Origin of the sequence: Pseudarthrobacter sp. NPDC055928 (assembly GCF_042270935.1) — a bacterium.
Classification (GTDB): Bacteria; Actinomycetota; Actinomycetes; order Actinomycetales; family Micrococcaceae; genus Arthrobacter.
Genome location: NZ_JBHJZH010000012.1, coordinates 54,904 through 107,097 on the forward strand (window position 1 = coordinate 54,904; position 52,194 = coordinate 107,097).

General features: G+C 64.4%; 47 protein-coding genes, 2 tRNA genes and 1 riboswitch. Of the genes, 10 read left to right on the plus strand and 39 right to left on the minus strand.

What is annotated here, in order from left to right; all coding sequences use genetic code 11:
• Positions 1–65 precede the first annotated feature (65 nt).
• From ACFC25_RS15220 to ACFC25_RS15230, 3 genes are read left to right on the plus strand one after another with little or no spacing between them, the layout of a single operon-like run.
• Positions 66–758, plus strand: coding sequence for an MSMEG_4193 family putative phosphomutase (locus tag ACFC25_RS15220; RefSeq protein ID WP_376046547.1), 693 nt, complete (start codon positions 66–68; stop codon positions 756–758).
• Between the two features lie 24 nt (positions 759–782).
• Complete coding sequence (locus ACFC25_RS15225; RefSeq protein WP_337348160.1) at positions 783–1,337, plus strand: DUF3090 domain-containing protein; 555 nt, start codon at positions 783–785, stop codon at positions 1,335–1,337.
• Positions 1,337–2,104 carry an SCO1664 family protein gene (locus ACFC25_RS15230; RefSeq protein WP_376046550.1) on the plus strand — a complete coding sequence of 256 codons (768 nt, stop codon included), beginning with the start codon at positions 1,337–1,339 and terminating at the stop codon, positions 2,102–2,104. The genes ACFC25_RS15225 and ACFC25_RS15230 overlap by 1 nt, the downstream gene beginning before the upstream one ends.
• Before the next feature lie 75 nt (positions 2,105–2,179).
• On the opposite strand, the gene nrdF is transcribed toward ACFC25_RS15230, so the two are convergent.
• The 7 genes from nrdF to ACFC25_RS15265 form a co-directional block, all read right to left on the minus strand.
• Positions 2,180–3,154, minus strand: a complete 975-nt coding sequence (gene nrdF / locus ACFC25_RS15235) for a class 1b ribonucleoside-diphosphate reductase subunit beta (protein ID WP_066291871.1) — start codon at positions 3,152–3,154, stop codon at positions 2,180–2,182.
• 96 nt (positions 3,155–3,250) lie between these two features.
• Positions 3,251–5,371, minus strand: coding sequence for a class 1b ribonucleoside-diphosphate reductase subunit alpha (gene nrdE, locus ACFC25_RS15240; RefSeq protein WP_376046722.1), 2,121 nt, complete (start codon positions 5,369–5,371; stop codon positions 3,251–3,253).
• Positions 5,372–5,433: 62 nt separating this feature from the next.
• A complete protein-coding gene (gene nrdI, locus ACFC25_RS15245) occupies positions 5,434–5,838 on the minus strand; it encodes a class Ib ribonucleoside-diphosphate reductase assembly flavoprotein NrdI (protein WP_337351258.1) in 405 nt (134 codons plus the stop codon).
• A 198-nt stretch (positions 5,839–6,036) separates the two neighbouring features.
• A complete protein-coding gene (nrdH, locus tag ACFC25_RS15250) occupies positions 6,037–6,282 on the minus strand; it encodes a glutaredoxin-like protein NrdH (RefSeq protein WP_337348171.1) in 246 nt (81 codons plus the stop codon).
• 474 nt (positions 6,283–6,756) lie between these two features.
• The gene (locus tag ACFC25_RS15255; RefSeq protein WP_376046553.1) at positions 6,757–8,130 is read right to left on the minus strand and encodes a class I SAM-dependent methyltransferase; all 1,374 of its coding nucleotides are present in this window, start codon (positions 8,128–8,130) and stop codon (positions 6,757–6,759) included.
• A complete protein-coding gene (locus tag ACFC25_RS15260; RefSeq protein WP_376046556.1) occupies positions 8,127–8,858 on the minus strand; it encodes a DUF1365 domain-containing protein in 732 nt (243 codons plus the stop codon). The genes ACFC25_RS15255 and ACFC25_RS15260 overlap by 4 nt, the downstream gene beginning before the upstream one ends.
• The gene (locus tag ACFC25_RS15265; RefSeq protein WP_376046558.1) at positions 8,855–10,228 is read right to left on the minus strand and encodes an NAD(P)/FAD-dependent oxidoreductase; all 1,374 of its coding nucleotides are present in this window, start codon (positions 10,226–10,228) and stop codon (positions 8,855–8,857) included. Before ACFC25_RS15265 ends, ACFC25_RS15260 begins: the two co-directional genes overlap by 4 nt.
• A 124-nt stretch (positions 10,229–10,352) precedes the next feature.
• Between ACFC25_RS15265 and ACFC25_RS15270 the strand changes: the two genes are divergently transcribed.
• On the plus strand, positions 10,353–11,270 hold the full coding sequence (locus ACFC25_RS15270; protein WP_337348175.1) for a LysR family transcriptional regulator: 918 nt from the start codon (positions 10,353–10,355) through the stop codon (positions 11,268–11,270).
• A 45-nt stretch (positions 11,271–11,315) separates the two neighbouring features.
• Positions 11,316–11,822 (plus strand): DUF2004 domain-containing protein, encoded by a 507-nt coding sequence (locus tag ACFC25_RS15275; protein ID WP_337348176.1) that lies wholly within the window; start codon positions 11,316–11,318, stop codon positions 11,820–11,822.
• Between the two features lie 85 nt (positions 11,823–11,907).
• Here the strand turns inward: ACFC25_RS15275 and metE are convergent, their stop codons facing one another.
• The 8 genes from metE to ACFC25_RS15315 form a co-directional block, all read right to left on the minus strand.
• Positions 11,908–14,241, minus strand: a complete 2,334-nt coding sequence (gene metE / locus ACFC25_RS15280) for a 5-methyltetrahydropteroyltriglutamate--homocysteine S-methyltransferase (protein ID WP_376046561.1) — start codon at positions 14,239–14,241, stop codon at positions 11,908–11,910.
• A gap of 55 nt (positions 14,242–14,296) precedes the next feature.
• A complete protein-coding gene (locus ACFC25_RS15285) occupies positions 14,297–15,262 on the minus strand; it encodes a methylenetetrahydrofolate reductase (RefSeq protein WP_376046563.1) in 966 nt (321 codons plus the stop codon).
• Between the two features lie 332 nt (positions 15,263–15,594).
• Complete coding sequence (locus ACFC25_RS15290; protein ID WP_376046567.1) at positions 15,595–16,350, minus strand: hypothetical protein; 756 nt, start codon at positions 16,348–16,350, stop codon at positions 15,595–15,597.
• Positions 16,347–17,462, minus strand: a complete 1,116-nt coding sequence (locus tag ACFC25_RS15295; RefSeq protein WP_376046570.1) for a VWA domain-containing protein — start codon at positions 17,460–17,462, stop codon at positions 16,347–16,349. Before ACFC25_RS15295 ends, ACFC25_RS15290 begins: the two co-directional genes overlap by 4 nt.
• Entirely contained in the window at positions 17,459–18,478 is a 1,020-nt protein-coding gene (locus tag ACFC25_RS15300; RefSeq protein ID WP_376046573.1) for a VWA domain-containing protein, read from the minus strand. The genes ACFC25_RS15295 and ACFC25_RS15300 overlap by 4 nt, the downstream gene beginning before the upstream one ends.
• The gene (locus ACFC25_RS15305) at positions 18,469–18,939 is read right to left on the minus strand and encodes a hypothetical protein (protein WP_376046575.1); all 471 of its coding nucleotides are present in this window, start codon (positions 18,937–18,939) and stop codon (positions 18,469–18,471) included. The genes ACFC25_RS15300 and ACFC25_RS15305 overlap by 10 nt, the downstream gene beginning before the upstream one ends.
• A complete protein-coding gene (locus tag ACFC25_RS15310; RefSeq protein WP_376046578.1) occupies positions 18,929–19,810 on the minus strand; it encodes a DUF58 domain-containing protein in 882 nt (293 codons plus the stop codon). Before ACFC25_RS15310 ends, ACFC25_RS15305 begins: the two co-directional genes overlap by 11 nt.
• 7 nt (positions 19,811–19,817) lie before the next feature.
• Positions 19,818–20,825 (minus strand): MoxR family ATPase, encoded by a 1,008-nt coding sequence (locus tag ACFC25_RS15315; protein ID WP_337351070.1) that lies wholly within the window; start codon positions 20,823–20,825, stop codon positions 19,818–19,820.
• Between the two features lie 140 nt (positions 20,826–20,965).
• On the opposite strand from ACFC25_RS15315, the gene ACFC25_RS15320 reads away from it, so the two are divergent.
• Together ACFC25_RS15320 and ACFC25_RS15325 are read left to right on the plus strand one after the other, a co-directional pair.
• Positions 20,966–21,169 (plus strand): hypothetical protein, encoded by a 204-nt coding sequence (locus tag ACFC25_RS15320; RefSeq protein ID WP_066294296.1) that lies wholly within the window; start codon positions 20,966–20,968, stop codon positions 21,167–21,169.
• 191 nt (positions 21,170–21,360) lie between these two features.
• Positions 21,361–23,343, plus strand: a complete 1,983-nt coding sequence (locus tag ACFC25_RS15325) for a PKD domain-containing protein (RefSeq protein ID WP_376046581.1) — start codon at positions 21,361–21,363, stop codon at positions 23,341–23,343.
• A 44-nt stretch (positions 23,344–23,387) separates the two neighbouring features.
• Here the strand turns inward: ACFC25_RS15325 and ACFC25_RS15330 are convergent, their stop codons facing one another.
• From ACFC25_RS15330 to ACFC25_RS15360, 7 genes are all read right to left on the minus strand, one after another.
• A complete protein-coding gene (locus ACFC25_RS15330; protein ID WP_376046584.1) occupies positions 23,388–24,260 on the minus strand; it encodes a carbohydrate ABC transporter permease in 873 nt (290 codons plus the stop codon).
• The gene (locus tag ACFC25_RS15335) at positions 24,257–25,132 is read right to left on the minus strand and encodes a carbohydrate ABC transporter permease (RefSeq protein ID WP_376046726.1); all 876 of its coding nucleotides are present in this window, start codon (positions 25,130–25,132) and stop codon (positions 24,257–24,259) included. The genes ACFC25_RS15330 and ACFC25_RS15335 overlap by 4 nt, the downstream gene beginning before the upstream one ends.
• Before the next feature lie 45 nt (positions 25,133–25,177).
• Complete coding sequence (locus tag ACFC25_RS15340) at positions 25,178–26,530, minus strand: extracellular solute-binding protein (RefSeq protein WP_376046586.1); 1,353 nt, start codon at positions 26,528–26,530, stop codon at positions 25,178–25,180.
• A gap of 106 nt (positions 26,531–26,636) precedes the next feature.
• Positions 26,637–27,839, minus strand: a complete 1,203-nt coding sequence (locus tag ACFC25_RS15345) for an ROK family transcriptional regulator (RefSeq protein WP_337348227.1) — start codon at positions 27,837–27,839, stop codon at positions 26,637–26,639.
• A gap of 99 nt (positions 27,840–27,938) precedes the next feature.
• Positions 27,939–29,159 carry a class I SAM-dependent methyltransferase gene (locus ACFC25_RS15350; protein WP_376046588.1) on the minus strand — a complete coding sequence of 407 codons (1,221 nt, stop codon included), beginning with the start codon at positions 29,157–29,159 and terminating at the stop codon, positions 27,939–27,941.
• Entirely contained in the window at positions 29,140–30,285 is a 1,146-nt protein-coding gene (locus tag ACFC25_RS15355) for an NAD(P)-binding domain-containing protein (RefSeq protein ID WP_376046591.1), read from the minus strand. Before ACFC25_RS15355 ends, ACFC25_RS15350 begins: the two co-directional genes overlap by 20 nt.
• A gap of 16 nt (positions 30,286–30,301) precedes the next feature.
• Positions 30,302–30,685, minus strand: a complete 384-nt coding sequence (locus ACFC25_RS15360; RefSeq protein ID WP_376046594.1) for a zinc ribbon domain-containing protein YjdM — start codon at positions 30,683–30,685, stop codon at positions 30,302–30,304.
• Positions 30,686–30,781: 96 nt separating this feature from the next.
• Here ACFC25_RS15360 and ACFC25_RS15365 point away from each other — a divergent pair, with 96 nt between their 5' ends.
• Positions 30,782–32,116: a class I SAM-dependent methyltransferase gene (locus tag ACFC25_RS15365; RefSeq protein ID WP_376046597.1), complete on the plus strand. Its 1,335-nt coding sequence runs from the start codon at positions 30,782–30,784 to the stop codon at positions 32,114–32,116.
• 87 nt (positions 32,117–32,203) lie between these two features.
• On the opposite strand, the gene ACFC25_RS15370 is transcribed toward ACFC25_RS15365, so the two are convergent.
• From ACFC25_RS15370 to aztB, 5 genes are all read right to left on the minus strand, one after another.
• Positions 32,204–32,279: transfer RNA gene (locus tag ACFC25_RS15370), tRNA-Ala, on the minus strand.
• Positions 32,280–32,588: 309 nt separating this feature from the next.
• A complete protein-coding gene (aztD, locus tag ACFC25_RS15375) occupies positions 32,589–33,797 on the minus strand; it encodes a zinc metallochaperone AztD (protein WP_376046600.1) in 1,209 nt (402 codons plus the stop codon).
• Between the two features lie 65 nt (positions 33,798–33,862).
• A complete protein-coding gene (gene aztC, locus ACFC25_RS15380) occupies positions 33,863–34,774 on the minus strand; it encodes a zinc ABC transporter substrate-binding protein AztC (RefSeq protein WP_376046603.1) in 912 nt (303 codons plus the stop codon).
• Positions 34,771–35,868 (minus strand): ABC transporter, encoded by a 1,098-nt coding sequence (locus ACFC25_RS15385; RefSeq protein WP_376046606.1) that lies wholly within the window; start codon positions 35,866–35,868, stop codon positions 34,771–34,773. The genes aztC and ACFC25_RS15385 overlap by 4 nt, the downstream gene beginning before the upstream one ends.
• 149 nt (positions 35,869–36,017) lie before the next feature.
• A complete protein-coding gene (gene aztB, locus ACFC25_RS15390) occupies positions 36,018–36,902 on the minus strand; it encodes a zinc ABC transporter permease AztB (protein WP_376046609.1) in 885 nt (294 codons plus the stop codon).
• A gap of 55 nt (positions 36,903–36,957) precedes the next feature.
• Here aztB and ACFC25_RS15395 point away from each other — a divergent pair, with 55 nt between their 5' ends.
• A complete protein-coding gene (locus ACFC25_RS15395) occupies positions 36,958–37,599 on the plus strand; it encodes an ATP-binding cassette domain-containing protein (protein ID WP_376046612.1) in 642 nt (213 codons plus the stop codon).
• A 200-nt stretch (positions 37,600–37,799) separates the two neighbouring features.
• Here ACFC25_RS15395 and ACFC25_RS15400 read toward each other — a convergent pair.
• From ACFC25_RS15400 to ACFC25_RS15455, 12 genes are all read right to left on the minus strand, one after another.
• A tRNA-Ala gene (locus ACFC25_RS15400) sits at positions 37,800–37,872 on the minus strand.
• Between the two features lie 125 nt (positions 37,873–37,997).
• Positions 37,998–38,399 carry a ribosome silencing factor gene (gene rsfS, locus ACFC25_RS15405; protein WP_337348197.1) on the minus strand — a complete coding sequence of 134 codons (402 nt, stop codon included), beginning with the start codon at positions 38,397–38,399 and terminating at the stop codon, positions 37,998–38,000.
• Between the two features lie 48 nt (positions 38,400–38,447).
• Entirely contained in the window at positions 38,448–39,641 is a 1,194-nt protein-coding gene (locus ACFC25_RS15410) for a hypothetical protein (protein WP_376046616.1), read from the minus strand.
• Positions 39,642–39,648: 7 nt separating this feature from the next.
• Positions 39,649–40,275: a nicotinate-nucleotide adenylyltransferase gene (nadD, locus tag ACFC25_RS15415; RefSeq protein WP_337348228.1), complete on the minus strand. Its 627-nt coding sequence runs from the start codon at positions 40,273–40,275 to the stop codon at positions 39,649–39,651.
• A 40-nt stretch (positions 40,276–40,315) separates the two neighbouring features.
• Positions 40,316–40,546, minus strand: a complete 231-nt coding sequence (locus tag ACFC25_RS15420) for a hypothetical protein (protein ID WP_337348199.1) — start codon at positions 40,544–40,546, stop codon at positions 40,316–40,318.
• A 76-nt stretch (positions 40,547–40,622) separates the two neighbouring features.
• Entirely contained in the window at positions 40,623–41,996 is a 1,374-nt protein-coding gene (locus ACFC25_RS15425; protein WP_376046619.1) for a glutamate-5-semialdehyde dehydrogenase, read from the minus strand.
• Positions 41,997–42,021: 25 nt separating this feature from the next.
• The gene (gene proB, locus ACFC25_RS15430) at positions 42,022–43,119 is read right to left on the minus strand and encodes a glutamate 5-kinase (protein WP_376046729.1); all 1,098 of its coding nucleotides are present in this window, start codon (positions 43,117–43,119) and stop codon (positions 42,022–42,024) included.
• 43 nt (positions 43,120–43,162) lie between these two features.
• Complete coding sequence (gene obgE / locus ACFC25_RS15435; protein ID WP_337348202.1) at positions 43,163–44,752, minus strand: GTPase ObgE; 1,590 nt, start codon at positions 44,750–44,752, stop codon at positions 43,163–43,165.
• Between the two features lie 116 nt (positions 44,753–44,868).
• A complete protein-coding gene (gene rpmA, locus ACFC25_RS15440; protein ID WP_009372867.1) occupies positions 44,869–45,132 on the minus strand; it encodes a 50S ribosomal protein L27 in 264 nt (87 codons plus the stop codon).
• Between the two features lie 59 nt (positions 45,133–45,191).
• Positions 45,192–45,500 (minus strand): 50S ribosomal protein L21, encoded by a 309-nt coding sequence (gene rplU, locus ACFC25_RS15445; RefSeq protein ID WP_066291943.1) that lies wholly within the window; start codon positions 45,498–45,500, stop codon positions 45,192–45,194.
• Between the two features lie 272 nt (positions 45,501–45,772).
• The gene (locus tag ACFC25_RS15450) at positions 45,773–47,347 is read right to left on the minus strand and encodes a bifunctional hydroxymethylpyrimidine kinase/phosphomethylpyrimidine kinase (RefSeq protein ID WP_376046625.1); all 1,575 of its coding nucleotides are present in this window, start codon (positions 47,345–47,347) and stop codon (positions 45,773–45,775) included.
• Positions 47,330–47,426, minus strand: a riboswitch (TPP riboswitch). Its footprint overlaps the gene before it by 18 nt.
• A gap of 132 nt (positions 47,427–47,558) precedes the next feature.
• Complete coding sequence (locus ACFC25_RS15455; RefSeq protein WP_376046628.1) at positions 47,559–50,927, minus strand: Rne/Rng family ribonuclease; 3,369 nt, start codon at positions 50,925–50,927, stop codon at positions 47,559–47,561.
• 506 nt (positions 50,928–51,433) lie between these two features.
• On the opposite strand from ACFC25_RS15455, the gene ACFC25_RS15460 reads away from it, so the two are divergent.
• A complete protein-coding gene (locus ACFC25_RS15460; protein ID WP_376046630.1) occupies positions 51,434–52,114 on the plus strand; it encodes a vitamin K epoxide reductase family protein in 681 nt (226 codons plus the stop codon).
• The last annotated feature ends 80 nt before the right edge of the window (positions 52,115–52,194 follow it).

The following is a 52,194-nucleotide window of genomic DNA, read 5'->3' on the forward strand; positions in this document are numbered from 1 at the left end:
CCCTGACCAGGCATCAAACGTGCTGTCGCCAAGGTTCGGCGAAGGATGCTGGCTAGGCTGGGTGGATGGCAACAGTTATCCTCGTGCGGCATGGCCGCACCACGGCCAATGCCGCCGGCCTGTTGGCGGGTCGGGCGGCCGGCGTCGGTTTGGACCAGCTCGGGCGCGAACAGGCAGCCTTGACCGGAGACCGGCTCGCGGCCGTGCCCGTAGTTGGGGTGGTATCGAGCCCCCTCGAGCGTTGTCAGCAGACCGCCCAGCTCATCCTTGATCGCCAGGCTGGCACTCCGTACGCGCCGTTGGAACCCGATCTTACCGAGTGTGATTACGGCCAGTGGCAGGGCCGCACGCTTAGTGATCTCGCAACCGAAGATCTGTGGTCAGCTGTGCAATCGCAGCCGTCCTCCGTCATCTTTCCCGGCGGTGAGTCCATGGCCGCAATGCAGGCACGGGCGGTAGCAGCAATTCGACGCCACGATGCGGCCTTCGAAGCAGAGTACGGGCCAGGAGCCGTATGGGTGGCGGTGAGTCACGGTGACGTCATCAAATCGATTGTCGCCGACGCGCTCGGCATGCACCTCGACCTGTTCCAGCGAATTAACGTGGGCCCTGCCTCCGTATCGATCGTCCACTATGGTGCTGTTCGGCCGACCGTCTATGCGACGAACACCGACGCCGGCGATCTGTCCTGGCTGTCGAAGGGCATCAACTCTGGCGATGCGCAGGTGGGCGGCGGCGCAGGGCAGAAGTCGCAGTAGACCTCATGTGCCTAAAATACTGTCATGCCCACACTTGTTCACGAGTTTGCCTGGCCTGACCGGGTTGTCATCGGCACCATCGGCGTTCCGGGGGCGCGCACGTTCTACCTGCAGGTTCGCTCAGGTAAGCAAATCGTGAGCATCGCACTGGAGAAGCAGCAGTCGGCTCAGCTCGCCGAGAAGATTGACGAAATCCTCGATCAGCTCATCACCCTCGAATCCAACCCCTTCAGCGTTCCCAAGGGAACTCCCATCGAGCTCGTCGACAATGACCAACTCGAGGCGGTCACCGAGCAATTTCGAACCGGAGCCATGACCTTAGGCTGGGACCCGACGACCGCGCAGGTGGTTATAGAGGCATACCCAATCACCGAAGTCGATGCTGATGACCCCGTCGAATCACTTGCGGAGAACGGCGCTGATGTGCCCGAAATGTTGCTGGTGCGGATGCCGGTTGGCACCGCCCGGGCATTCGCCAAGCGGACCCGGGAGGTGGTGGGCGCCGGGCGCCCGGCATGCCCGCTCTGCGGTTATCCCGTGGACCCCGACGGGCACGTCTGCACCTTGCCCGAGGTCTGATGCCGGCGTCCGACCTGCTGACTGACGAACTGCTCCTCATTGGGCGCATCACGACGGCGTCGAACGCCACCTTCCTGGGCAGCATCGGCGACACCACGGTCGTTTATAAGCCGATAGCCGGGGAGAAACCGCTGTGGGATTTTCCCGATGGCTTCCTTGCCCACCGGGAGGTCGCCGCCTACCTGGTTTCTGAGGTCCTCGGCTGGAATGTTGTGCCACGCACATGGCTGCGGGACGGTCCATTAGGCAGAGGAATGGTGCAGCTGTGGCAGGAGTCAGACCCGGACCAGAACGCAGTGGAACTCATTGCGGCGGACGACGTACCGGAGACCGGGTGGAAACAAGTCCTTGAGGGTCAGGATGAGCACGGACGGATGGTCGCCCTCTTCCACGAGGACTCTCCGGCGCTCAGACGCATGGCGGTGTTCGACGCCGTCGTGAACAACGCCGACCGCAAAGGCAATCACGTGCTGGCCATGAAGGACGGACACCGGCACGGCGTGGACCATGGGCTCACTTTCCACCGTGACCACAAGCTGCGGACAGTGCTGTGGGGGTGGCTGGGCGACGCTCTGACCGTCGAGGAACTTGAGGGCATCGGCCGTGTCACCGAAGGACTGGACGGGGGGCTGGGCCGAAACCTGGCGGACTTGCTCAGCGCCGAGGAAATCGCTTCGCTCACTGCACGCTGCACACGGTTGCGGTCCACCCGGCAGTTTCCGGCTCCGAATGGTGAGATGCCCGCGGTGCCTTGGCCGCTGTTCTAGGCATGTTTATGTACACGAATGCCCCGCACGCTTGGCGTACGGGGCATTACAAGGCTGAGGGGACCTTGTTGTGTGCTAGAAGTCCCAGTCCTCGTCTTCGGTGTTGACGGCCTTGCCGATCACATAGGAGGAACCAGACCCCGAGAAGAAGTCGTGGTTCTCGTCGGCATTCGGGGAAAGTGCCGAGAGGATGGCCGGGTTCACGTCGGTGACGGAAGCCGGGAACATGGCCTCGTAGCCCAGGTTCATCAGCGCCTTGTTGGCGTTGTAATGCAGGAACTTCTTGACGTCCTCGGCCAGGCCCACACCGTCGTAGAGGTCGTGCGTGTACTGGACTTCGTTCTCGTACAGCTCGAAGAGCAGTTCGAACGTATAGTCCTTGATTTCCTGCTTGCGTTCCTCGGACAGGCCTTCGAGGCCCTTCTGGAACTTGTAGCCGATGTAGTAGCCGTGCACGGCCTCATCGCGGATGATCAGGCGGATCAGGTCAGCCGTGTTCGTCAGCTTGGCACGTGAAGACCAGTACATGGGCAGGTAGAAGCCCGAGTAGAACAGGAAGCTTTCCAGCAACGTGGACGCTACCTTGCGCTTCAGGGGGTCATCGCCCTGGTAGTAGTCCATGACGATCTGAGCCTTCTTCTGAAGGTTCTCGTTCTCGGTGGACCAGCGGAATGCCTCGTCGATCTCCTTGGTGGAGGCCAGCGTGGAGAAGATGGAGGAGTAGCTCTTGGCGTGTACCGACTCCATGAAGGCGATGTTCGTGTACACAGCTTCTTCATGCGGGGTGAGCGCATCCGGGATCAGGGAGACGGCGCCAACTGTGCCCTGGATGGTGTCCAGCAGCGTCAGGCCAGTGAAAACGCGCATGGTGAGCTGCTGCTCAGCCGGCGTCAGCGTATTCCAGGACTGGACGTCGTTGGACAGCGGCACCTTCTCGGGCAGCCAGAAGTTGTTAACGAGGCGGTTCCAGACATCCACGTCCTTGTCGTCCTGGATGCGGTTCCAGTTGATTGCCTCGACATGCGTCAGCAGCTTGACCTTCTCGGTCATGTCATCCCCTAAACGTTGGGTTGTTCTTTGAAGTTAAGCGTACGACGGCGGGCGGGCGCCCGCCGTCGTACTGTCACAATTTAGTTGAACCTACAACTACAGCATGCACGAAACGCAACCCTCAACCTCAGTTCCCTCCAGCGCGAGCTGGCGGAGACGGATGTAGTAGATGGTCTTGATGCCCTTTTTCCAGGCGTAGATCTGGGCCCGGTTGATGTCGCGAGTGGTGGCGGTGTCCTTGAAGAACAGCGTCAGGGACAGGCCCTGGTCCACGTGCTGCGTGGCAGCGGCGTAGGTGTCGATGACCTTCTCGTAACCGATTTCATACGCGTCCTGGTAGTACTCCAGGTTGTCGTTGGTCAGGTACGGCGCCGGGTAGTACACGCGGCCCAGCTTGCCTTCCTTGCGGATCTCAATCTTGGACGCCACCGGGTGGATCGAGGAGGTGGAGTTGTTGATGTAGGAGATCGAGCCCGTCGGCGGGACAGCCTGCAGGTTCTGGTTGTAGATGCCGTGCTCCATGACCGAAGCCTTCAGCTCGCGCCAGTCATCCTGCGTGGGGATGTGGATGTTCTTGAACAGCTCCGCAACCTTCTCGGTCTGCGGGACCCACTCCTGCTCGGTGTACTTGTCGAAGAACTCGCCCGAGGCGTACTTGGACTTCTCGAAGCCACCGAAGGTCTGCCCGGTCTGGATGGCCAGCTTGTTCGAGGCGCGGACTGCGTGGAACACCACCGAGTAGAAGTAGATGTTGGTGAAGTCCAGGCCCTCTTCGGAACCGTAGTGGACCCGCTCGCGAGCCAGGTAGCCGTGCAGGTTCATCTGGCCGAGGCCAATGGCGTGGCTCTGGTCGTTGCCGCGGGCGATGGACGGCACCGAGGTGATGTTGGACATGTCGGACACTGCCGACAGCGAGCGGATGGCCGTCTCGATGGTCAGGCCGAAGTCCGGGCTGTCCATGGTCTTCGCAATGTTCAGCGACCCCAGGTTGCAGGAAATGTCCTTGCCGGTCTGGTCGTAGGACAGGTCATCGTGGTACGTGGTGGGCTGGGAGACCTGGAGGATCTCGGAGCACAGGTTGGACATGATGATCTTGCCGTCGATCGGGTTGGCCCGGTTCACGGTGTCCTCGAACATGATGTACGGGTAGCCGGATTCGAACTGGATCTCGGCGAGGGTCTGGAAGAACTCGCGTGCCTTGATCTTGGTCTTCTTGATCCGGGAATCGTCCACCATCTCGTAGTACTTCTCGGTGACCGAGACGTCGGAGAACGGCATGCCGTAGACGCGTTCGACGTCGTACGGCGAGAACAGGTACATGTCCTCGTCCTTCTTGGCCAGCTCGAAGGTGATGTCCGGGATGACAACGCCCAGCGAGAGGGTCTTGATGCGGATTTTCTCGTCCGCGTTCTCGCGCTTGGTGTCCAGGAAGCGGTAGATGTCAGGGTGGTGCGCGTGCAGGTACACGGCGCCGGCACCCTGACGGGCACCGAGCTGGTTGGCGTAGGAGAAGCTGTCCTCGAGGAGCTTCATCACGGGGATGACACCGGAGGACTGGTTCTCGATCTGCTTGATCGGGGCGCCGACTTCGCGGATGTTGGTCAGCGCGAACGCCACTCCTCCGCCGCGCTTGGACAGCTGCAGCGCGGAGTTGATGGACCGGCCGATCGACTCCATGTTGTCTTCGATGCGGAGCAGGAAGCAGGAGACCAGCTCGCCGCGCTGGCGCTTGCCGGCGTTCAGGAACGTGGGAGTGGCCGGCTGGAAGCGGCCTTCGATGATCTCGTCCACCATCTGCAGGGCCAACTGCTCGTCGCCCCGCGCCAGGTGCAGGGCCACCATGCAGACGCGGTCCTCGTAGCGCTCAAGGAAGCGCTTGCCGTCGAACGTCTTCAGCGTGTAGGACGTGTAGAACTTGAACGCGCCCAGGAAGGTCTCGAAGCGGAACTTCTTCTTGTATGCGCGGTTGAAGAGCTCGCGGATGAAGTTCATCGTGTACTGGTCGAGGGTTTCGCGCTCGTAGTACTGGTTCTTCACCAGGTAGTCGAGCTTCTCTTCCAGGTCGTGGAAGAACACGGTGTTGTTGTTCACGTGCTGCAGGAAGTACTGATGCGCGGCTTCGCGGTCGGCCTCGAACTGGATCTCTCCGTTGGGGCCGTACAGGTTCAGCATGGCGTTGAGCTCGTGATAGCCCAGACCCTTGTAGGCGGCCGGCATCTCGGGCTTTTCGACGGCGGCACTCCGCTTTTCAGCGGCGGTGCCCTGGCCTTCGGCCCTGGTTACTTCTGTATCTGCGACAGTCGTGTCCAAAACGTGTCCAATCCATTGTTGACGCGGGCAACGTCGTCTGGCGTGCCCATAAGTTCGAAGCGGTAAAGCGTGGGAACTTTGCATTTGGCGGCGATGATGTCCGCAGCCATGCAGTAGTTGTCCCCGAAGTTTGTGTTGCCTGCACCGATGACGCCGCGGATCAGTTTCCTGTTCTGCGGGTTGTTCAGAAAGCGGATGACCTGTTTGGGCACCGATCCTTCTCCCCCGGTGCCGCCATAGGTCGGCACCACCAAAACAAAAGGCCTGGTGGCGAGAAGGGGTGCGTCTTTCGGGTAAAGCGGGATCCTGCCCGATTCACGGCCAAGCTTCGCAACGAAGCGGCTGGTGTTCTCGGAGGTGGAGGAAAAATAGATGAGCTGGCTCTGCGTTGTGACAGGATCCGGCGAAAACGCCTGGTCCTTGCCGGCACCATCCCGTCCGGCGCGCTGAGCCGCGTCAACGGGATGGTCGGTTTCACCAGTTGCTGTGAAGGAAGCCCCGGCTGTTGCCAGTGCCACGGGAGTCACCTCAGCTGCATCGAAGGTTGCCTGACGGCAGGAAAAAGTAAGGCCCTAGGCCACGGAGGAAACGGCAGATAGTGCCAGTTCCTCGATCTTGTCCGGGCGGAAGCCTGACCAGTGGTCCTGGTCCGTGACCACAACAGGAGCCTGCATGTAGCCCAGCGCCTTCAGGCGATCGAGCGCCTCGGCATCCTGGGAGATGTCCACGCTCTGGTAGGCGATGCCCTTCTTATCCAGTGCGCGGTACGTTGCGTTGCACTGAACACAAGCCGGCTTTGTGTAAACCGTAACGGTCATGGTCCCTGTCCCCTTTGTCGAAATATCGCTCTTCTTAGGCGGGCCGTTCCGAACTGGAATCCATGTCCGTTACTGCCGCCTGCATTGCCGCTTCCGCAGCCCGTCTACAGTTTGATGTCCTGCGCTGGTGTCCCGCTCAAGCTGTATGTAGATACTACATGTAGTGCAGACGGCTCTTCGGAACCCCAAGATGATGTATTACAAGTATGTCATTTAATGCACTTTTAATCCACAGGCAGGACCCCGCAAAATGTCCGGAAATCCGCTGATTTCAGGGACGAAATCCACACCCTGTGGAGTACTTAGCCACATTTAAGCCCCAGCGTGTCGTTCCGTGGACGGCGTGTCGCGCCTTGTGCCGGGGGCACTACATGTTGTGTTGGACACGCCAAAAGGGGCCCCGAAGCGACCTCCGGAACCCCTCAAGGTGATCAATCCCACGGACAAGCAAGGCCATCCGCGTGATCGTGGCAACTAGAGCTGCGCCTCCCGGCGGTCCAGCACAATCTGCTGGACGTCCAGGTAGCCAGACTGGAACCCCGCCCGCGAGTAGCAGAGGTAGAACAGCCACATCCGTTGGAAAACCGTGTCGAAGCCGAGCCCGGCCACTTCCTGCGAACGGGCCATGAAGCGTTCCTCCCACAGCCGCAGGGTGGCCGCGTAGTGGTCCCCCATGCCCATGCGCTCCCGGACCCGGAGGGTGGTGTGCTGCTGCGTCACGCCCTCGATGGCCCGCACCGAGGGAAGGAAGCCGCCGGGGAAGATGTACTTATGGACCCACGTGTAGGCGTTGCGGGTAGCCAGCATGCGCCCGTGCGGCATGGTGATGGCCTGGATGGCCACCTTGCCGCCGGGGGCCAAGACGCGGTCAATCGTCTGGAAGTAGATGGGCCAGTATTCGTACCCGACGGCTTCGATCATTTCAACCGATACGACGGCGTCGAACTCGCCTTCCACGGCCCGGTAGTCCTGCAGCCCCACTGTCACCCGGTCCTCGTAGCCGGCAGCGGCGATCCGCTCCTGGGCCAGGGCCTGCTGCTCACTGGAAAGGGTGACGCTGTACACGGTGGCCCCGCGCGCCGCTGCCCGCAGTGCCAGCTCGCCCCAGCCTGTGCCGATCTCCAGCACGCGCGTCCCTTCCCGCACTCCCGCCTTGTCCAACAGCCTGTCGATCTTGGCCTGCTGTGCTTCCGCCAGCGAATCCCACGGCACGGACGTCAATGCTCCGGCTTCCGCCGGGAACAGCGCCGACGAATAGCTCATGGTGGCGTCCAGGAAGGTCGAGAACAGTTCGTTGGAGAGGTCGTAGTGCCGGGAGATGTTGCTGCGGGTGTTCTGCTCGTCGTTGCGCTCCTGCCGCGGCGTACGGGGCAGGTAGAGCGTGCGCAGCTTTTGCAGCGGAGTCGGGATCAGCGTGTCCACGGACGCCGCGAAGACTTCCAGCACGCCGGCGAGGTCCGACGCCTCCCAGTCCCCGGCCATAAACGACTCCCCCAGCCCGATCAGGCCGTTGTCCCCGATCCGGGCCTCAAACGCCTCTGGCCTGACCATGGTCATGACGGGCGCGGCGGGACCGCCGTTCCCGAGGACTGAACCGTCCGGGTAGGCCACACGCAGGGGCAGACGGCGGGCGGCACCCCTGAACAGCAGGCCCGCGGCCTTGCCCGCCACTAATGCTTTAGTGCCCGACGGCGCGTGGGCCACTCCGGGCCAGACGTCCGGATCGATGGTGGCCGGGGCTGCCGGTACCCCGGCAATGTTCCAATCAGTCACCCGGGAATGGGTTGCGGGCTTGGGGTTGGAAACCTTCGCGGCTGCAGCGGTTCCGTTCTCATCGGTCATTGTCATTGAACTGCCTCCTGTGAGGGGTGATGTTGTCTTTTGACGACGGGCAGGCGTTTTGCCCAGAGCTTCACGCCCTGGATCCTGATCAGGGCGGAGACCAGCAGCGGCGCCGCCGGAACCGCCAGTGCCGCTGCAAGGATGTTCCTCGTGGTGGCGGGGCGCCTTTCACCGTCCATGGTGGCGATGAACGGCCGGTGTCCTTCGCGCTCCAGCACGATCGCTACAGCCAGCCGCTCATCCGGTGCAGGCAGCTTCATCCGGTACTGCCCGTCAACGTCGTTGAACGGTGAAACATAGAAGGCCTTGGGCACGCTGGCCCGGCCGGAGGAGTCGGTCTCCAGGAGGTAGCAGTGCCGTTCGCCGTAAGTGTTGTGCACTTCGGCGATGACGCACTGCAGGTCCCCGGACTGCCGAAAGCACCAAAAGAGCGTGAGCGGATTGAAGACGTACCCCAAGACCCTGGCGCTGGTCAGCATCCGGATGTTCCCGCCGTCGGGCTTAATCCCCCGGGTCCGCAGGAACCGCTCAACATTGGCCCGGATGGTTGCCGACGGGTCACCCAGGTGGTCGCCGGCCCGGAAGACGGCCAGCGGCTGCAATAGCCACGGCAGCCGAGGGAGCCGGTCGACGTCAACAAACCAGCTGTAGCTCCGGTACGTGAAAGCGTTCTTCAGCGGGGTTTGACGCACATGGGATATGGAGGTGCGGTAGATGGCTGCCGATTCACTCATGCGCCCTCCAAAGCCAGCAGTCCTGGCTCCCCCGCCGTCCCGGCCGCAGCCCAGGTCCGGCCCAGCATGGCAGCGGCCCGGACGCCGGACAGGGCACCGTCCTCATGGAAACCCCAGCCCAGGTAGGCTCCGGCAAAAGCGATGCGGTTGCTGCTGAGTGCCCTGATGCGCTGCTGGGCCTGCAGGGAGTCGGGCGTGTACTGGGGGTGTTCGTAGACCATCCGTTCGAGCACCTGGTCATCGGCAATGAGTTCGGACTCCCCCAGGCTGACCAGGTAGGGCCGGCCGTCCGCGGGCTCAAGCCGCTGCAGCCGGGTGAGGTCGTAGCTGACAAGGACCTTGTCGGGGCGGGCGTCGCAGCCGGGGAGCCGGTAGTTCCAGGACGCCTTGGCATTGTCGGCGCCGGGAAGGACCGCCGGGTCGCGGTGGAAGACAGTGTGGTTGACGGAATAGGGCATCCCGCCGAGGGCTTCCTGCTCCTCCGGAGTGGCGTCCGCGAGGAACCCGAGTGCTTGGGCGGGATGAGTGGCTATAACCACGGCGTCAAAGTTTTCCACGCCGTTCCCGGTGGTAACTTCCACGCCGTCGTTATGCCTGCGGACGGATGTTACCGCCGTTCCGAGCCGGATGTCCGGCAGTGTCGCGGCAAGCTTCTCCACGTACCTCGCTGAGCCGCCCGTCACGGTGCGCCACTGGGGCGAGCCCTTGACGCCCAGCATGCCGTGGTGCGCCAGGAAGGTAAACAGATACCGGGCCGGGTAGGACAGCGCTGTGGTGGGGTCGCAGGACCAGACGGCGCTGACCACAGGAGTCATGAAATGCGAGATGAAGTAGGGGCTGAAGCGCTCCCGCTGCAAAAACTGGCCAAGAGTCAGCTCCGGCGTGGCGGCGTCGGGGAGAACGGGCGACTCCGGCTCTGCCTGGATGACTGACCGGGCCCGGCGGTAGAAGCGCATGACCTCCACCAGCATCCGGAGGTAGCGTCCACGCAGCAGGCTGGACGGGCGGGCAATAATCCCCCTGGCGCCGTCGCGCGCCCCGGCGTACTCCAGGCCGCAACCGTCGCAGCGGATGGACATGCTCATTTCGGAATCCTGGGTTTCCACGCCCAGCTCGGCGAACAGCCTCAGCAGCGTGGGGTACGTCCGCTCGTTGTGGACGATGAAGCCGGTATCAATCCCCAGGGCTTGGCCATCCTGCTGAGGCACGCTGTGCGTGTGGGCATGGCCACCCAACCGCGTGTCCGCTTCGAAGAGGGTCACGTTGTCGTGCCGGTTAAGGACGTAGGCCGCCGTCAGGCCGGCCACGCCGCTGCCGATGACCGCTATGCGTCTGCCCGCGCCGCCACTTCGGGTGGGGATCAGTGACAATTCTTGCTCCTCTGCTGAACATTGCCGTTGGGTAGTCAAGGGCAGTTCGGAACGGTGAGAGGGCCGGATGGGTAAAAATGCCGGCTTCTTTTTCGCGGGCAACCCGGCAGAGTAGTGTGGGCGGGTGGTTAATCCCGTACATCTGAAGACACTGCTCGAAGTGACGCGGCTCGGCTCATTTGCGGCCGCCGCAGCCCGGCTCGGGTACACGGCGTCGGCGGTTTCACAGCAGATGTCCGCCCTCGAACGGGACACGGGGGTAGTCCTCTTCCAGCGCTCGGCCCGCAGCGTGGTCCCCACGGAGGCAGCCGAGGTGATGACCCGGCACGCCGCCAAGGTCCTCACGGACATCGAGGCGCTGATGGCCGCCGCTTCAAGGACCCAGGACAGCGCCAGCCAGGAGCTCAGGCTGGGAATCTTTCCCAGCCTGGCTACCTACGTCCTCCCCCGGATCCTGCAGAATCCGGCCTGGAAGAACCTGGGGATCGACCTCAGGGTCTCAGTGGCGGAGCCGTCCCAGACCATCCAGGGACTGCGGACCGGCGGGGATCTTGATGTGGCGCTGGTCTTCCAGGTGGGCCAGTCCGGGCTCGCGTGGCCGCACACCATCAACAGGCAGTGGATCGGTGACGACAACTTCCGCGTGGTGCTGCCCGCCGGCTGGGGTTTCCGTTCCGATGCCAAGGTCGCCGCGGACCATCTGTCCGAGATGCCTTGGATCATGCACCACCCCGGCACTCCCGACGCGGTGGTGATCGAGCGGCTCTTCGCAAGCTGCAACCTGCATCCGCGGGTGGTGGCCCATAGCGACGACTTCCACGCCAGCCTGGAGATGGCGGCGGCCGGACTGGGCGCCGCCCTGGTGCCGGAACTGGCGCTGCGGCACCGGCCGGCCGGGGTGGTGGTGCTGGACGTTCCGGAGATCCGGCTGGCCCGCAACGTTTTCGCGCTCCTGATCAATGAGAAGAAAACCGCCCGCGTGCAGCTGTTCGTGGACCTGCTGGCCGAAACATTCGCAGGCCTGGGGACAACAGGCAATTAGGGCCGAATGCTGGAACGGACCGCTTTTCGGGTCTATGTTGAAGATATGAACAGGGTAGCGAGCCAGCACTTTGGAGAAATCGAGCTCAACCACGGCGAGGATCACAACATTGCCGCTAAACATGAGCTCGGCGGAACCACACTGGAACTCGACCTGAACATCAACGCGCACGACCACTTTGACGAAGCAGCCATGCACAAGGTGGACTACCGGCTCCGCTACCTCCCCGAGCTCGTTGACGAGGTCCGCGACATGATCGCCGAAGAGCTGGAGCAGGAGGGCACAAGCCCCCAGGAGTACCTGCGCTTCCACTGCAACGCCCTCAAGGACGAGCACCTGAAGAAAGTCTTCGGCGTCGAAGACCGCAGCCAGCTCACCAACGCTGTGTTCCTCAAGGCCCTGAAGCTCGGCCATGTCGGCATCTATCCGGGGCAGCCGGAGCGCTATTTCGTCCTTGATTTCACGCTCGGCTCGCACTTCACCGACGAGGTCCTGGTGGTCTCAGCCGACGAGGACGGCGTGGTTGACGACGAAATCCTCTGGGAATCCTGAACAAAACCACTGCATAAAGCCCGACGGCGGCCGGTCACTTAGGTGACCGGCCGCCGCTGATTGGGGTGCTTTAGTTACTTGGCTGCTACTGCTGTGCTGCCTGCAGCAGTTCGGCGCGGACCGTCTTGGTGGCCTTGACCAGGTTGCGCAGGGACTCTTCGGTCTCGGCGTAGCCGCGGGTCTTCAGGCCGCAGTCCGGGTTGACCCAGAGCTGGCGGGACGGGACGTGCTTGACGGCGGTGCTGAGCAGTTCGGTGACTTCCTCCTCGCCGGGAACGCGCGGCGAGTGGATGTCGTAGACGCCCGGGCCCACGCCGCGGCCGAAGCCGTGGGACTCGAGGTCGTGAACAACCTCCATGCGTGAACGGGCGGCCTCGATGGAGGTCACATCCGCGTCCAGTCCGTCGATGGCGTCGATGATGGCGCCGAACTCGGAGTAGCACAGGTGGGTGTGGATCTGGGTGGCGTCAGCAGCACCGGCGGTGGACAGGCGGAACGAGTTCACGGACCAGTCAAGGTACGCTGCGTGGTCTGCCTTGCGCAGCGGGAGGAGTTCGCGGAGGGCCGGCTCGTCCACCTGGATGACCTTGATGCCGGCCGCTTCAAGGTCAGCGATCTCGTCGCGAAGCGCCAGGCCAACCTGGTTGGCGGTCTCGCCGAGCGGCTGGTCGTCGCGGACGAAGGACCAGGCCAGGATGGTGACCGGACCGGTGAGCATGCCCTTCATCGGCTTGCTGGTCAGGGACTGTGCGTACTCGGCCCAGGCAACCGTGATGGGGGCGCTGCGGGTGACGTCGCCCCAAAGGATGGACGGACGGGTGCAGCGGGAGCCATAGGACTGGACCCAGCCGTGGACCGTGACGTCAAAGCCTTCGAGGTTCTCGGCGAAGTACTGGACCATGTCGTTGCGCTCGGGCTCGCCGTGTACCAGGACGTCGTAGCCGAGCTCTTCCTGCAGCTCCACAACGCGCTTGATCTCGTCCTTCATGAGCTGCTCGTACTGCTCGTTGGTGAGGTCACCCTTGTTGTTGCGGGCGCGGGCCGAGCGGATTTCGGAGGTCTGCGGGAACGAGCCGATGGTGGTGGTGGGCAGCGGCGGAAGGTGCAGGGCCTCTTCCTGGGCGGCTTCGCGGACCGAGTACTCGGAGCGGTTGAAGTCTGCGGCGGTCAGTGCTTCGGTGCGGGCGCGGACGTCGTCGCGACGGACTCCTTCAGCGGTTGCACGGGAAGCGATCACAGCGGAAGCTTCGTCGATGGCGGCCTTGGCAGAAGCGGGCTCGGCGAGGTAGGCGGCGAGAGTCTTGACTTCCACGGCCTTCTGGTCGGAGAACGCAAGCCAGCTGCGCAGCTGCTCGGACAGCTGGGTTTCCTCAGCGACGTCGTGCGGGACGTGCTGGGTAGACGTGGAGGTGCTGACGGCAAGCTTGCCGGCTGCGGCCTTCAGCTCGTCCAGCTTGGCAGCGGACGAGGCGAGGTCGTTGCGCCAGATGTTGTGGCCGTCAACCACACCGGCAACCAGGGTCTTGTCGCCGAGGCCGGCGAGGGCTGCTGCGGACGGTACTGCGCCCTTGAAGATGTCAATGTGCAGAGCATCAATGTTGGTCGCGGCAAGGGTGCCGAGCTGCCCATCAAGCGAGCCGTACGGCGTGGAGACGAGGATCTGCGGACGCTTGGCAGCCGCGGTGAGTACCTCGTAAGCCCGGGCGACGGCTGCCTGGATCTCCTCGGCAGAGGTGTCCTGGTCGACCACCAGTGCAGGCTCGTCGAGCTGGATCCAGCTGGCGCCCGCTTCGGCGAGCTTTTCGAGCAGCTGGACGTAGACGGGCAGGATGTCCTCGAGCCGGGACAGCGGCGCGAAACCGGCCGGTGCGTCGTCTGATGCCTTGGACAGCAGGAGGTACGTGACCGGCCCAACGATGTACGGGCGGGTCTCGATGCCGTTGGCAAGGGCGAAAGCGAAATCTTCAACCTTGGCGGTGGACGCGAGGGTGAACTCGGTCTCCGGGCCGATTTCCGGAACCAGGTAGTGGTAGTTGGTGTCGAACCACTTGGTCATTTCCAGCGGCTGCTGTTCCTTGTTGCCGCGGGCCAGGGTGAAGTAGCCGTCGATGTCCAGCTGTCCCTCAGCGTTGAGGAGCTTGCCGAAGCGGGCCGGGACCGCACCGAGGTGTGCCGTGGTGTCCAGGACCTGGTCGTAGAAGGAGAACGTGCCGGGCACGGCGGCAGCCTCGGTCAGGCCGAGTTCCTGCAGGCGCTTGGCGATGGTGAGCTGGATGTCCTTGGCGGCGGCGTCGAGGGCAGCGGCGTCGATTTTGCCGGCCCAGTACGCTTCGACGGCCTTCTTCAGTTCGCGGCGGCGGCCGATGCGCGGGTAGCCGAGGAGCGAGGCAGCGGGAAACGGAGTGTTAATTTCAGTCATGGAAGATTCCTTGGAGTGGTGAGACAGTTCGGAAGGTCTTGGCAGATATCTGGGATCAGCTGGCCAGCTGGCGCCGGGCAACGGCGCTGCGGCGGCTGGCTGAGCGTGAGTGGCGCGGAAGAGCCAGTTTGTCCAGCACCTCAAGCGCGCTCTGGTGTTCGTTGAAGGTGTAGAGGTGGATGCCCGGTGCACCGGCTTGGAGGGCCGCATTGGCCAGGTCCACCGTCGCCCGGACGCCGATCCGGAGCCGTTCGGCGTCGGTGTCGGCTGCGGCGAGGCGTTCCATGAGCTCGGGGGACGGCTCAACGCCGGTCAGTTCACCAAGCCGTGTGACGCGGCGGAGGCTGGTGAGGGGCATAACGCCCGGAATGATCGGGATGGTGACGCCGGCCCGGCGGGCCCGGGTTACCAGTTCCGCGTACTGCCCCGCGTGGAAGAAGACCTGGGTGATGGCAAAGTCTGCCCCGGACCGCTGCTTGGCCAGCAGCACCTCAACGTCGTGTTCCTCGCTGGGCGACTCCGGATGCCGCGTGGGATAAGCGGCGACGCCGACAGCGATCTTGCCGGCGCACAGCAAGGCCGAACGCCGCTGCTCCACACGCCTGATCAGTTCAATCAGATCCTGCGCGTAGGTCAACGATCCCTCGGCGGGCTTCCCGCCGTCCTTGGGCATGTCGCCGCGAAGGGCGAGGATGCCGCGCACGCCGGTGTCCAGCAGTTCACCGATGATCTCAGCCAGTTCCAGCGGCGTGTTGCCGACGCAGGTCAGGTGGGCCAGGGGCCGCAGCGTGGTTTCCTGGACCAGCCGGTGGATGAGTTCGAGGGCGGTGTCCCGGTTGGAGCCGCTGGCACCGTAGGTGACGGCGACGTAGTCCGGGTCGGTGGTCTCAAGCTCACGGATGGTGTTCCACAGCGATTCGGCGGCAGCCGGGGACCGGGGCGGGAAGAGCTCATAGGAAAGCGCCACCGGGGCGGCATCTGAGAGGTTGGGATGGGTGTCAATAAGGCTTGGTGGTGACATTTGCGTCCTTGGCTTTGGGCCATTGGCGGCGATGTACGTCGACGTTGCGACTGTATTGCCGTCAATGAATTGAGTTTGGGGAACACGGAAGGAACTCCACTAGGACGCAGCCGCGACTGTTACGCCTGGAATGAAGTTGTCCGTGAGCAAATGTCAGGCCCACATGGGGGCACCCACACCCTCCGTAACGGAGGATCGCTGACACGTTACCGCGGTAACTTGTATAGAACTCTAGGAGTCCTTCCGGAAGCGTTCAAGTTGGCTGCCGAATTAAGACGCAGCTTTACGCCGTATTTCACGGTGCCACAGAATTTTGTTCGCCACTGTGGCGGCTACCAGGGCTTGTCCGGTCCTGCGCCGTAATCGCCGTCCCTGAGGTACTCGTCGCGCTCCTGGCCGTTGTTGCGTTCCAGCTGGGAGTTCCGCGCGCTGTTTTTGAGCTCCTCGAGCTGGGTTTGCTGCCCAGGATCGGGCTCTGCTGGAGCCTGCGGTTTTTCGCCTTCGGGCTGCTCCCCCGCACCCTCCCCGGCCTTGGCGTCCTCGGATTTTTGCCGGAGCCGGGCTTCTGCCTGGTCCAGCTTCTCCCCCGCGGCCGGGGCGCCCGCCTGATCGGAGGCCGCCAGGCAGCCGTCAGGCGCGGCGTTCACGACGGCCAGCGCTTCGGCGAAAAGCTGCCCTGCCGCCGTCGGGTCCTTGGCAGCCAGCCGGGCATCACCAAGCTGTTCGATGCTGAGTACCAGGTTGACGCGGATGACGCAGTCATCATTTGGCCCGGTGAGCGCCAGCGCCTCCTCAAAACGTTTCCGTGCTGCCTCGAAGTCCCCTGCCAAGGCCCGGGCGTCCCCCTCGGCGAAAGGTGCCTTGTGCGGTTCGATGACATTGACGGTGCCCAACCCCGCCGCTGCGGAGCCCACCGCGTCGGCATCACGGTGTTCAAATCCCGTGGCCGCCTGGCCCGCGAGAACGCCGAGGCTAAGCAGCTTAACTGACAGGCAAAGGACCAGGAGCACGGGCAAACCGGACCAGAGAAGAAGGAGCCTCCGGCGCCTGAGCAAGGTGGCCGCCGTCGAAGAATGATCCGGGTTCACTTAGATGCCCCCTGCACAGGTTGGCGGTCACGGCTGGACGGCGAAGTTTGTGACGGCCCGGGCTGGCTTGGCGGCCCTGTGTGACCCAACTTCCTGTGCTGACTCAACGGCCGGAGTTCACGCAACTGCCGCAGCACCAGGACCGTTTCCCGGAGGGCCAGCAGGAACGCCCCGGCCGCCAGGATCCAATACAGCTCCATCCGCCCTTCAAGGCTGTTGTCCCCTTCCCCGCGTTGCAGGGCGCCGGGATTGGCGTCCTGCAGCATGGGCGCTGCAGCGTCACCTGCCGAACGGTGCACATAGGGAACCCCGAGGTCGGCTGCGATGCGCCGGAGCTGGGCCTCGTCCAGCATGGAGAGGGCGTCCCGGCCGGTCCCGCCGCTTCGGTCGCGGATGTAGCCTGCGTCGTCGGGGCCTGGCCCGGTGTTTTCCTTCATCCGTCCGCCCCCGGCTGTCCCGTAGCCCAGCACGGCTCCCCCGCTGACCAGCCCCGTGTCCACGCGCATCGGTGCTGGGGGTTTTCCACTGGTCTGTTCCCCGTCACCGAGATAGAAAACAATGCGCGGCCGTTCGGGATGGCTTTCGCGGGCAGCCCGGAGCCGCTCGTCCAGCAGTTTCGCCGCCACGGTGACGCTGCTTCCTTTGGAATAGGCCGCGACCTGTGGTTCCAGCACGGTGACGAGGGTGTCCAGTGCGGACGTGTCAGTGGTCAGCGGCATCCGGACGGCAGCGTTGGTGTCAAAGGTGATCAGCGAAAAGCGCGCACCGGCCAGGCGTTCGGCAATGGCACTGATGTCCGCACGGACTCCCTCCAGCCGTGGCAGGGAATCTCCGTAGTCCTCGGCGGCGATGCTGCTGGTGGTGTCGACAACAAAGAAGACGTTGATGTCCGCCGTCGCCGCCTCCGCGCTTCCGCCCGGGATGCCCGGCCGAAGCGCCGCCCCCACAACGAGCAGCACGAGTATCCCGCGGAGCACCCCGTCGCGGCCTGAGCCCGGCCCCCGGCGGGGGTTCCGCCGTCGGACACTGATGACCTGCCAACCCAGGAACAGCACGACGGCGGCGGTCAGTGGCAGCATCACCCATGCTGGCAGAACCGGAAGGAGCGTCATGGCCTGAGCCGCCAAGACGCGCCGGCCAGGACCAGGCCGGAGAGGAGCGCGAGCGCCAGGGGCAGGTCCGGACGGTCCGAGACCACGGCACGGGGCGCACTCTGGATGGCGGCTGCTTCTGTTGCCTGGACGTCCCGGACGATGCCTGCCACGGCCTCCGGGCTGTCCAGCGCGTAGTAGGCTCCGCCGGTGGTTTCGGCCGTGGCCCTGAGCAAGGCACCCGGCTGTTTGGAGTCAGTACCGTAGTCGAAGTCGCCGGGGTTCAGGGCGTAGACGCGGATGTCCCGTTCCTTGGCGAGCGCACCCGCCTGTTCCAGCGTGAAGATCGGATCGCCGGAAAGAAAGTTGTCGGTCGCCAGCACCACTGACCGCGAGCGCGGAGGCGTCTTGGCTGCAGGCATATTGCTCTGGGGCGTGGCGTCGGTAGCCGGGAAGCTCTCCACACAGCTGGCCAGTCCGTCGCCGATCAGGGACGAGCCGCGCCCATTCCAGGTGCCGTCCAGGAAGCCTGAGCTCCCGGCTTCACCGTTGAAGGCGTCCTTCGCCATTGTCAGTTGCTCCTGCACATAGCTGTAGTCATCGGTCAGGGGAAAGACCTGGACCGCGCTGCTGTCGAAGATCGTGAGCCCAATCCGTTCACCGTCGAAGTCGGCGGCTAGTTCGGTGAAGACCTCCACCACTTCGGCGTCGGCGCTGCTCATGGATCCGGACGCGTCCAGGCACAGGATGATGTCCCGGTTGTGTTGCTCGGGCCGGATGGTGGTCATGTTTACGGGCCGGGCCGTGGCGATGGCAGCCGAGACCACCAGGGTCAGGGCGGCGAGCGCCGCGATCGCAAGCCAGCGCCGGTACCGCCGGAGGGCGCGCTGGTACTCGGGCAGCGCGGTGAGGCGGTCCGCGTGGGCAACGGGCCGCCGTCGGGCGTTGTCCCGGGAGTCCTTGCGGAACACCAGCCAGGCGGCACCGGCTGACGCGGCCGCTGCGATGGGAAGGAGCCACCAGAACATCAGTTCCATGAGCGCACCGCCTGGCGGGCCGTCTCGGCTGACCGGGCCAGCGGCGGCAGCGGTTCCGCGCCGAACTCGCCGGGGTAGAGCCGGCCAACGGCTGTGGCCGCTGCGGGCAAGGGATGGCTGTCCAGCTCCGCCAGGGTCATCCTGGGGGCATCAACGCCCGTGACGTCGCGAGTAAACTTCCGGACCAGGAGGCTGAGTTCCTGATGGGACGCCCGGGACGTCAGCCGTCCGGCTGCTGCCTCGGCTTCCACGGCATCGATCCTCTGCAGGTACGCTTCCTTGAGGCTGTGGATGTCCGACGGCGGCGTGAACCGCGGCGCTGCCGCCGGCACCGGGCGTTTACGGGTGCTCAGGTAAACAAAGAAGTACCAGCCCACGACGAGGACCAGCAACCCGATGCCCGCCCACAGCCAGAGCGGGCTGTACTGGAGCGGTGCGTAGAACCCGCCGTTATCCTGCACGCCGGTGCCGTTCCAGCAAGGCAAACAGTTCAGTCATGACTTCCTGGCTGTTGGCCACGTGGCCCTCGGAAATCCCGACGCTGCGCAGCATGGCATGCCGGCCGGCGTCCCGTCCCGCTGTGGCCGTTGCGTATGCGGCAGCTACGCCGGATGACTCGGCGATCCGGCTGGGCAGCGGCGAAGCGTCCGCGACACTGAACGCACCTTCCGCCGGCCCGGCGCCGGCAAGGTCGGCGTCGCGGATGGTGAGCCACAGGATCTCGTGCTGCGCCCGCAGCCGGCGGAGCACATGCTCCAGGCCGGGGTCTGCGGCCAGCTCGTCTGCGACGACGAACAGCAGGTTCCGTCCCTTGACGGTGCGCGCCACATGGCGCAGTTGCTCTTCGAGCCGGCTGGGTCCGCTGTCCAGGCTGACCCGGGAGTGGACCTCCTGCAGCAGCCGTTCCAGGTGGGCTTCCCCAGCCTTGGCCGGAATGGTGCGGGAACCAAAGGCATCGCCACAGACCAGTCCCACCACGTCGCCGTGCCTGTGTGCCAGGTAAGCCATGACGCCAAGGGCCATCACGGCGATGTCCTTCTTGGGTTCGCCGTCGCGGGATCCGGCCGCCATGTTCCGGCCGGTATCGGCAATCAGCATAAGGGTCTGACGCCGTACGGCCACATAGCGCTTGATCAGCGGGGAGCCGTGGCGGGCGGAGGCCTTCCAGTCGATGTCCCGGACCTCATCCCCCGGAACATACGCCCGGAGGTCGTCGAAGTCCAGGCTGCGGCCCCGGAATACTGAACCGTACTCGCCGTCAAGGATGCCGCGGGCTTTCCGGTGGGCGAAGATGGACATCTTCGACTTCACGCGCGTAAGCAGGCTGGTCACCTGGGGCTCAGGGTATCTGGACGGATGCCACGATGGCATCGACTACGGTCTCGACCGGTACTTCCTCCGCCACTGCTTCGAAGCCCAGGATGAGGCGGTGCCGCAGCACCCGGTGCGCGAGGGATTTGACGTCCTCCGGGATGACGTGGTCGCGGCCGTTGATGAGGGCCACTGCCCGCGCCGCCTGGCTGAACGCGATGCTGGCGCGGGGGCTGGCGCCGAATTCGATGAAGCCTGCCAGCCGCCGGTCGATGTACTGCCCGGCATTACGCGTCACGAACACCAAGCCCACGATGTAGTTAATAATGGCCGGATCAATATAGATGCGCTTCACCAGTTCCTGGACCCCCACCACGGCATCCAGGGACGCAGCCGCCGCCGGAATCTGTTCCGGCGTGTAGACCCCTGCGTCGATGCGCCGGATGATCTCTGCTTCCTCTGCCGGTGAGGGGTAGTCCAGCACGTCCTTGAGCATGAAGCGGTCCATCTGGGCTTCGGGCAGCTGATAGGTGCCCTCCTGCTCGATCGGATTTTGCGTCGCGAGCACCAGGAACGGCGACGGAAGCTTGTACTCCTGTCCCCCGATGGACGTCTGCCGCTCCTGCATGGCTTCCAGCATGGCGCTCTGGGTCTTGGCGCTGGAGCGGTTGATCTCATCCAGGAGGACGATGTTGGCGTGGACGGGCCCCAACTGGGTAATGAAGGTTCCCTTGGCGGCGTCGTAGATCTGAGTGCCGACGATGTCACTGGGCAACAGGTCCGGGGTGCATTGGATCCGGCGGAACTCGGCGCTCACGGACTCCGCCACCGTCTGGGCAGCCGTGGTCTTGGCCAGGCCCGGGACGCTCTCCAGCAGGATGTGCCCGCCGGTCATGAGGCCTATCAGGAGCGATTCACGCAGCCGGGACTGCCCTACGACCTTCGCGTCGAAGCTTCGGGAGATGTTCGCCACGACTTGCTGCGCGCGGGCCAGTTCCGCCGGTTCTATTCTCGCGGATGTACTGGTCTGAAGCACTGGATTCCCCCTGGTTGGCCGGGGCGGCAGGCCGTTGCCTGCCGACTGCACCCCGCCCGCCATACTATCCAAGCCACCAGTGGCAACCCGTGCAATGGGGACCCCTCCCCATCCGTGGCCCTCAGGTCTATTCTGTTGCAATGAGCGAGCTTCCAGCCAGTTACAAGCAGTTCCTCGCCGACAAGAGCGAGAGCTTCATCCTTGCCGTCAAGCCTGTCCTGCAGCAGTCCGCTGCCGATCAGCTGCACGGGGTCCGGGTCACCTATAACGTGGGTCCCACCGGCCATCAGGCCCACCTCGACGACAGCATTCCTTTTGGAGTAGTGGTCGAGGATATCGACTGAGTGCCATGCTCCGGAAGCCAGCGGCTTCCGGAGCCTATGCAGCGTTCCTGCCCGGCACTACTATTTGGCATATACGCCACGTGTGGTCTCACGCCCGTTGTCCGGTACCCGCGGACTGAAACGGGCGTCTCAGCCCAGCTCGGGCCTTGGCACCGGACTTGCGCCGGAACTCCGGGTAGTAGGAGTCCGCTATGGGCAATGGCAGATTTGCAGCCGTCGCAGTGGCCAGCGCCGCTTTGATCCTGGGATCGCTTCCGGGGCTGAGCGTGTGGCAGACAGCATCGCCTGAGCTGCAGGCGGCGCCCGTCGTCGTCGACGGAGAACCTTCGGCGCTGGCGGCAGTGATCCCGGCAGTTCCCGGACAGCTGCACGTGACCACGGCGGGCGACTATTCCTCGAGTGCGGCCGCTGCGGGTGTCCTGGCAAGGATCGGTGCCATCGCGCCCGACCTCCATTTTGCCCTCGGTGACCTGTCGTACGGGGCCACGGGCGCGGAACAGGCCTGGTGCGATCTTGTGACGTCGAATGCAGGTGCGGGGTTTCCGTTCGAACTGGTGTCAGGAAACCACGAAAGCAATGGCCAGAACGGAAACATCAACGACTTTGCCGCTTGCCTGCCAAATCAATTGCCGGGCGTGATCGGCACCTACGGCCGCCAGTACTACGTGGACGTCCCTCAGCAGGACCCCGTAGCCAGGTTCATCATGATATCCCCGGGTATTCCCTTCTCCGATGGAACCTGGAACTACTCGGCCGGCAGCACACGCTACAACTGGACATCAGCAGCCATCGATGGCGCCAGGGCCGCCTCCATCCCCTGGGTCGTTGTCGGAATGCACACGCCGTGCCTGTCCGTGGGGATATACAGTTGCGTAGCCGGGGCCGACATCACCAACCTGATGGTGACTAAAAAGGTGGATCTGGTGATGAACGGCCACGAGCACCTGTATCAGCGCAGTAAGCAACTTGCCACCGGGACCGGCTGCACCGGGCTCGTCCCGGGTACCTATGACGCTGACTGTGTGCGGGACGCTGACAACGCACTTTCCAAAGGCACAGGAACCGTCTTCACGACGGTGGGCACCGGCGGAGTGGCGTTGAGGGATGTCAACGCCGCGGATCCTGAGGCTCCCTATTTCGCTGCCTATTCGGGGCTCAACGCCAGCCCAACCCACGGGTTGCTGGACCTGCAGTTCACTGAGACCTCACTCACGGGACGTTTTGTAGCCACAGCAGGCAGCTTCCAGGATGATTTCAGCATCGTTCCCGGCACTGGAAACGCTTCACCCGTAGCTTCCTTCACCAGCAGCTGCACGGCGCTGCAGTGCAGTTTTGACGGCTCCGCATCCTCGGATCCGGATGGATCCATAACGTCGCATGCGTGGGACCTCGGTGATGGAACCACCGCGAGCTCTGCCACGGCATCACGGACCTATGCCGCAGCCGGGACGTACACTGTCACGCTCACCGTGACTGACAACGCCGGTGCCACGGCCTCCACCGCCACGCAGGTGACCGTCGGGGCCACGCCCCTGTTGGCCTCGGACGCGTTCGGCAGGACAGTCACCAACGGGCTTGGTTCCGCAGACGTCGGCGGTCCATGGACGACGACAGGCAGTTCCTCTGCGTACTCCGTGTCCGGCGGAACGGGCAGGATTCGCATCTCTGCGCCCGCCGTGGGGAACAACGCGTACCTTGGCTCGGTCTCGTCAGCTGCCACGGACCTGTCCCTGTCCTTCGCAACGGACAAGCCTGCCACAGGCAACGGACTCTATGTCTCTGTTATTGGGCGGCGGGTTTCCGGCAGCGGCGAATATCGGGCGAAAGTGAGCCTTACGTCAACGGGCAGCGTCAACCTCACGCTAGTGCGTACTGCGGCCAACGGGGCCGAAACAACCATCGCCAGCGGCGCGGCAATCCCAGGACTGAACTACGCTGTTGGCGATCGGCTGGGAATCCGGCTGCAGGTCAGCGGCACAAACCCCACCACTGTCCGTGCACGCGTCTGGGAGCTCGGCACGGCAGAGCCGACCACGTGGCAGCGCAGTGTTACTGACTCGACGGCAGCCCTGCAGGTATCGGGCAGCCTCGGGATCATGACGTACCTCTCCGGCTCAGCGACGAACGCACCGGTAACGGTGCTGCTGGACGACGTCCGGGCAGCCGCGCCCTAGCCCCGGTTGGCATCGATGGCCCTTGTGCTGACGGCCTTGCTGGTTCACCCCTTCATGGCCCCAGTCAGTGCGAAGGAACTGCCGGCGCCGCGCGCCACGATGACATACAGGGCGAGGACCGGAACTGAATAGAGGATGGAGAACGCTGCCAGCTGGCCGTAGGCCACTGCGCCGTGCTGTCCGAAGAAGCTGAAGATGGAAACTGCGGCGGGCTGCCGAGCCTCGGACAGCAGCAGCACGAACGGGACGAAGAAGTTCCCCCACGCCTGGATGAAGACAAAGATGAACACCACGCCCAGGCCTTGGCGCATGAGCGGAAGGACGATGGTGCGCAGGGCGGTCAGCCCGGAGGCGCCGTCGACCCACGCGGCTTCCTCGAGTGAAACAGGCACAGCGTCCATAAAATTCTTGGTCATCCAAATGGCCATCGGGAGCGTGGTGGTGGCCATGAAGAAAATTGTGGCTGGCATGGAGTCCAACAGTTCGAGCTGGACGAACAGCCCGTAGACCGGCACCATGATGGCGGTGACGGGGAGGCACGTGCCAAACAGGACGGCGTACAGGAACGGCCTGTTGAACCTGGACTGGTAGCGGGAGAGCGGGTAGGCCGCCAGCACTGCGGCGGCGAGGTTGACAGCCGCCGTGCCGGCGGAGAGCACCATGCTGTTCCACAGGGGCTGGAACAGCAGGCCCGGCGTCATGACCGCGGCAAAGTTCTCCAGCGACACTTCGCCCGGAACCCGCGTCTGGTGGCCCGCACCCGCGTCCAGGGACGCTAACACCAGCCACAGCAGCGGCAGCACAAAACATGCCCCGATCAGCAGCAGGGCTGCGTCCGCCGGAAGCCTGGCACGCCGGCGGCTGCGGGAGGGCCTGGCCTGCCGTGCGCGCCGGGAGGCCTGTGCCGCCGTCGTCATGGCCTGCCCTGACGGAGGAGCCGGATATAGGCCGCGCCGAAGATGGCCCCGATCAGGATCAGCACGGACGCCACCGCCGTGCCATAACCGATGTCCCCGAACTTGAATGCCTCAACGTACGCCAGCACGGGCAGCGTTGTGCTGGAATTCGAGGGCCCGCCGGCTGTCATGACCCAGACGAGCGTGAAGACGGCCAGTGTCTGCAGCGTGATGAGCATCAGGTTGGTAGCTATACTGCTCCGGATCATGGGGAGTGTGATGAAGGCCAGGCGCTGCCAGCCGCCGGCACCGTCCATCAGCGCCGCCTCTGTCACGTCCGCAGGGATGTCGTCGAGCGCGGCGCGGTACACCAGCATGGAAAAAGCGGTCCCCCGCCAGACGTTGGCCAGCATGATCGCCACCATCGGGAACGAGTAGAGCCAATCCGGCTGGCCAAGGCCCAGCCATCCCAGCAGCTGGTTCAGCGTCCCGTCGCGGCTGAAATACGCGTACGCGGCAAACGCTGCCACAATCTCCGGAAGCACCCAGGCGGCCACCACCGCAGTTCCGACGACGGCGGCAACGGGCTTCCGCGCGTGCTTCATCAGCACCGCAATAGTGAGTCCGAGCAGGTTCTGCCCCAGGATGGCCGACCCCCCGACGAAGAGAACCGTCAGGACAAGCGAGAGCGGCAGGACCGGGTCCGTCACCAGCCGCTGGTAGTTATCCAGGCCCACCCAGCCGGGACTGCGCGCGTTGCGTCCGGTCAGTGCGGCGTTGGTGAAAGATGCGTGGAACGCCCACAGCACAGGACCGGCCAGGAATACCAGCAGGAGCAGGATGGCAGGAAGCACCGGCAGCAGGCGTGCCTTGCGCCGCAGCCGGGCGGGCATCCGCGGTGTGGACCGCGGACGCTGGAGGGGAAGAACCGGCACAGCCTACTTCCGGACGGTCTTGTCGCCGCCCACGATGCCTTCCACTGCGGCGTCATAGTCCGCAGAGGCCTGTTCCGGGGTCTTCGAGCCGGTGATCACCGCTTCGGTGGCTTCCTGCACAGCGGCGGAGATCCGCGGGTAGTCGGCCGTTGCCGGACGGTAATGCGTGACGGACACAAGCTCGGAGACGTCTTTCACGAACGGATTTGCCGACTGGTAGCCGGCGTCGGACGCGACGTCCTCGCGGACCGCGATCTGGGAGCTGGCCACATTGAATGCCAGCGAGTTCTTCTGGTTCAGCGCGGTGGCCAGGAAGTCAAAGGCAAGGTCCGGGTCCTTGGTGCCTGCTCCGACGGCCAGCGTCCAGCCCCCGGACATGCTGACTCCGCCGGGTGCCTGTCCATCCTTGGTGGGGAACGCCGCTACGCCCATGTCCGTGCCGTACTCCGGCCATTCGTAGCTGCCGCCTTCCTGCCAGAACGACGGAGCGTAGGACCCTTCCACGGTGGCCCCCATCTTCCCTTGCGGGAGCCATTCCCCGAACACCTTCTTCCACACATTCGCGTCGAGTGCTTCGGCCGGGGAAACGGCCAGTTGTTCGTCGTAGAGGGTCTTGAGGAACGCCAGAGAATCCGTAAAGCCGTCCGAGCCCACTACCCATTTTTTGGCGTCTGCGTCATACAGTTCGTCGCCGGTGCCGTACAGCAACTCATAGAAGCTCTGCATCACGGTACCTTCCGCGGTGCCCTTGCCCGCATACATGTTGAAGGGCACTACCGTGGGGTCGCTGGCTTTGATTTTCCGCGCGGTCTCAAGGATGTCCTGCCAGGTCCGAGGCTCCCACGGGAGGCTGACGCCGGCTGCGGCGAGGACTTTCTTGTTGTACCAGATGGCACGCGTATCGGTGCCGAGCGGCACCGCGTACGTGCCGCCGTCGTCACCCAGCCCCGCAGCCTTCGCGGCGTCGTCAAAGGTGTCCCAGTCCTTCCAATGCGCCAGGTGGTCGTCAAGCTTCAGCAGGAAGCCCGCATCCACGTCGGAGCGGACTTTGAAGGTGTCCTCGTAGAAGACATCCGGGGCGGTGGACGGCGACCGGAGGGCAAGGGCCAGCTTCGTGCCGTAGTCGTCATCGTTGGCCTGGATGGGCTGCAGTTCCACTGTGACGCCGTCGTTGGCGGCTTCGAACTCAGCCTTGGCTGCCTGGAAGAGGTCGTCCAGTGCGACGAAGGAATCCGTCTTCTGGTAGACCACCTTCAGGGTCTTGGCCTGGTCAGCGGGGGCCGCCGGGGAACAGGCACACAGCGCCAAGGCTGCGGCAGCGATCAGGGAGGTTATGCTCAGGGCCCGGCGACGCATGGTGCTCCATTCAGTAAATGGCTGCAGTCCCCGTTGTCTGCGGGCCCCCAGCCGCGGCGATATCCAAATGCTAGATGTGCACCCTGCCGCGGGCAAGGCGCCCGGTTCAACTCTCCAAAAGGAGGCGCTGTGCCCGGGGTGCCAGCGTATGCTCCAGGACGAGGCAAGCCGCACCGATGGCGCCCACGTCCTCTCCTACCCCGGTTCCTACTACCTCGATGGTATGGATGAGGCGGGCTGCGCTGTTGGCGTCCAGGAGGGCCGGGATTTTGTCCAGGTACCGCTCGGACAGCCGGCTCCAGTATGGCCCGCCGAAGACAACGCGCTCCACATCAAGGGTGTTGGTGACCACCGATACGGCGCGGGCCACGAGCACTGCCGATTTGTCGATGATGGCGAGGGCCTGCGTGTTTCCTTCATCAGCGAGGTCGCAGAGCCGCGAGAAGCTCTGCTGGACAACGGCACCGCTGTTGTCCGTGCGGGAACCGTCGAGAATGCCGGCGGCCTCTGCCTCAGCCACCAGCACCTGCGGGATCGCCGAGGACTTCACGCAGCCACGCAGGCCGCAGTCGCACACGGGGCCATCTGGATCCACCACGATATGCCCGATTTCGCCGGCATTGCCCGACGTTCCGCGGACCACTTCATCATTGAGCACAATGCCGCAGCCGATACCGGTACCCATGTACATAAAGATGAAGCTGCCCGCGCCGCTGGGGCCGCCCGCCCACGTTTCGGCGACGGCGGCGCTGGTAACGTCCTTATCCACCAGGACCGAGTAGCCGGTGGCCTCGGCCAGTGCATTGCGAAGTTCAACCCTGTCCCACCCGGGCAACAGTGGCGGATCCACGACCGTGCCGTTGTCGAGGTCGATGGGGCCGGGAGCGGCCAGGCCCAGGCCTGCGATCTTGGCAGTATCCACTCCGGATTCCGTGACAAGCTGCCCAATCTCCATGGCAATGGTTGAGATCACGGCTGCAGGATCGTTCCCGCCCGGCGTCTTGATCCGTGAGTGCTGCACTACGGCGCCTACGAGGTCAAGCACTACGAAGGTTGTTACGGCGGGGTCCAGGTGGACGCCGATCGCGTACATGCCCGAGGGGTTCAGGCGCAGTATGGTGCGCGGCTTGCCCGGGCCGCTGCCTTCCTTGCCGGCTTCCACAATCAGGTGCTGGTCCAGCAGCCGGCGGGAGATGTTGGAAATTGTCTGCGGTGAGAGCCCCACAATCTGTGCGAGCTCCACTCGGCTGAGGCCACCGGAGGACCTGCGGATGGCGTCAAGAATGACCGTGAGGTTGAAGTCCCCCATCCGCGGCAGGTTGGTGCCGCGCCTAGGCGATGGCTGCCGGATCTCGGACACGGATTTCCCCTAAACGTCTTCGTCACTAAATGATGTCTGAATGGTACGTTACCCCTTGTCATCCGCCCACATGTGGAGGCGGGGTCGCGGCGCGGCCCCTTGCTGCCGGGATGGCCGCCTCGTGCTGACCGCAACCGTGAACTTCGGGTTTTGGCCCTTGACTGCGGTGGGGCCCACCAGCCGTTCGAGCGCGGGCAGGTAGTTCAGGTGCCGGTTGAAGACGGTCCATAGTTGACCGCCCGGGGTGAGGACCCTGCCGGCAGCTTCAAACATCTTGATTCCGGCGCCCGCATGGACGGTGGCGCCAAGATGGAAGGGCGGGTTCAGCAGGATGAGGTCCACGCTGGCGTCCGGGAGCGTGCTCATTGCATCGTCCTGGAGGACTTTCACGCGGTCCGAAAGGCCGTTGGCTGCAGCGGTGCCTGCGGCGGATGCGACGGCGGCGGCCGACTGGTCGGTGGCGGTGACCACGGAACCCGGATTCTGCCTGGCGTACATGGCGGCCAGGATCCCCGTGCCACACCCCAGGTCCACTGCGTGCCCGGCAGCGGGCATCGCGGGCAGGAACGTCAGCAGGAACCTCGTGCCGATGTCCAGCCTGGGCCCTGCGAAGACGGCGCCGTGAGCGGCAACGTCCAGGTCGAGTTCGGCCAGGTGCTCCACCACGGGAACCGGCTCCGGCCCTGACGCTTCCCTTGCGTCCGCTGCGACGATGACTCGGGACTTCTGGCGGGCAAGCTGCGGCTGGACGGTCCCGAAATGCCGTTCCAATATTGCGTTCATGCCTAACGACATGTGCTTGACCCGGCCCCCGGCCAGGAGCACCGCCCCCGGTGGGGCGTATCGTGCCACTGCCCCGGCGATCTGGTCCAGTTCTGCCAGGGTCTTCGGCAGTTGCAGCAGGACGAGGTCTGCGCCGGTGAGCAGTTCCTTCCCCAGCGGCAGCTGCTCGAAACGCTTCCCCGTCCCCGCTTCCGGCGGCGTTGAGTCCAGGCCGAGTGCCGCGGCGTTGTTCCTGAGGGCCCGCTCGCCGGTGATGAGGTCCTGGTGGACGCGCACCGTGCGTATGCCCAGCGTCGCCAGGGCGCCCAGCGTGAGGGCACCATAGCGGTCACCGATGACGGCCACGTTGCTGCCGGCACCTGCCCGGTCCGCCGCCGTCTCCAGCAGGAGCCTGTCCGTGGCATCCCAGGCCTGGAGATTCGGGGCCTCCACGTCCGGTCGCCGCCGGAGCGCCCCGAAAACATCTTCAAGAGTGTTTTGTGCCACTGGCTGGTGCCGCCTTTTCACTGGATAGGGCCGTAGAGGTTTCGTAGTGAACTCCGGGCAACTTCAGGATGGCCGCCACAGCTGCCCGCCCTGCCCGGTTGGCGCCGATGGTGGACGACGACGGCCCATAGCCCACCAAGTGGACGCGGGGTTCCGCCGCCACTTGCGTGCCGTCCATGGCGATGCCGCCGCCGGGACCGCGGAGATGCAGCGGAGCGAGGTGTTCAAGTTCGGCGCGGAACCCGGTAGCCCACAAGATCACGTCAGCGACGAGCAGTTCACCATTCGGCAACCGGACGCCGTCGGGTTCGATGGACGTGAACATCGGACGCCGGTCCAGCGCACCCCTCCTGGCCGCGGCGCGCAGGGCGGGCGTCCAGATCAGGCCGGTGACCGCCACCACGCTTTGCGGCGGCAGCCCCTGGCGCACCCGCTCCTCCACCAGCGCTACGGCGTTGTGGCCGGCCTGGGCGTCGAACTCGGCGTCCCTCCATTCGGGCTCCCTGCGGGTAAACCAGCTCGTGGTGGTCACTTGGGAGATTTCGTCCAGGAGGCCGACGGCGGAAATACCTCCGCCAACCACGATGACGTGCCGGCCGCGGAACTCCTCCGCTGCAACATAATCGGCCACGTGCAGTTGCCTGCCCCGGAAGGTGAACTGTCCCGGGTAGATGGGCCAGAACGGCCTGGTCCAGGTGCCCGTGGCGTTGATGACCGCTTTCGCGGACCAGTCGCCGTCGGAGGTGGTGATGCCCAGCCGGCCGTGGGGGTCTGCGTCTTCCCGCGTGACGCCCGTGACTTTGACCGGCCGCCTGATGGCTAGTCCGAGGTCCTGCTCATAGCCGGCAAAGTAGCGTGCCAGGAACTCCGAGCTGGGTTCTGCCGGGTCCACCACTGGCTTGGCGATGCCCGGGAGGTCGCTGATGCCGTTGACCGTGGCCATCCGGAGGCTTTTCCAGCGGTGCCGCCAGGCACCTCCCGGGCCCTCCTCGGCGTCGAACACGGCATATGTCGCGGCGCCAAGGGAACCGGCAGGGCTGAATCCCCGGCGCTGCAGGTGATATGCCGCCGAGAGCCCGGCCTGCCCAGCACCGATCACCGCAACGTCCACCAACTGCTTCTCCATGGCTTCGGGCTCCCGGCTAGGCCTTTTTCACTACGGAGGATTTGAGCTGCATGGGACCGACCCCGTCCACTTTGCAGTCGATGTCGTGGTCGCCCACGCCATCCAGCAGCCGGATGCCGCGCACTTTCGTGCCTACCTTGATCACACTGGAACTGCCCTTGATCTTGAGGTCCTTGATGACGGTGACTGTATCGCCGTCGGCCAGGACGTTGCCTACCGCGTCCTTGATCACTCGCGCTTCCGTCGCTGCCCCGTCATCGTCGCCGCCGGCTTCCGGGGCCCACTCGTTGCCGCATTCCGGGCAGACCAGGAGTGCGCCCATCTCGTAGGCGAACGGGCTTGAGCAGGCAGGACAAGGAGGAAGCGTGTCAGTCACCTCCCAATGATAATCGGGCTTCATTACTTGCCAGCGCAGACAGAAAAGTGTCCCGCAATCGCTGACATGTGCCCACCGCCGCCGTACTGTAGGCGCATGGCGGAAGAGAGGTCACCCATCATGAAAAACACCACTGCTGCATCAAGGCTGGCCAGGGCGCTGGGCATTGTCCTGGGAACAAAGGAAATCCCGTTCCGGCTCAAGGCGTGGGACGGATCCGAGGCTGGCCCGTCTGCGGCCCCCGTGCTGGAGTTCCGTAACCGGCGCGCCCTTCGGCGGATCCTCTGGTCCCCGGGCCAGCTTGGGCTGAGCCGGGCATACGTTGCCGGCGACATCGATGCGCCAGGGGACATCTTCGCAGCCTTCACGGCCCTCAGCTCCATGGGAAAGTTCGCCGAGCCAGGACCGTTCAAGCCCCTCACGCCGGCTGAAGTCTGGACATTGCTGAAGACGGCTATCAGGCTAGGGGCCCTTGGACCCAATCCCACCCCTCCGCCGGAAGAGGCGCGTGTCCGGAAGGCAGGGCGCATGCACTCCAAGCGCCGGGACGCCGCCGCGATCTCGCATCATTACGACGTCGGCAACGACTTCTATGCACTGGTTCTGGGACCGTCCATGGTCTACTCCTGCGCAGTATGGGGCACCAGCTCAGGCTCGGATCCCTCAGGTGATGGTCCCGGGGATGGCTCCCCCGACAGCCTGGTGGCCGGGCTCGACGCCGCCCAGGAAGCCAAGATCGACCTCGTGTGCCGCAAGCTCGGGCTCCAACCAGGCATGAGGGTACTGGACGTCGGCTGCGGCTGGGGCAGTTTCGCCCTCCACGCCGCGGAACGTTACGGGGTCAGCGTGGTCGGGGTAACGCTCTCGAACGAACAGGCAGTCATGGCGCGCAAAAGAGCAGCGGACGCCGGCCTGACGGAAAGAATCGATATCAGGGTCCAGGATTACCGCGACGTGGACGACGGCCCCTTCGACGCCATCAGCTCCATCGGCATGTCCGAACACGTGGGTCGCGAACAGACCCCCCGTTACGTTTCCCGGCTGTACAACCTGCTCCGGCCCGGCGGCCGGCTGCTGAACCATGCCATCTCGTGGAATGCCGGGCCAACCAGCCCGGACCCGGACTCATTCATTCCCCGCTACGTTTTCCCGGACGGCGAAATGATCAGCCTGGGCGAGATGGTCAGCGCCCTGGAGGCCGGCGGCCTGGAAATCCTCGACGTCGAGGCCCTGCGCAGGCATTACGCGCTGACGCTGCGTGCGTGGGTGCGCCGTCTCGAGGCCAACTGGGACGAGGCTGTGAGGCTGACGAGCCTGGGGCGGGCGAGGATCTGGCGGCTTTACATGGCGTCCAGCGCTCTCGGCTTCGAGGCCGGAATTACGGGCGTAAACCAGGTTCTCGTACAAAGGCCGGGCGGCGCCGAACCCCCGCTTCGCCGCTCCGACTGGACGTGATTCCGACCGGACCTGATGTGGACTGGCGGGAACCCAGCCAAGACCCCGGAAACAAAAAAACCACCCGCCGGGTGGTTTTTTTGTTTTTGGTGGAGCTGAGGGGACTCGAACCCCTGACCCCCTGCATGCCATGCAGGTGCGCTACCAGCTGCGCCACAGCCCCAAAACTTCTGTTTCCTGGGAACTCTCGTTCCCGGAAGCAACCTGATCAGCTTAATGCAGATTTGCCGTAGACGCCAATCGAATACGTCGCTTCCGGGTGCGGCGCGCCCGACCCAGTTTCCGCATGCTGGACGGCGGGACACATTTCGTGGCCGGAAGCAAAAACTGGAGTCCAGGCCTCATCGATAGGCTCCAACTCAAGCCCCCGTGGAACCGCATGAACAGCCGCTCCCCCGCCGGCATCTAACTGAACAGCAGGTGCCGCGCCACGAGGGTGCGGCACCTGCTGTTTGACTCGACGCAGGAAGGGTCAGTGCGCTCCGAGGGTGATGGCGATTTCGTTGGGCACTACGTCCAACTTGGCCGACCCGGTCACCTTGCCGGTGGTCAGATCAACCGAATGTACGGTGCTTGCTGCCGGTTCGGTGACGTAGGCGGTGTTGCCTTTGACAACGATGGCGGGGTGGGCGTCCTGCCAATCGACAGGACCTTCCCAGGCCCCGATCACGGGGAATTCGTTGACGATCTTCCCGTCCTTGGGATCCAGAACATGGATCGATCCGTTCGTGGAAAGTATGTAAGCCAGATCCCCGGGTCCACGGGCAATATCCCGGAACGTGTACTTCACTGTCTCGGGAAGCTTGACCACGTTGAAGCTGTGCTTCTGGGTGTCGATGAGGGCTACTGAGTTCAGGAGGTAGCCCTCAGCGTCTGGATCGGTTTTGTAGTCCCCGACCACAATAGGGCTTGTTTCGGAGACGAACGCGTTGCCCATCCGGCCGTACTTATCCGGCGCTTGGAACTTTTCGAACTTGCCTTCGTGGAACAGCAAGGCACCGTCTTCGCAGCCAAAGATCACAGCTTCGCCTGCTGCAGTACCTTCGCCATGGATGCCGGGGCATTCCTTGCTCTCAGCTAACTTGTCCCAGTGGCCATGGTGTGATTCGAGTGCAACCGCTCCGGTGCGGGAGGTCTTGTCACCGACGGTGGTAAGAAGTTTCCCGTCCTCCAACACGATTGATACTCCATGGTGCGGAGCGTCAGCTTTGTAAGTTTGCGTTTCGGGTAGGGCGCCGTCTGCTTTGGCTAGGTCTGCGGTCTTCAGGATGGTTGTGGTACCCGTGCCGTCGTCGAACAAGACGGTGTTGCCTGCATGCCGCACGACGTGGCCGGGAGCCGATGCGTCCACTACGAGATCCGTGAGTTTGGGTTCCACCGTGTCCAGTAGTTGGAAGCCGGCTTTCGTGGTGACGAAAACGTGCCGCCCGTCGCCAGCGGCGTTGAGCCTGGTGAATTCCTCCGAGTCGAACTTCTTGACGACGTTCAGAGTCTTCCCGTCGAGGATGCTGATGCCTCCCGGGTAGGAGATGGCGACACGTCCGAGCGCGTCAGCCGAAGCGGAGGCGGCAGGGGTTTGGGTATTACTGGCAGGCGTGCTGTTGGCGCAGGCGGACGCCAAGAGCGTCATCCCGGCAACAAGGGCGATGCCTCCCAGGCGCGTATTTCGTTTGCAGATCATATTTCGGTTCCTCATTCTATTTTTGTCAGGCAGGGTTCTGCCTGGGCGTGTGTTATTCGATGTGGTCAAGTCCTGAGTCCTTGGACAATCCGCTCCGTGTTGGCACGCATCATGTCCAGGTAGGTTGCTGCGCCTCCGTCGGGGCCGGTCAGCGATTCGGTGAACAGTTCAGCGACCCGCACATTAAGGCCAGCCTCGCTGGCGAGTACTTGCACCAGGCGGTCGGGCTGGGACGATTCGGCAAAGATAGTTGGGACACCGGCGTCACGGACGGCCTCGCTGAGCTTGCGCAGATCGGCAGCGCTTGGGGCTGCCAAGGTGGTCCCCCCAGGGATGACGGCGCCAACAACGCGGAAATCGAACCGTTCTGCGAGGTAGCCGAAAACATGGTGGTTCGTCACCAAGGCCCGGCGCTCCTTGGGAATGGCAGCAAAAGCATCTGTCATCTCGATGTCCAGCCGGGTGAGTTGATCCCGGTAGGCGTCTGCGCTGGCAGCCAGCCGCCCGGCGTCAATTCCTTCAATGTTCCGCGCGGCGGTTTCCATGGCGTTGACGACATCGAGCATGGCGGCAGGATCGGTCCAGAAATGGGGGTCAGGGGTGCCTTCAGCATCTCCGGAGCTGTAGGGCAGGACCTCGACCACGTCCCCCGCCACCAACATTGGCGCACCGGCCTTTGCAGCCCTGTCGAGGTGCTGTTGCAGCCCTCCCTCCAGACCGAGGCCGTTGGACACCACCAGGTCCGCACTGCCCATGAGGGACGCTTCCTGGGCCGATATTTCAAAGGAGTGCGGATCAGCATTTGGCTGCATGAGAGTAGTCACCTGGACCTGGTCTCCAAGGACCTGTCGGGTCACATCACCCAGAATGTTGGTGGTCACCACAACCTGGGGCTTCTCCGGCGTGTTCGGTTGTGAGCAACCGGAAAGTATCAGCGCAGCCGCAGCGGCGAGGGCAATCAGCGGCGCGCGTTTCATCGACCGGTCTCCACGAGATGCACGGGCTTTGTGGGCAGCTTGAGGGTCCGGGCAATCCGTGCGTCATCGGCGTAGTCAATTTCATAGACAATGCCCTCCGCCGGTGCGCTGACGTAGGCGCGCTGACCGTCGAGGGCGAGCTGCACTTTTCCAGCCAAGGCTGAATCCGCGAGGGTTGCCGCCAACAGCGGTTCGGTGACCGCGATGCGCTCTTTTGTCGATGCGTCATATACCTGGACCGTGCCGTCAGCGCCAACGACAACGACATGGTGGTCAGTGTCGTCAACTGTTGCCGCGGCGAGTACCGGGGTTGAGGTCGGCAGCCACTCCCAAGCCCGCTGGCGGGTGTTCAGCAGCCAGACTCCGGCATCAATACTGAGCCCGGCGACCGTGGGCCTGCCCTTACGTCCATCGAATTCCGTTGCCGGGGCCGCCGCGGCCGGGTAGGGAACCCGTTCGAAGACCGGTGTCACCCCCTCCGTTGTGGCGATCACTGCGCCATCCGCGCAACCGATGACCAGACCCAGCCGGGTGGTGATGGTTCCTGCTGCCGCCGGGCATTCGGTGGTGGCCAACTCCTTGCCGGAAGCGTCGACGGCACGCAACCGCGCGGCCTTCCCTGTGTTGTCGGGCTCGGAGACTACGGCACCCTCACCCAGAGGGGCGATGATGCCGGCGTGCGGTTCGGTCTTGAGGCGAAGGGTTTCTGAGATAGTCCCATTGGAGAGCGCCGAGTTATCCAGCAGGATAGCCTCCCCGGAAGAAGGGAAGAACAGCCCCGTTGTACCGGCCGTCGAAAGCATGCCTGTGGCGATAGTGGCTGTGCCCTCGCCTGCAACCCTTCCCAGAGTCTTGGGTTCTGTCCGGTAATAGTGGAAGTGGTCCACGTGATCCCAGGTCCATACGCCGCTATCCACAATGTCCACGCCGGAGCTGGTGGCTGCAAAGACGTAGCGGCCATCAGTACTGACATGGGCCGGCGGACCTACGTGCCCCAACCGGGACTCTGTTCCGGTGAGGAGGTCCAGCATCGAGGCTTCGCCTTCGGCGTCGATCGCCACAAGATGAAGCTGCGGTTCAGCGACCTCGGCCACTCCCGCAATCGCTCCATGCCCATCACTAGCGGACGCCGATTTGCTCGTGTCAGGTTGCGGTTCGTGCTGGGTTGGCGCACTGCCACACCCCGCGACAAAAAGAAGTGCCAAGGCGGCCAGGACTGTTTGCGCTGTTCGGAGATTCATTATTACTTTCCAGTGAGGGATAAAGAAGCGGGGGCCGGCGTGGGCTCGTGAGTTCTGGTTGCCTGCCTGCTTCGCCAGCCGTACAGGCGCGCGCCGGCAGTGGAAAAGACAGCGAGTGTGATCGCGGCTGCGGAGATGGAAGCGCCTGCCGCAGTGCCGGCGTACCAGGAGCACAGCAGTCCGAGACCCACCGCCAATGCGCCAAAAGAGGATGCGCCCACCATGCGGGCCGGAATGCTGCGCGTCCAGGGGCTGGCAGCTACTGCCGGGGCGAGCAACAGCCCCACCACAAGCAAAGATCCGACGGCCTGATATGAAGAAACAACAGCAAGGGTCACGAGTCCCACCAGTGCCAGTTGGGCGAAATGGGGACGAAGGCCCAACGTCACGGCAATCCGGGTATCAAAGGCAGCGGCGACGAAGCTGCGATGGAGGACGACGGCGATAGTGACTGTGATAGTCGCAGCGGCGAGAAGTCCAAGCAAGTCCCCGTCGTCCAAAGCGAGAATGTCGCCAAAGAGCATGGCTGTCGCATCGGTAGCGAACGAGCGTGAATGGGACACGATGATGACGCCGAGGGAGAGCATCGCCACGAACAGCAGACCGATGCTCGTGTCGTACGAAAGGCGACCCCGCCGCTGCAGCGCGCTGATCATCGCGCTCATGATGACGGCGCTCACCGCCCCACCAACGATGGCAGGGGCACCGGCAACTGTTGCCAGAGCCACGCCGGGCAGCATGCCGTGACCTATCGCTTCTCCAAGGAAGGCCATGCCGCGGATTACCACCCAAGTGCCTACGACACCGCAGATGAGGGCGACGAGGATGCCGCCAAGGAGAGCCCGCAGAAAGAAGTCTGCGGTAAAAGGTTCGGTCAGCCATTGCACCTGACCACCATAGCCACTATTGATAATGATTATCAATTTCAGCTAGGGTTGAAGAGTGATCCCTTCCGACTATGCCCTTCGCGCTCGACACCTTTATTTCAACTTCGGAGAATCTCCCGCCTTGGCGGACGTTGACATCGATCTGCGATGGGGAACGGTAACGGCGATCGCCGGGCCTAATGGTGCCGGCAAATCCACGCTTATCGAGATCCTTGCAGGCGTCCGCAAGCCTCTCCGGGGCACTCTTCATCGCGCCGACGAGGTGGCGCTGATGGTCCAGCGGGTCACAACTCCTGATGCACTCCCGCTCACGGTTCGTGACGTGGTGATGATGGGTACGTGGGGTGCATCACCAAGCCGTGCCTCCAAAATCACAAAAGAGGAACAGAAAATACGAGTTGCCGACGCCCTGGAACGGGTCCAGCTCACAAACCTCGCATCTTCGCCATTCAACGCCCTTTCCGGCGGCCAGCGTCAACGCGCGTTGCTGGCCCAGGGAATCGCCCGTCAGGCGCGCATCTTCCTGCTCGATGAGCCTGCCGCCGGACTCGACCTCGAAAGCCGCGAGCGGACACGGTCCATACTTGCAGGAGAGGCCAATCGCGGAGCGGCTGTGGCCTGCGTCAGCCACGATGAAGAGTCAATCGCTGCGGCCGACTGCGTTGTCAGCCTGGAAGGTGGACGTAGAGTCATCTGAGAAGTCGGGTCAGACCCTTGCCGGAACGAACCGCTGAAGCCCCACTCCCGATTCCGTGCATGGCCCACTGCACGGATGATCCGCAGATAACCAAAAACCAAAAAAGGAGAGCTACCAAATTTGGTAACTCTCCTTTAGGTTTTGCTACTGGCCCATTCCGCAGCAAGTGTTTGCCGATGTTTCGAACAAGACCAATACGGTGGAGCTGAGGGGACTCGAACCCCTGACCCCCTGCATGCCATGCAGGTGCGCTACCAGCTGCGCCACAGCCCCAGATTTCTTCATTGCTCCAGCGTTTCCCCCGAAGCAACTCAAATATCTTAGAACAGCATTTCCGAAAATTCCAAATCGGGCATATTCGGCCTGCCAGTGCTGCTCCCGGCGTTTTCGCGAAGCGCCTACTCCGCCTCGGAAGCAGCGGCAGCCTTGGCGGAGGTGTCATCGCCCAACTGGAGGTCCACCACCGGGCAGTCCTTCCACAGCCGCTCCAGGGCGTAGAAAACACGGTCTTCCTCGTGCTGGACGTGGATGACGATGTCGGAGTAGTCCAACAGCACCCAGCGGCCGCCGGAGCGTCCTTCACGGCGGACGGGGCGGAGGTCCTGCTTGGACAGTTCCTCTTCAATGCCGTCAACGATGGCGTTGACCTGGCGTTCACTCGGTGCGGAAGCAATGAGGAACACGTCGGCCAATGCCAGGCGCTCACTGACATCCAAGGCCACGATGTCCTGGGCTATCTTGTCCGCGGCCGCTTTGGCTGCGTGGCGGGCTGTGGCGATGGATGAATTTGATGCAGTCACGGGACTCCTTGTAGTTTTCAAAAACGATGATTGGTGGCCGCAGCCAGGTCAGCGCGTGATGCCGCTGATAATAAGCATGATCCCGGAGACCAGGGCGAGGATTCCGAAGGCCAGGACGCAATACTGAATGACACGCATCCTCTTGGCACGGGCGAGCCCTGCTGTTGCCGCGTCCAACGGCTCCAGTCCGTAAGCCGAACTTGCCGGTATCCGTGGCAGGTCATCAAAAAGATCTTCCGACTGCCCGGCCGCTTCAGCCGGGCTGAAGATCACCGGCTTTGGCCGGGTGGAAGCCTTGGCTGCGGCTTCTGCGCGTGCGATCACTCGTGAGCGGCCACTTGCACCAGGGGCGTCGGCGTCGTCGGCTGTCCGCGGGGCATCAGCCGGACGGCGGCCCTTGCCGGCTGATGCCTGGAGTGTGGGTCCCGGATTGGTGACGACCGGGACATAGGACGTTGCCGGCGGCTTCATAACGGGACGGTCAATGCCCGGTACGTTGACGAACTCCAGCGGCGTGACCATGGCGAGGTTGCTTGCCGCGGAAGGGGCGGGGCGGGGCGGGGCGTCCTGAGCCGGCGGGGCTGCCTGTTCTGCCAGTTTCTGCTTGGCCATGGCGCGGCGGTTCAGTACAGCCGCACGCTCGGCCAAAGCAATCTGCTCAGCAAGGATTTCCGGGTCCACAGCCTCCGGGTCCAGGGAGGCGATGTGTTCCATTTTGGCCAACTGGTTCTTGGCCTGTTCGGCGATCAGGGACCTGGCCGCCAACGCCTGTTCAACGCTCATGCCATCCGGGATACGTGGGCTGTCAGGCGAAGCAGGGGACTTCCGGGACGCGGCAGCTTGTGATGATGCTGCCGGAACCGGTGTGGCCTCAGGTTGAGGTGTTTTCGAGGCAGCGCTTTGGCCGGACTCGGGAAGCGCAGGGGCAACAACAGGGTTGGCAGAGGTAACGGCCTGTTCCTTGAGCTGCTGGAGCCGCAGCTGCCGGCGGGTGGGCGGTCCGCCGGCCGCGAGCTGGCCTTCTTTCTCTTCGAGTTCCTTGATGGTGCGCAGGGCCGCCCTGTCCCGTGCCCTGATCTGCGAGGAGCGCTGTGCCTGTGCATGGTCTGCTGCGGGGCTCGTCGGAGGTTGTTTAGAGGCAGGCGAAACCTGGCCCGGACCGGTGGATCCGTTAGCCTGCTTCTCATCTCTGGCCCGCCGAAGTTCACGGCGGCTGCGGACGGGGGGCTGTTCCTGACTCATTGAGAACTCATTCAGTACTGGCTGGTTCGTCTGTTTTGGTAGTTGGTTCACCATTGGCGGCGCCCTCGGCATACAGTCCATATTTGGCGATGTACTGAACCACTCCGTCCGGCACGAGGTACCAGACAGGGTTGTGCTGGGCTACCCTGGCGCGGCAGTCCGTGGAGGAGATGGCCATGGCCGGGACCTCCAGGAGACTGACGTCCTTCCGTCCCATGCCGTCCAGCACGTGCCCGGGCCTGGTTACCCCAACAAAATGTGCCAACGACCAGAGCTCGTCGATGTCTTTCCACGACAAGATCTGCGCCAAGGCGTCGGCGCCGGTGATGAAGAAAAGGTCGGCGTCCGGACGCTGGGTCCGAAGGTCACGCAAGGTATCAATGGTATACGTTGGACCGGGCCGGTCCACATCCACCCGGCTCACGGTGAAACGCGGGTTGGATGCCGTAGCGATCACCGTCATCAGGTAGCGGTGCTCCGGCAGGCTGACCTGCTTGTGCGTTTTCTGCCATGGCTGGCCGGTGGGGACGAACACCACCTCGTCCAGGCCGAATTTGGCGGCTACTTCGCTGGCCGCGACCAAGTGGCCGTGATGGATCGGATCGAAGGTCCCACCCATCACGCCCAGCCGCAGCCGCCCTTCGGCACCTTGATGGCGCAGAATGCGGGAAATGTTAGTGGCCCTGGCCGTGATCGTGCTTGTTAGGGTGCTGGCGGTGCGGATCAGCGTGCTCTTCCGTGGCGGTGTGGCGGTTCCCGAGGTTGGAGTAGGACAGCGTGACGAACATCAACACCAGCAGGATGGCGAAAATGGCCACACCGAAGACCCACGGTTCAGCCCACAGCGGGGCGAGTTCGTGTTCTTCGCCTTCGGCGATGGTCGTGGCGATCTGCTGGAGCAGCATGTTCTCCCCTAGGGTTCAAAGGATGTGGCAGCGGATATCCCCGCCGTTCCGGACTTCTGTCTATGTTACCGCGTTGCTACCCGCGGACTTGGCCCTCGCCCTGCACGATCCACTTGGTGGTGGTGAGCTCGGTCAGCCCCATAGGCCCGCGGGCGTGCAGCTTTTGGGTGGAGATTCCCACTTCGGCGCCAAGGCCCAGTTCGCCGCCATCAGTAAAGCGGGTGGATGCGTTGACGATGACTGCCGCGGAGTCCACCTCCGCGATGAACCGCTCGGCGTTGGCGAGATCGTTGGTGAGGATGGCTTCGGTGTGGCCCGTGGACCAGGTGCGGATGTGCTTGACGGCCTCGTCCAGGCTGTCCACCATGGCTACTGCCAGGTCCAGGTCCATGTACTCCGTGCCCCAGTCCTCGTCCGTGGCCGGCTCGGACACAATCGATGCAGGCAGTGCCGCCCGGATGCGCTCGTCCGTGTGCAGCGTAACGCCGGCCTCACGCAGGGCCGCGGCGACCGCGGGGAGCACGGTGGATCCCGAGTGAACCAGAAGCGTCTCCACGGTGTTGCACACGCTGGGACGCTGGGTCTTGGCGTTCAGCAGGATTTCCACGGCCATGGTTTCACTGGCCGATTCGTCGATGAAGATGTGGACGTTGCCTTCGCCGGTCTCGATGACGGGCACCGCGGAGTTGGTGACGACGGTCTGGATGAGTTCCCGGCCGCCGCGGGGAATCAGGACGTCGACCTTTCCGCGGGCGCGCATCAGCGCATTGGCGCCTTCGCGGCCGTACTGGTCGACGGTTTGCACGGCGTCGGACGGAAGTCCGACGGAGTCCAGGGCTTCGCGCAGGACCTGGACGAGGGCCTCGTTGGTGGCTGCAGCGGCAGTTCCGCCGCGCAAGATCACGGCATTGCCACTTTTGAGGGCGAGGCCGGCGATGTCCACAGTGACGTTGGGGCGAGCCTCATAAATGGCTGCCACTACTCCCATGGGAACGTTGATCTGGCGCAGGCGCAGGCCATTGGGAAGGGTCTGCCCGCGGACGACGTTTCCCACGGGATCGGGCAGGCTGGCGAGTTTTTCCAGTGCGGCCACGAGTCCATCGATCCGGGCGTCCGTGAGGGTGAGCCGGTCCAGCAGGGCAGCAGAGGTACCGTTGGCTTTCCCAGCGGCAATGTCCTTCGAGTTAGCGGCAAGGATCACATTCCTGCGCTCCAGCAGGGCGGCACCGATAGCCCGCAGGCCACGATCCTTCCACGCACGGTTTGCCCGCGCCATCCTCCGGGCAGCCTGGCGTGAACGGTCTGCGATGGCATGGACCGCGGCTTCGACGTCCTCCACGGACAACGGCACGGCAGCGGCGTGCGGCAGGTTGCCGGGCTCAGGAGCAGCGGGGGAAGCAGAGATGTCCCCGGACGTCGCAGCGGTGTTGTGGATCAGTGCCTCAGTCATGTTCCAAGTTTAGGCGAGGTCAGGCTCAGACAAGCACCAGGTCATCAACATGAACAACTTCACGGTCATAACCACGGCCCAGGGCCCTGCCCAGTTCCTTGGTGGAACGGCCAAGCATCTGCGGTAATTCGGCAGCTGAGTAGTTGACCAGTCCGCGTGCAATCACGGTGCCGTCCGCGCTGACCATCTCGACGGCGTCGCCTGCTTCAAAATCGCCGTCGACGCCGGAGATGCCGGCCGGGAGCAGGGATGTGCGGCGGTGCCGGACCGCCTTGACGGCGCCGTCGTCGAGGATCAGCCGGCCATGGACCGATGCAAGGTGTGCCAGCCACAGGAGGCGGACGGGCTTGCGGGCGCCGTTCACCGTGAACCAGGTGCCTACGTCTTCCCCGGCCAGAGCGGCGGCGGCGTTGGCCGTGGAGGTGACCAGCGCGTGGATGCCGGACCCGGCGGCGATAGTGGCTGCTTCGACTTTCGTGGTCATGCCGCCAGTGCCAACGCCGGCTTTGCCTGCCTTGCCGATGGTCACTCCGTCGAGGTCGTGCGGGCCCTCCACCAGGGGAATCCGCTTCGCCCCGTGCGACGGCGGTCCGTCGTAGAGCGAATCGACGTCAGAGAGCAGGACAAGGGCGTCGGCCCGGACCAGGTGCGCGACGAGGGCGGCGAGGCGGTCGTTGTCGCCGAAGCGGATTTCGTGCGTGGCGACGGTGTCGTTTTCGTTGACCACCGGGACCACACCGAGGTTGAGGAGCCTGTCCAGTGCACGGAAGGCGTTGGTGTGCTGGCTGCGGCGCATCAGGTCATCAGCGGTGAGGAGCACCTGGCTGACCGTGACCCCGTGTGCTCCGAACGCCTGCGTGTATCGGGCCATGAGCAGGCCTTGGCCGACACTCGCCGCAGCTTGCTGCGTGGCGAGGTCACGCGGCCGCTTGGCCAGCCCCAGCGGGGCCAGACCGGCAGCAATGGCACCAGAGGATACGAGGATGATCTCGGTGCCGGAGTTCCGCTTGGCTGCCAGCGCGTCGGCGAGTCCGGTCAGCGACTCCTCGGAGATGCCTCCCTTAATACTGGTCAGCGACGACGAACCGACTTTGACAACGATCCGGCGCGCGCCCGAGAGCATGCTCCTGTCCGCGATGCCCCGGGCGGGCACAGTGGTGGCGGCGCTACTGGTCATCTTCTGCGCCCAGTCCACTCTCCTTGAGCGGCTTCGCAACGCGGCGGCTACTGACGGATTCGGTCCAGATCCCGGCCTTGCGCTCGGCTTCGAGTTCGGCGCGGGCGGCCGCCTTGGCGTCCTTGCGTTCCTGCTGCTCGTCTCGCTTCTGGCCGCGTGTAGGGCGGTCGCCGATGTCGGCGAAGCGGACGTCCGTGCCGCGGGGCGATGCCAGAAGCTCCGCGCCGGCCATCATGGTGGGCTCCCAGTCGAAGACGACGCCGTCGTCCTCGCCGATCACCACGGTGTCGCCGGGCTTGGCGCCCTGCTTGAACAATTCGTTTTCGACACCGAGCTTGGCCAGGCGGTCCGCAAGGTAGCCGATGGCTTCCTCGTTGGTAAAGTCGGTCTGCTTGACCCAGCGCACCGGCTTTTCGCCCAGGACGCGGAACAGCGGCTCGAGGTTCTTCTCTTCACGGCGGATCTTAAAGCCGGACTCGTTGACGGCCCGGGGCTTGAGCACAACCGGCTGGACCTTCGGCGGCGCGGCAGCAAGGGAGTCGCGGGCGGCCTTAACGATTTCAGCCATGGCGAAGCCCAGTTGGCGCAGGCCTTCGTGGCTGGTGGCGGAAATTTCGAAGACGCGGTAGCCGCGGGATTCAAGTTCAGGCCGGACAAATTCCGCCATGTCCTTGCCGTCCGGGAGGTCCACCTTGTTTAGGGCAACCAGGCGGGGGCGGTGGTTCAGCGGGACCACTTCACCGTCCTGCCCGGCGTAGCTCATATCGACGGCGTACTTCTCCAGTTCCGCCTCGATGACGGCGAGGTCGGAGAGGGGATCACGGTCCGATTCGAGGGTTCCGCAGTCCAGGACGTGCACCAGCGCGGCGCAGCGTTCCACGTGCCGCAGGAAGTGGTGGCCCAGGCCCTTGCCCTCGGACGCGCCTTCAATCAGGCCGGGGACGTCGGCAATGGTGAAGCGGACATCGCCTGCCTGGACCACGCCGAGGTTGGGGATCAGGGTGGTGAAAGGGTAGTCGGCGATCTTGGGCCGCGCCGCGGACATGGCGGCGATCAGGCTCGACTTGCCGGCGGACGGGAAGCCAACCAGGGCGATGTCCGCAATGGACTTCAGCTCCAGCACGACGTCGCTGGACTCACCTTCGATGCCCAGCAGCGCGAAGCCGGGCGCACGCCGCTTCTGGGAGGAGAGCGCGGCGTTGCCGAGGCCGCCTTGGCCGCCGGCCGCCGCGACGTATTCCGTTCCTTCGCCGACGAGGTCCGCCAAAACGGTGCCGTCCTTGGACTTGACCACGGTGCCGTCCGGGACGGGGAGGATGAGGGTTTCACCGTTTTTGCCGCCGCGCCAGTCCCCCATGCCGGGTCCGCCGTTGGTGGCGTGCCGGTGCGGGGCGTGGTGATAGTCCAGCAGGGTGGTTGTCTGGTGGTCCACGCGGAGGATGACGTCGCCGCCGTCGCCGCCGTTGCCGCCGTCGGGCCCGCCCAGGGGCTTGAACTTCTCGCGGTGGACGGAGACACAGCCGTGGCCGCCGGTACCGCCGGATACGTGCAGTACTACCCGGTCTACAAAGCTCGCCACGTGGATCTCCTCAGTGCTGTTTCCTGGACGCTGCAAAGCGCCAAGACGATTGTAATGCGGTTAAAAGAACAGTGGAGCGGACCAAATGGCCCGCTCCACCGCTTCAGAACTATTAGTTACTCTGCAGCTGCAGCAGCAACGATGTTGACAACGCGGCGACCGCGGCGGGTGCCGAATTCAACGGCGCCCGGGGTCAGTGCGAACAGGGTGTCGTCGCCGCCACGGCCTACGCCGGCGCCCGGGTGGAAGTGGGTGCCACGCTGGCGGACGATGATTTCGCCTGCGGAAACTACCTGGCCGCCGAAGCGCTTGACGCCGAGGTACTGGGCGTTGGAGTCACGACCGTTGCGAGTGGAGCTCGCGCCTTTTTTATGTGCCATTTGAAATGCCTGCCTCTAAATTCTGGGGAATCTGCTGAAAACCTGAACAGTAACGAAGGTTACTTGATACCAGTGATCTTGACCTTGGTCAGTTCCTGACGGTGACCCTGGCGCTTCTTGTAACCGGTCTTGTTCTTGAACTTCTGGATGACGATCTTCGGACCACGGAGGTCATTGAGGATCTCAGCCGTAACAGTTACCTTGGCCAGGTCCGCAGCGGCGGAGGTGACTTTGTCACCGTCTACCAGGAGCAGTGCGGGCAGCTGAATGGTGCTGCCGGCTCCACCGGGGACGCGGTTCAGGGTAACGAAGTCTCCAACGGAAACCTTCTCTTGGCGGCCGCCTGCGCGGACAATCGCGTACACCACTTGGGAACTCACTTCTCTCGACGTTTATTACTAGATTTGCGTGCGGAACCTGGGCCTATATTTGGCTGGGCTCTCGCTGTGCCTCAACGCCGTGGGGTCGTAACCCAAGTGTTGGCGTAAGCACCGAAGATCTAGAATACGCTAATTTTGCCTTCGGCCGCAAATGAGGCTGGTTCCGGCGGGCTGTCCGTGATAAGCGCCACAAGCGTGCGCAACACTGACAATCCGGAACCGTGCCCGACTATCGTACCGGCTGGATGGGCCGGGGAGCGTCAGGCGTGCAGCCGCGGCGCGTCGAAGAAATCAACTTCGAAACGGCACGACTGGTTGAAAGCGACGACCATGGCAGCACGCTCGTCCTCCGAGCCCCGGCGTCCGGCTTCGTCTGCCAGGGCAATAGCTGTACGGGTGGCCTGCGCGAAGTCCTCGTCGGCGTACGTCCGCAGCCACTCGGCGTACGGGTTGTCCGCCGGGGCGCCCGCGGCAAGGAATTGCGCGTGGAGGGTCTGTCCGACTTCGGCGTAGAGCCAGAAGCAGGGCAGGACCGCTGCCACCAGCACCGCGTAACTGCCCGATGCGGAGGCGGCCAGCAGGTGGTCCACATACGACTTCGTGACAGGACCGAGGACGGGCTCCACGGTTCGCGTACTGAGCCAGTTCCGATGCAGCTCCGATTCAACCTCCAGGCATTGCTGGGCTGATCGGGCCCAAAACAGCTGTGCGGCTTCGGTGGGGGCCAAGGCGCTGGTCCGTGCCAGCACCCGTGAGTATCCATTGAGGTAGATGGCATCCTGGGCCAGGTAGTAGGCGAACTGCTTTTCGGGCAGGCTTCCTGCCACGAGGTTCCGGATGAACTCGAGCTCATAGATGGCGGCGAGGTCTGCGGTGGCCTCCGCACGGAGGAGCTCGGCGAAGCCGCCCTCGCCGAGCGGGGACGGTTCCAGGGCAGGCCCTGTGGCCGCCTGCAGGTGGTGGAAGTGGTGGACGGGACCGTTTCCCGCACCGACGTCCAGGCTGCCCGAGGACTCCAGGGCACCTGCCAGCCAGGGCTTGACGTGCCGCAGTGACGCCTCCCAGTCCCCCAGCCGGGCCTGTGCCGTTGCCATGGCCGACGATAGCGAGCAGCCCGTCCCGTGGCTGTTCCGGGTGGGGATCCTGTCCCCCGGAACCTCCACAATTTCCTGGGCAAGCAGTCCGCCGGTATTGACGAGGGCATCCGGGCAGGCGGCGCCGTCGAGATGTCCCCCCTTCACCAGGATGGTGGAGCCGGTGTCCGCCGCCAACCGCCGGCCCTGTTCCAGCGCTTCTGCCCAGGAGCCGGCCTGGGCCTCTCCGAGCAGCATGGCCAGTTCAGCGAGATTGGGCGTGATCAGGTCCGCCAGCGGGAGCAGTCCGCGGAGGGCAGCCTCGGCAGACGCCTGCAGGAGCCTGTCGCCGCTGGTAGCCACCATGACGGGGTCAAGGACTACGACGCCGGGACGCACCTTTTCGAGCCAGCTGCGGACCGCGGCCACCACCTCGGCATCGCCCAGCATGCCGATTTTGACGGCATCAATGGTGATGTCATCGCTCACGGCTTCCAACTGCTGGACCAGGAAGGCGGCCGGCGGCACGTGCACCGCGCGGACGCCCTGAGTGTTCTGCGCTGTCAGCGCGGTGATCGCGGCCATCCCGTAGCCGCCGTGGGCTGCGATGCTTTTCAGGTCGGCCTGGATGCCGGCGCCGCCGGACGGGTCGGACCCTGCGATGGACAGCACCCGCGGAACGTCCCGGAGGACCGGGGCCGGCGCTGCCGGGCTGAGTACAGATGCCGGGGGCAGGACAGTAGTTGAAGACAAGGAAGACATCCCTTCGTCGGTGCTAGCCGGACAGGTTCAACGGGTGTGGATCTCAGCCGGCCCTTGCGCGGCACCCCGTGTCGGTAACCAAGCCTAGCGTTTCAGTGCCCGGCCCGGCGTCAAATGGCCTGGTCACATGAAGCCGTTAACGCGCGATGCCCGGACGCGCCCCTGCGAAGGGTCGTGTCCGGGCATCCTGGCTGATGTCCTTTGCGGAGGATCAGAGCTCGGAAGCAGGTACTCCTACCCCGAGGATGATTGGCGCCTCTGCCTGTTTCTTGTCGCCTGCGGCGGTTGTGGCCGGCTCAGGCGCCTTGGCCGCGTGGGAGTGGCCGCCGGCTGCTGCGTGCGTTGCCTCGTGGTGTTCTACCGAGGTTGCGTTTGCCGCGCCCTGGGCCCGGCTGGCGCTGCGGTTGCGGCGGGGCCTGCGGGTACGGGACTGCTCAGCGGTGTGGTCTGAGTAATCCTTCTCCTCTACCGCAGCACGCGGCACGTCGGTGCTTGGCTGCGGGGCAGCCTGCGCAGGCTCCGGAGCGGCAACGGCGGGCTCGCCGAGGTGCGCGAAGGCTTCCGCGAGCCTGTCGAGCGTCAGGGCCGGCTGCTGCGGCTGGTCTGCCGCGTGCTCCACGAACGGCAGCGCCACCTGCTCACCGCCGAAAGTGAGCACGGCAGCAGGACGTCCGGACGCGTCGGCGTCATGCTGGCGGGCTGTTGCCGGTGCCTGGCCTGTTGGTGCCTGGCCTGTTGCTGCCGGGGCGGCGTGGGCCTGCTCCGTCGTCGTCCGTGCTGCCGCTGCAGCAGGGCTTCCGGCCGCCGCGGCTCCAGCAGCGTGGGCTACCTCGTCGTCGTGCAGGTGCGCTGCGTGCGCCGCCGCGGCGATGTTGGCCAGGGCCAGCCTGGTGGCCTCAGCCTTGGCGTGCCGCTCGGCGTCGCTGGGATCCGGGTGGACCGTGTGGACCTGGACCGGTGCGGACGGTGCCGCCTCCAAGGGAACGCCTCCGCGTCCACGGCGGCGCTTGCGGTCGCCACGTGCGCCGGGCTGGCTGTCGGCCCGCTGGCTTTCCGGGCGCTGGTCGGGCCGCGGGGTGTCCGTGCGGTGAGTGTCCGTACGCTGTACGTGGTGCTCGGCAGCCACCGTGTTGGCGCGACGGTGCTCCACGGGATCGTCGTGGGTGACCACGCCGCGGCCGGCACAGGTTTCGCACTGCTCGCCGAAGACTTCCAGCAGCCCGGTGCCCATGCGCTTGCGCGTCATCTGAACGAGCCCCAGCGACGTTACTTCTGCCACCTGGTGCTTGGTGCGGTCGCGGCCCAGGCATTCCACCATGCGGCGCAGGACGAGGTCGCGGTTGGATTCCAGGACCATGTCGATGAAGTCGATGACGATAATGCCGCCGATGTCGCGGAGCCGCAACTGGCGTACAACTTCTTCGGCAGCTTCGAGGTTGTTCTTGGTGACCGTTTCCTCGAGGTTGCCGCCGCTGCCGGTGAACTTGCCGGTGTTGACGTCCACCACGGTCATGGCTTCGGTTCGGTCGATAACCAGCGAACCGCCAGAGGGCAGGAAGACCTTGCGTTCGAGTGCCTTGTGGATCTGCTCGTCGATCCGCCAGGCCGCGAAGATGTCCTGGTCCTTGGTCCACTTTTCCAGGCGGCCCACCAAATCGGGGGCCACGTACGTGACGTAGGCCTCGATAGTGTCCCAGGCCTCCTCACCGGAAACGATCAGCTTGGAGAAGTCCTCGTTGAAGACGTCCCGAACCACCTTGATGGTGAGGTCCGGTTCGCCGTAGAGAAGTTCCGGGGCAAGGATCTTCGTGGACGTGGACTGGCTTTCAATGCCCTCCCACTGGGCGCGCAGACGGTTGATGTCGTGCGTGAGCTCCTCTTCCGAGGCGCCTTCTGCGGCCGTGCGGACGATGACGCCGGCATGCTCCGGCAGGCGGTCCTTGAGGATGCGCTTGAGCCGGTTGCGTTCGACGTCGGGCAGCTTACGTGAGATTCCCGTCATGGAGCCGCCGGGTACGTAGACCAGGTAGCGGCCGGGGAGGGAGATCTGGCTGGTCAGGCGCGCGCCCTTGTGACCCACGGGGTCCTTGGTGACCTGGACCAGGACGGTGTCGCCGGACTTCAGGGCGTTCTCGATCCGGCGCTGCTTGCCTTCGAGGTTGACGGCTTCCCAGTTCACCTCGCCGGCGTACAGGACGGCGTTGCGGCCGCGGCCGATATCAACGAACGCCGCTTCCATTGATGGCAGGACGTTCTGCACCTTGCCGAGGTAGACGTTCCCGATCAGGGAGTCCTGCTGCGTCTTGGAGACAAAGTGCTCGGCCAGGACGCCGTCTTCCAGGACGGCGATCTGGATTCTGTCGTCGCGTTGCCGGACGATCATCTGGCGGTCCACGGATTCGCGGCGGGCCAGGAACTCTGCTTCGGTGATGACGGTGCGGCGGCGGCCAGTATCGCGGGATTCACGGCGGCGCTGCTTCTTGGCTTCCAGCCTGGTGGAGCCCTTGACGGACGTCACGCGGTTGTTGACGGGCGCTTCGGTCACGGCGCGGGGAGCGCGGACGCGGGTCACTGTGTTGGGCGGATCGTCATCCCCGCCACCGGTCAGTTCCAGGTCCTGGTCACCGCGGCGGCGCCGACGACGACGGCGGGAGGTTACGCCCTCGTCTGGCTGGCCCGCTGATTCCTCGTCAGCTTCCTCTGTTTCATTGTCGCTGCCCTCGCTGTCGCCCTCGAGGTCGCGGTCGCCTGCGCGGCTGCGCCCGCGGCGACCACGGCTGCGCCGCCTGCGACGGCCGTTGGCGTCGTCATCTTCGGTGAGTTCGGCGTCGTCCTCTTCCGCTTCCTCCGCCGCCGCGGCGGGTGCCGGGGCGGGACGGACCACGGTGCTCAGGTCCGGTGCCTGGAACAGGACGGAGGTTGCCGACCCGGGCTCCAGGAAAAGGGAGCCGAACGGGCTGGCCGGTGCTGGCTGTGCGGGTTCTGCGGCTTCAGCGTCAGGCGCGGTGGTTTCGGAAGCTGCGGGTGCCGGCGTTTCCACCGTTGCCGCTTCCGGCACCTGGGTTTCCTCCACTGCGGCCTCAGGCTCGGGAGCCTTCGACGCCGGGGTTTCCACTACGGGAGTTTCAACAGCTGCTGCAGCAGCCGCAGGCGCCGCCTCGGTCCCGGGGACGGCTGCGACGTCTGGAGCCGACGTCTTGCGGGTTGCGACGCGGCGGCGACGGACCGGCTTTGCCTCCGGCTCTGCTTCGGGGGCGGCAACGGCGGACGCGGCTCCGTCGGCGTGGCCGGACCCTGCCTCAGCGACCGTTTCGGGGGCCGCTGCCTCGGCTGCGAACGCAGGCAGTGGCTCGGCGGCGTCTACCTTTTTGCGCGCACGGGTGCGGCGGACCGGCGGAGCCGCCTCAAGCGCAGGTTCTTCAGCGCCGGGCGTCGCAGAGGCATCCGCTGCGGTCACTTCCGGGGTGGCTTCCGGCTTTGGCGCGGCCTTCCGCCGGGTCCTCGTGGCCTTCTTCGGCGCGTCCGGAGCCTCGGCTACCGCTTCATCGTTGTTAACGGCAAATACTTGTTCATTTTCCATATGTGGCAACACTCCTGCCCCTGACGTACCGCCACATCCGGCACCCATTGGGGCACATATTTGTCAAAACCCGCAGGCATTGACAGAAGTCAAGTGGATACTCCCAGGTTCGCACCGGCAGTGGGGTGCGGCAGCCCGTGGGAGCCGGCAGCAGCATTCTGAAACCCGTTGTTCTACATGCCACAACCAGGTGCCGACCAATGGAATGGCGGGAAGACGGATCAGAGAATCCGAAGCCTGCCAGCTCATCATTGGCGGTCTTGGGAACAAAGCCACCGGACCGGAGTCCGAATGTGGGTCGGCCTCCAGCCAAGTTCATTCTCTCACACGCCGACTAAAAGACGGGGGAAGCAAAGATCGGCCGATCATTGCGAGCCTGCCTGCCTGCTGGGCGGACAGCCCGGTGCCGAGGGCGCTGGCGGGCAGAAAGCTAAGCTGGGCGCCGGATTCAGGCTCCGGCGTTACAATCGGGGCAAAGAGCACCCGATGAAAAGGACGCCTGAACCATGCCAAGCATTTCGCCCGTCAGCGGCGCCGAAACCGGCAGCCCGGCCTCCGCGCGCCCGGCGACGGCCCCGGAGACTCAGGGGACAGTTCCTCCGATGACGCGCAACCGGCCACTTGGCTGGCTGATGGTGGCCACCGGAATCATCGGCTGGCTCGCTTCGGGAACGCTCGTCCTGGAGAAGCTCGAAGTACTCAAGGACCCGAACCACACCACCGTCTGCGACGTTAACCCATGGATTTCCTGCGGGCAGGTGATGCAGACCTGGCAGAGTTCCGTCTTTGGATTCCCTAATATGTTCATCGGCATTGTGGCGTTCGCGGTGATCATCACCACCGGCATGGCGCTGCTGTCCGGCGCTACGTTTGCCCGGTGGTACTGGGCAGGCCTTCAGGCCGGAGTGACCCTGGGCTTCGCTTTCGTAGTGTGGCTCTGGTCCCAGGCCCTGTACGAGATCCACATCCTGTGCCCCTTCTGCATGATTGTCTGGGCTGCCATGATCCCGCTGTTCGTCTGGGTGACAGTCAGGAACATCACCCACGGAGTCCTCCCCCTTCCCTCAGGGGTGGCGCGGGTGGTGGGCGACTCGGGCTGGATCATCACGGCGCTGCTCTACGTAGCTGTTATCGCAACCATCTTCTTCGCCTTCATCCAGGTGTTCGCGGGCACGTCAGGCTTCTGACGCCTGCCGCAGACCCATCGAAGTGACACTTAAGGCCAAATTGCGCCGCCGGCCGTGGGGGGGAATTTGGAATAGAAGGG

Excerpts from the sequence above, each read along its gene's own strand:
- ACFC25_RS15355 (WP_376046591.1), bottom strand. The coding sequence starts at position 30,285 with ATGGAGAAGCAGTTGGTGGACGTTGCGGTGATCGGTGCTGGGCAGGCC.
- rpmA (WP_009372867.1), bottom strand. The coding sequence starts at position 45,132 with ATGGCACATAAAAAAGGCGCGAGCTCCACTCGCAACGGTCGTGACTCC.
- ACFC25_RS15260 (WP_376046556.1), bottom strand. The coding sequence starts at position 8,858 with ATGAGTGAATCGGCAGCCATCTACCGCACCTCCATATCCCATGTGCGT.
- ACFC25_RS15225 (WP_337348160.1), top strand. The coding sequence starts at position 783 with ATGCCCACACTTGTTCACGAGTTTGCCTGGCCTGACCGGGTTGTCATC.
- ACFC25_RS15455 (WP_376046628.1), bottom strand. The coding sequence starts at position 50,927 with ATGGAAAATGAACAAGTATTTGCCGTTAACAACGATGAAGCGGTAGCC.
- ACFC25_RS15425 (WP_376046619.1), bottom strand. The coding sequence starts at position 41,996 with ATGACTGAGGCACTGATCCACAACACCGCTGCGACGTCCGGGGACATC.
- ACFC25_RS15255 (WP_376046553.1), bottom strand. The coding sequence starts at position 8,130 with ATGACAATGACCGATGAGAACGGAACCGCTGCAGCCGCGAAGGTTTCC.
- ACFC25_RS15360 (WP_376046594.1), bottom strand. The coding sequence starts at position 30,685 with ATGAAGCCCGATTATCATTGGGAGGTGACTGACACGCTTCCTCCTTGT.
- proB (WP_376046729.1), bottom strand. The coding sequence starts at position 43,119 with ATGCTCTCGGGCGCGCGCCGGATCGTTGTCAAAGTCGGTTCGTCGTCG.
- ACFC25_RS15320 (WP_066294296.1), top strand. The coding sequence starts at position 20,966 with ATGAGCGAGCTTCCAGCCAGTTACAAGCAGTTCCTCGCCGACAAGAGC.
- ACFC25_RS15410 (WP_376046616.1), bottom strand. The coding sequence starts at position 39,641 with ATGAGTCAGGAACAGCCCCCCGTCCGCAGCCGCCGTGAACTTCGGCGG.
- aztD (WP_376046600.1), bottom strand. The coding sequence starts at position 33,797 with ATGATCTGCAAACGAAATACGCGCCTGGGAGGCATCGCCCTTGTTGCC.
- ACFC25_RS15330 (WP_376046584.1), bottom strand. The coding sequence starts at position 24,260 with ATGACGACGGCGGCACAGGCCTCCCGGCGCGCACGGCAGGCCAGGCCC.
- nrdE (WP_376046722.1), bottom strand. The coding sequence starts at position 5,371 with ATGCCGGCCGCCTACAAGGGTCTGGGCTATCACGAGCTCAACGCCATG.
- ACFC25_RS15365 (WP_376046597.1), top strand. The coding sequence starts at position 30,782 with ATGAAAAACACCACTGCTGCATCAAGGCTGGCCAGGGCGCTGGGCATT.
- ACFC25_RS15340 (WP_376046586.1), bottom strand. The coding sequence starts at position 26,530 with ATGCGTCGCCGGGCCCTGAGCATAACCTCCCTGATCGCTGCCGCAGCC.
- ACFC25_RS15335 (WP_376046726.1), bottom strand. The coding sequence starts at position 25,132 with ATGCCCGCCCGGCTGCGGCGCAAGGCACGCCTGCTGCCGGTGCTTCCT.
- ACFC25_RS15220 (WP_376046547.1), top strand. The coding sequence starts at position 66 with ATGGCAACAGTTATCCTCGTGCGGCATGGCCGCACCACGGCCAATGCC.
- ACFC25_RS15420 (WP_337348199.1), bottom strand. The coding sequence starts at position 40,546 with ATGCTGCTCCAGCAGATCGCCACGACCATCGCCGAAGGCGAAGAACAC.
- ACFC25_RS15275 (WP_337348176.1), top strand. The coding sequence starts at position 11,316 with ATGAACAGGGTAGCGAGCCAGCACTTTGGAGAAATCGAGCTCAACCAC.
- ACFC25_RS15325 (WP_376046581.1), top strand. The coding sequence starts at position 21,361 with ATGGGCAATGGCAGATTTGCAGCCGTCGCAGTGGCCAGCGCCGCTTTG.
- nrdH (WP_337348171.1), bottom strand. The coding sequence starts at position 6,282 with ATGACCGTTACGGTTTACACAAAGCCGGCTTGTGTTCAGTGCAACGCA.
- ACFC25_RS15460 (WP_376046630.1), top strand. The coding sequence starts at position 51,434 with ATGCCAAGCATTTCGCCCGTCAGCGGCGCCGAAACCGGCAGCCCGGCC.
- metE (WP_376046561.1), bottom strand. The coding sequence starts at position 14,241 with ATGACTGAAATTAACACTCCGTTTCCCGCTGCCTCGCTCCTCGGCTAC.
- nrdF (WP_066291871.1), bottom strand. The coding sequence starts at position 3,154 with ATGACCGAGAAGGTCAAGCTGCTGACGCATGTCGAGGCAATCAACTGG.
- ACFC25_RS15285 (WP_376046563.1), bottom strand. The coding sequence starts at position 15,262 with ATGTCACCACCAAGCCTTATTGACACCCATCCCAACCTCTCAGATGCC.
- ACFC25_RS15230 (WP_376046550.1), top strand. The coding sequence starts at position 1,337 with ATGCCGGCGTCCGACCTGCTGACTGACGAACTGCTCCTCATTGGGCGC.
- ACFC25_RS15345 (WP_337348227.1), bottom strand. The coding sequence starts at position 27,839 with ATGGGGGACTTCAACCTCACGGTCATTCTTGACGCCATCCGCAGGTCC.
- aztC (WP_376046603.1), bottom strand. The coding sequence starts at position 34,774 with ATGAAACGCGCGCCGCTGATTGCCCTCGCCGCTGCGGCTGCGCTGATA.
- ACFC25_RS15300 (WP_376046573.1), bottom strand. The coding sequence starts at position 18,478 with ATGGAACTGATGTTCTGGTGGCTCCTTCCCATCGCAGCGGCCGCGTCA.
- ACFC25_RS15295 (WP_376046570.1), bottom strand. The coding sequence starts at position 17,462 with ATGACGCTCCTTCCGGTTCTGCCAGCATGGGTGATGCTGCCACTGACC.
- ACFC25_RS15450 (WP_376046625.1), bottom strand. The coding sequence starts at position 47,347 with ATGTCTTCCTTGTCTTCAACTACTGTCCTGCCCCCGGCATCTGTACTC.